Origin of the sequence: Nonomuraea bangladeshensis (assembly GCF_039529455.1) — a bacterium.
In the GTDB taxonomy this organism is placed as follows: domain Bacteria; phylum Actinomycetota; class Actinomycetes; order Streptosporangiales; family Streptosporangiaceae; genus Nonomuraea; species Nonomuraea bangladeshensis.
This window is the reverse complement of record NZ_BAAAMV010000012.1, coordinates 1-55,753: the sequence shown is the minus strand read 5'-3', so window position 1 is coordinate 55,753 and position 55,753 is coordinate 1. Positions and strand designations below refer to the sequence as shown.

At 72.7% G+C, this 55,753-nt stretch carries 52 protein-coding genes and 1 pseudogene; 28 read left to right on the top strand and 25 right to left on the bottom strand.

Features of this window, described 5'->3' with window-relative positions; all coding sequences use genetic code 11:
- Nucleotides 1-218: 218 nt before the first annotated feature.
- Nucleotides 219-2,546, bottom strand: coding sequence for a molybdopterin-dependent oxidoreductase (locus ABD292_RS37505; protein ID WP_344216012.1), 2,328 nt, complete (start codon nucleotides 2,544-2,546; stop codon nucleotides 219-221).
- Nucleotides 2,547-2,676: 130 nt separating this feature from the next.
- Between ABD292_RS37505 and ABD292_RS37500 the strand changes: the two genes are divergently transcribed.
- The 7 genes from ABD292_RS37500 to ABD292_RS37470 all read left to right on the top strand — a co-directional run bounded on the left by ABD292_RS37500 (nucleotide 2,677) and on the right by ABD292_RS37470 (nucleotide 9,761).
- Nucleotides 2,677-3,063, top strand: a complete 387-nt coding sequence (locus tag ABD292_RS37500; protein WP_344216010.1) for a hypothetical protein — start codon at nucleotides 2,677-2,679, stop codon at nucleotides 3,061-3,063.
- Nucleotides 3,060-3,956 (top strand): hypothetical protein, encoded by an 897-nt coding sequence (locus ABD292_RS37495; protein ID WP_344216008.1) that lies wholly within the window; start codon nucleotides 3,060-3,062, stop codon nucleotides 3,954-3,956. The genes ABD292_RS37500 and ABD292_RS37495 overlap by 4 nt, the downstream gene beginning before the upstream one ends.
- Nucleotides 3,957-4,010: 54 nt before the next feature.
- A complete protein-coding gene (locus ABD292_RS37490) occupies nucleotides 4,011-7,349 on the top strand; it encodes a CHAT domain-containing protein (RefSeq protein WP_344216006.1) in 3,339 nt (1,112 codons plus the stop codon).
- Between the two features lie 77 nt (nucleotides 7,350-7,426).
- Complete coding sequence (locus tag ABD292_RS37485; protein ID WP_344216004.1) at nucleotides 7,427-7,840, top strand: VOC family protein; 414 nt, start codon at nucleotides 7,427-7,429, stop codon at nucleotides 7,838-7,840.
- Nucleotides 7,841-7,887: 47 nt separating this feature from the next.
- Nucleotides 7,888-8,223: an ArsR/SmtB family transcription factor gene (locus ABD292_RS37480; protein ID WP_344216002.1), complete on the top strand. Its 336-nt coding sequence runs from the start codon at nucleotides 7,888-7,890 to the stop codon at nucleotides 8,221-8,223.
- The gene (locus ABD292_RS37475) at nucleotides 8,220-8,678 is read left to right on the top strand and encodes an SRPBCC family protein (protein ID WP_344216000.1); all 459 of its coding nucleotides are present in this window, start codon (nucleotides 8,220-8,222) and stop codon (nucleotides 8,676-8,678) included. The genes ABD292_RS37480 and ABD292_RS37475 overlap by 4 nt, the downstream gene beginning before the upstream one ends.
- Nucleotides 8,679-8,798: 120 nt before the next feature.
- On the top strand, nucleotides 8,799-9,761 hold the full coding sequence (locus ABD292_RS37470; protein WP_344215998.1) for a hypothetical protein: 963 nt from the start codon (nucleotides 8,799-8,801) through the stop codon (nucleotides 9,759-9,761).
- Between the two features lie 84 nt (nucleotides 9,762-9,845).
- On the opposite strand, the gene ABD292_RS37465 is transcribed toward ABD292_RS37470, so the two are convergent.
- Nucleotides 9,846-12,314: a ligand-binding sensor domain-containing protein gene (locus tag ABD292_RS37465; protein WP_344215996.1), complete on the bottom strand. Its 2,469-nt coding sequence runs from the start codon at nucleotides 12,312-12,314 to the stop codon at nucleotides 9,846-9,848.
- Nucleotides 12,315-12,550: 236 nt separating this feature from the next.
- Here ABD292_RS37465 and ABD292_RS37460 point away from each other — a divergent pair, with 236 nt between their 5' ends.
- The 3 genes from ABD292_RS37460 to ABD292_RS37450 all read left to right on the top strand — a co-directional run bounded on the left by ABD292_RS37460 (nucleotide 12,551) and on the right by ABD292_RS37450 (nucleotide 15,632).
- Nucleotides 12,551-13,435: a Gfo/Idh/MocA family protein gene (locus ABD292_RS37460; protein WP_344215994.1), complete on the top strand. Its 885-nt coding sequence runs from the start codon at nucleotides 12,551-12,553 to the stop codon at nucleotides 13,433-13,435.
- An 88-nt stretch (nucleotides 13,436-13,523) separates the two neighbouring features.
- Complete coding sequence (locus tag ABD292_RS37455) at nucleotides 13,524-14,531, top strand: NAD-dependent epimerase/dehydratase family protein (protein WP_344215991.1); 1,008 nt, start codon at nucleotides 13,524-13,526, stop codon at nucleotides 14,529-14,531.
- 45 nt (nucleotides 14,532-14,576) lie between these two features.
- Nucleotides 14,577-15,632, top strand: coding sequence for a dihydrodipicolinate synthase family protein (locus tag ABD292_RS37450; RefSeq protein WP_344215989.1), 1,056 nt, complete (start codon nucleotides 14,577-14,579; stop codon nucleotides 15,630-15,632).
- Between the two features lie 4 nt (nucleotides 15,633-15,636).
- Here ABD292_RS37450 and ABD292_RS37445 read toward each other — a convergent pair whose 3' ends face one another.
- Nucleotides 15,637-16,842 (bottom strand): hypothetical protein, encoded by a 1,206-nt coding sequence (locus ABD292_RS37445; RefSeq protein WP_344215987.1) that lies wholly within the window; start codon nucleotides 16,840-16,842, stop codon nucleotides 15,637-15,639.
- Nucleotides 16,843-16,907: 65 nt separating this feature from the next.
- Between ABD292_RS37445 and ABD292_RS37440 the strand changes: the two genes are divergently transcribed.
- The 5 genes from ABD292_RS37440 to ABD292_RS37420 all read left to right on the top strand — a co-directional run bounded on the left by ABD292_RS37440 (nucleotide 16,908) and on the right by ABD292_RS37420 (nucleotide 22,168).
- Nucleotides 16,908-18,047 carry a DegT/DnrJ/EryC1/StrS family aminotransferase gene (locus ABD292_RS37440; RefSeq protein ID WP_344215985.1) on the top strand — a complete coding sequence of 380 codons (1,140 nt, stop codon included), beginning with the start codon at nucleotides 16,908-16,910 and terminating at the stop codon, nucleotides 18,045-18,047.
- 86 nt (nucleotides 18,048-18,133) lie between these two features.
- On the top strand, nucleotides 18,134-19,381 hold the full coding sequence (locus ABD292_RS37435) for an ABC transporter substrate-binding protein (RefSeq protein WP_344215983.1): 1,248 nt from the start codon (nucleotides 18,134-18,136) through the stop codon (nucleotides 19,379-19,381).
- A gap of 70 nt (nucleotides 19,382-19,451) precedes the next feature.
- Nucleotides 19,452-20,294 (top strand): carbohydrate ABC transporter permease, encoded by an 843-nt coding sequence (locus tag ABD292_RS37430; RefSeq protein WP_344215981.1) that lies wholly within the window; start codon nucleotides 19,452-19,454, stop codon nucleotides 20,292-20,294.
- On the top strand, nucleotides 20,291-21,157 hold the full coding sequence (locus ABD292_RS37425; RefSeq protein ID WP_344215979.1) for a carbohydrate ABC transporter permease: 867 nt from the start codon (nucleotides 20,291-20,293) through the stop codon (nucleotides 21,155-21,157). Before ABD292_RS37430 ends, ABD292_RS37425 begins: the two co-directional genes overlap by 4 nt.
- Before the next feature lie 63 nt (nucleotides 21,158-21,220).
- Nucleotides 21,221-22,168: a dihydrodipicolinate synthase family protein gene (locus ABD292_RS37420; protein ID WP_344215977.1), complete on the top strand. Its 948-nt coding sequence runs from the start codon at nucleotides 21,221-21,223 to the stop codon at nucleotides 22,166-22,168.
- Here the strand turns inward: ABD292_RS37420 and ABD292_RS37415 are convergent.
- Genes ABD292_RS37415 through ABD292_RS37405 form a run of 3 tightly spaced genes read right to left on the bottom strand, consistent with a single transcriptional unit; the run spans nucleotide 22,112 to nucleotide 25,547 of the window.
- The gene (locus tag ABD292_RS37415) at nucleotides 22,112-24,052 is read right to left on the bottom strand and encodes a ligand-binding sensor domain-containing protein (RefSeq protein ID WP_344215975.1); all 1,941 of its coding nucleotides are present in this window, start codon (nucleotides 24,050-24,052) and stop codon (nucleotides 22,112-22,114) included. The two genes, ABD292_RS37420 and ABD292_RS37415, sit on opposite strands and share 57 nt — an antisense overlap.
- Nucleotides 24,049-24,825 (bottom strand): amidohydrolase family protein, encoded by a 777-nt coding sequence (locus ABD292_RS37410; RefSeq protein WP_344215973.1) that lies wholly within the window; start codon nucleotides 24,823-24,825, stop codon nucleotides 24,049-24,051. The genes ABD292_RS37415 and ABD292_RS37410 overlap by 4 nt, the downstream gene beginning before the upstream one ends.
- Nucleotides 24,822-25,547 (bottom strand): amidohydrolase family protein, encoded by a 726-nt coding sequence (locus ABD292_RS37405; RefSeq protein ID WP_344215970.1) that lies wholly within the window; start codon nucleotides 25,545-25,547, stop codon nucleotides 24,822-24,824. The genes ABD292_RS37410 and ABD292_RS37405 overlap by 4 nt, the downstream gene beginning before the upstream one ends.
- 82 nt (nucleotides 25,548-25,629) lie before the next feature.
- Here ABD292_RS37405 and ABD292_RS37400 point away from each other — a divergent pair, with 82 nt between their 5' ends.
- The 5 genes from ABD292_RS37400 to rph all read left to right on the top strand — a co-directional run bounded on the left by ABD292_RS37400 (nucleotide 25,630) and on the right by rph (nucleotide 32,749).
- Complete coding sequence (locus ABD292_RS37400) at nucleotides 25,630-27,636, top strand: outer membrane protein assembly factor BamB family protein (protein WP_344215968.1); 2,007 nt, start codon at nucleotides 25,630-25,632, stop codon at nucleotides 27,634-27,636.
- Nucleotides 27,637-27,832: 196 nt separating this feature from the next.
- Nucleotides 27,833-28,243 (top strand): hypothetical protein, encoded by a 411-nt coding sequence (locus tag ABD292_RS37395; protein ID WP_344215966.1) that lies wholly within the window; start codon nucleotides 27,833-27,835, stop codon nucleotides 28,241-28,243.
- Between the two features lie 38 nt (nucleotides 28,244-28,281).
- Entirely contained in the window at nucleotides 28,282-29,430 is a 1,149-nt protein-coding gene (locus ABD292_RS37390) for a sensor histidine kinase (protein ID WP_344215964.1), read from the top strand.
- Nucleotides 29,427-30,092 (top strand): response regulator transcription factor, encoded by a 666-nt coding sequence (locus ABD292_RS37385; RefSeq protein ID WP_344215962.1) that lies wholly within the window; start codon nucleotides 29,427-29,429, stop codon nucleotides 30,090-30,092. Before ABD292_RS37390 ends, ABD292_RS37385 begins: the two co-directional genes overlap by 4 nt.
- 119 nt (nucleotides 30,093-30,211) lie before the next feature.
- Nucleotides 30,212-32,749, top strand: coding sequence for a rifamycin-inactivating phosphotransferase (gene rph, locus ABD292_RS37380; RefSeq protein ID WP_344215960.1), 2,538 nt, complete (start codon nucleotides 30,212-30,214; stop codon nucleotides 32,747-32,749).
- Here the strand turns inward: rph and ABD292_RS37375 are convergent.
- Entirely contained in the window at nucleotides 32,728-33,675 is a 948-nt protein-coding gene (locus ABD292_RS37375) for a LysR family transcriptional regulator (RefSeq protein ID WP_344215958.1), read from the bottom strand. The two genes, rph and ABD292_RS37375, sit on opposite strands and share 22 nt — an antisense overlap.
- Before the next feature lie 127 nt (nucleotides 33,676-33,802).
- Here ABD292_RS37375 and ABD292_RS37370 point away from each other — a divergent pair, with 127 nt between their 5' ends.
- The gene (locus tag ABD292_RS37370; protein WP_344215956.1) at nucleotides 33,803-35,041 is read left to right on the top strand and encodes an MFS transporter; all 1,239 of its coding nucleotides are present in this window, start codon (nucleotides 33,803-33,805) and stop codon (nucleotides 35,039-35,041) included.
- Nucleotides 35,042-35,064: 23 nt separating this feature from the next.
- Nucleotides 35,065-35,679, top strand: coding sequence for a cysteine hydrolase family protein (locus ABD292_RS37365; protein ID WP_344215954.1), 615 nt, complete (start codon nucleotides 35,065-35,067; stop codon nucleotides 35,677-35,679).
- On the opposite strand, the gene ABD292_RS37360 is transcribed toward ABD292_RS37365, so the two are convergent.
- The 3 genes from ABD292_RS37360 to ABD292_RS37350 are packed head-to-tail and all read right to left on the bottom strand — an operon-like array spanning nucleotide 35,659 to nucleotide 39,352.
- Nucleotides 35,659-38,157, bottom strand: coding sequence for an FtsX-like permease family protein (locus ABD292_RS37360; RefSeq protein WP_344215952.1), 2,499 nt, complete (start codon nucleotides 38,155-38,157; stop codon nucleotides 35,659-35,661). The two genes, ABD292_RS37365 and ABD292_RS37360, sit on opposite strands and share 21 nt — an antisense overlap.
- Nucleotides 38,154-38,846: an ABC transporter ATP-binding protein gene (locus ABD292_RS37355; RefSeq protein ID WP_344215950.1), complete on the bottom strand. Its 693-nt coding sequence runs from the start codon at nucleotides 38,844-38,846 to the stop codon at nucleotides 38,154-38,156. Before ABD292_RS37355 ends, ABD292_RS37360 begins: the two co-directional genes overlap by 4 nt.
- Entirely contained in the window at nucleotides 38,843-39,352 is a 510-nt protein-coding gene (locus tag ABD292_RS37350; protein ID WP_344215948.1) for a PadR family transcriptional regulator, read from the bottom strand. The genes ABD292_RS37355 and ABD292_RS37350 overlap by 4 nt, the downstream gene beginning before the upstream one ends.
- A gap of 82 nt (nucleotides 39,353-39,434) precedes the next feature.
- Between ABD292_RS37350 and ABD292_RS37345 the strand changes: the two genes are divergently transcribed.
- The gene (locus ABD292_RS37345; protein WP_344215946.1) at nucleotides 39,435-39,947 is read left to right on the top strand and encodes a hypothetical protein; all 513 of its coding nucleotides are present in this window, start codon (nucleotides 39,435-39,437) and stop codon (nucleotides 39,945-39,947) included.
- Between the two features lie 10 nt (nucleotides 39,948-39,957).
- On the opposite strand, the gene ABD292_RS37340 is transcribed toward ABD292_RS37345, so the two are convergent.
- The 10 genes from ABD292_RS37340 to ABD292_RS37295 all read right to left on the bottom strand — a co-directional run bounded on the left by ABD292_RS37340 (nucleotide 39,958) and on the right by ABD292_RS37295 (nucleotide 47,881).
- Nucleotides 39,958-40,713: a GntR family transcriptional regulator gene (locus ABD292_RS37340; protein ID WP_344215944.1), complete on the bottom strand. Its 756-nt coding sequence runs from the start codon at nucleotides 40,711-40,713 to the stop codon at nucleotides 39,958-39,960.
- The gene (gene trpA / locus ABD292_RS37335) at nucleotides 40,710-41,525 is read right to left on the bottom strand and encodes a tryptophan synthase subunit alpha (protein ID WP_344215942.1); all 816 of its coding nucleotides are present in this window, start codon (nucleotides 41,523-41,525) and stop codon (nucleotides 40,710-40,712) included. The genes ABD292_RS37340 and trpA overlap by 4 nt, the downstream gene beginning before the upstream one ends.
- Entirely contained in the window at nucleotides 41,522-42,727 is a 1,206-nt protein-coding gene (gene trpB, locus ABD292_RS37330; RefSeq protein ID WP_423446723.1) for a tryptophan synthase subunit beta, read from the bottom strand. Before trpB ends, trpA begins: the two co-directional genes overlap by 4 nt.
- An 85-nt stretch (nucleotides 42,728-42,812) precedes the next feature.
- Nucleotides 42,813-43,403, bottom strand: coding sequence for a DUF1707 SHOCT-like domain-containing protein (locus ABD292_RS37325; RefSeq protein ID WP_344215940.1), 591 nt, complete (start codon nucleotides 43,401-43,403; stop codon nucleotides 42,813-42,815).
- Nucleotides 43,404-43,466: 63 nt separating this feature from the next.
- Nucleotides 43,467-44,099: a TetR/AcrR family transcriptional regulator gene (locus ABD292_RS37320; RefSeq protein WP_344215938.1), complete on the bottom strand. Its 633-nt coding sequence runs from the start codon at nucleotides 44,097-44,099 to the stop codon at nucleotides 43,467-43,469.
- 42 nt (nucleotides 44,100-44,141) lie between these two features.
- Complete coding sequence (locus ABD292_RS37315; protein ID WP_344215936.1) at nucleotides 44,142-44,876, bottom strand: hemerythrin domain-containing protein; 735 nt, start codon at nucleotides 44,874-44,876, stop codon at nucleotides 44,142-44,144.
- 108 nt (nucleotides 44,877-44,984) lie between these two features.
- Entirely contained in the window at nucleotides 44,985-46,250 is a 1,266-nt protein-coding gene (locus tag ABD292_RS37310; RefSeq protein WP_344215934.1) for an APC family permease, read from the bottom strand.
- A 51-nt stretch (nucleotides 46,251-46,301) separates the two neighbouring features.
- Entirely contained in the window at nucleotides 46,302-46,682 is a 381-nt protein-coding gene (locus ABD292_RS37305; RefSeq protein WP_344215932.1) for a VOC family protein, read from the bottom strand.
- Nucleotides 46,679-47,482 carry a metalloregulator ArsR/SmtB family transcription factor gene (locus ABD292_RS37300; RefSeq protein WP_344215930.1) on the bottom strand — a complete coding sequence of 268 codons (804 nt, stop codon included), beginning with the start codon at nucleotides 47,480-47,482 and terminating at the stop codon, nucleotides 46,679-46,681. The genes ABD292_RS37305 and ABD292_RS37300 overlap by 4 nt, the downstream gene beginning before the upstream one ends.
- A gap of 15 nt (nucleotides 47,483-47,497) precedes the next feature.
- The gene (locus ABD292_RS37295; RefSeq protein ID WP_344215928.1) at nucleotides 47,498-47,881 is read right to left on the bottom strand and encodes a DUF6223 family protein; all 384 of its coding nucleotides are present in this window, start codon (nucleotides 47,879-47,881) and stop codon (nucleotides 47,498-47,500) included.
- 189 nt (nucleotides 47,882-48,070) lie between these two features.
- Here ABD292_RS37295 and ABD292_RS37290 point away from each other — a divergent pair, with 189 nt between their 5' ends.
- Together ABD292_RS37290 and ABD292_RS37285 are read left to right on the top strand one after the other, a co-directional pair.
- On the top strand, nucleotides 48,071-49,279 hold the full coding sequence (locus ABD292_RS37290) for a sensor histidine kinase (RefSeq protein ID WP_344215926.1): 1,209 nt from the start codon (nucleotides 48,071-48,073) through the stop codon (nucleotides 49,277-49,279).
- Nucleotides 49,276-49,965 carry a response regulator transcription factor gene (locus ABD292_RS37285; protein ID WP_344215924.1) on the top strand — a complete coding sequence of 230 codons (690 nt, stop codon included), beginning with the start codon at nucleotides 49,276-49,278 and terminating at the stop codon, nucleotides 49,963-49,965. Before ABD292_RS37290 ends, ABD292_RS37285 begins: the two co-directional genes overlap by 4 nt.
- Before the next feature lie 9 nt (nucleotides 49,966-49,974).
- Here ABD292_RS37285 and ABD292_RS37280 read toward each other — a convergent pair whose 3' ends face one another.
- Complete coding sequence (locus ABD292_RS37280) at nucleotides 49,975-51,381, bottom strand: MFS transporter (RefSeq protein WP_344215922.1); 1,407 nt, start codon at nucleotides 51,379-51,381, stop codon at nucleotides 49,975-49,977.
- Nucleotides 51,382-51,572: 191 nt separating this feature from the next.
- Between ABD292_RS37280 and ABD292_RS37275 the strand changes: the two genes are divergently transcribed.
- Nucleotides 51,573-52,064, top strand: coding sequence for a hypothetical protein (locus tag ABD292_RS37275; RefSeq protein ID WP_344215920.1), 492 nt, complete (start codon nucleotides 51,573-51,575; stop codon nucleotides 52,062-52,064).
- Here ABD292_RS37275 and ABD292_RS37270 read toward each other — a convergent pair.
- The 4 genes and pseudogenes from ABD292_RS37270 to ABD292_RS37255 form a co-directional block, all read right to left on the bottom strand.
- Nucleotides 51,988-52,161 (bottom strand): annotated as a pseudogene (locus ABD292_RS37270) (tylosin resistance protein TlrC); the annotation flags it as partial. The gene ABD292_RS37275 and the pseudogene ABD292_RS37270 overlap by 77 nt on opposite strands.
- A gap of 128 nt (nucleotides 52,162-52,289) precedes the next feature.
- A complete protein-coding gene (locus ABD292_RS37265) occupies nucleotides 52,290-53,054 on the bottom strand; it encodes an FG-GAP repeat domain-containing protein (protein ID WP_344215918.1) in 765 nt (254 codons plus the stop codon).
- 547 nt (nucleotides 53,055-53,601) lie between these two features.
- Complete coding sequence (locus ABD292_RS37260; RefSeq protein ID WP_344215916.1) at nucleotides 53,602-54,003, bottom strand: cupin; 402 nt, start codon at nucleotides 54,001-54,003, stop codon at nucleotides 53,602-53,604.
- Nucleotides 54,000-54,524: a YbhB/YbcL family Raf kinase inhibitor-like protein gene (locus ABD292_RS37255; protein ID WP_344215914.1), complete on the bottom strand. Its 525-nt coding sequence runs from the start codon at nucleotides 54,522-54,524 to the stop codon at nucleotides 54,000-54,002. The genes ABD292_RS37260 and ABD292_RS37255 overlap by 4 nt, the downstream gene beginning before the upstream one ends.
- Nucleotides 54,525-54,646: 122 nt before the next feature.
- Between ABD292_RS37255 and ABD292_RS37250 the strand changes: the two genes are divergently transcribed.
- Together ABD292_RS37250 and ABD292_RS37245 are read left to right on the top strand one after the other, a co-directional pair.
- Nucleotides 54,647-55,351, top strand: a complete 705-nt coding sequence (locus ABD292_RS37250; protein ID WP_344215912.1) for a GntR family transcriptional regulator — start codon at nucleotides 54,647-54,649, stop codon at nucleotides 55,349-55,351.
- Nucleotides 55,352-55,458: 107 nt separating this feature from the next.
- Entirely contained in the window at nucleotides 55,459-55,599 is a 141-nt protein-coding gene (locus ABD292_RS37245) for a hypothetical protein (protein ID WP_344215910.1), read from the top strand.
- Nucleotides 55,600-55,753: the final 154 nt, after the last annotated feature.

The window sequence follows — 55,753 nt, the reverse complement described above, 5'->3', positions numbered from 1 at the left end:
CCGCGTGAGCTGCGCATGATTCAGACATGGTGTGGCTCCTTCCGCCAGGCCGAATAGCCGAAAGTAATGTATGAGACACACACGGTGATATGGCGTGGTGGTGAGGCATGAGTACCGGCGGCAGAAGGACGACTCGGCAAAGAGCGTCAGTCCGCTACGTTCGCCTGGGCGAGGAGACCTCCGCCCGTGTCACCGCCGGACACGATCCGGCGGCACGCCTACGCCCCCGCTGACGACCTCCTCCGGTCTCCATGCTCGAAGCTCGGGGGTGAGAAGGCGAGCACCTCGGGAAGGGGGCTGTCGTAGCGCTCGACGTCGACCAGTGCACTGAGAGCACTCGGTCCTTGGGACAGGCGCGAGCACGGCCGATCCGCGGTGAGAACGTTCGGATTACCGTGGCGGTCCAACGTTCCGTTAAGGCCTGGCTGGACCGGATCCCACCACGCCCCCGTGGACAGTTGCACGACGCCCGGCATGACGTCGTCCGACAGGACCGCGCCCGCCAGACAGCTGCCTCGATCGTTGTAGACGCGCACGATCATGCCGCTCTCGATGCCGCGCGAGGCGGCGTCCAGCGGGTTCATGGTCACGGGCTCACGACCATCGATCTTCGAGCTGAGACTGCGGCCACCGTTGTCGTACTGACTGTGCAAGCGTGAGGCCGGCTGATTCGAGATCAGGTGCAGCGGGAATCGGTCCGACAGTTCTGCGCGAAGCCACTCCGCCGGTTCGAACCACTTCGGATGCCCGGCGCAGTCGTCGTAGCCGAACGAGTCGATCTCCTCGGAGAAGATCTCGATCCGGCCCGACGGCGTCAGCAGGGGGAAACGCTGCGGATCTGAGCGGAGATCCTCGAAACTGCCGGGGAACGGTCCGGTCACCGCCGGCAGCTCAGCGGTGGAGCTGCGCCAGAAGTCGTCGAAGCTCGGCAGGGCGGCATCGCCGCCGAGCTTGGCCCTGGTCTGCTCGTAAAGGTGTCGGACCCACTCGATCTCGGAGCGCGACTCCGTGAACTCCCGCTCGTACCCGAGCCTGGCGGCCAGGGCGGCGAAGATGTGGTGATCGGTGCGCGACTCGCCCGCCGGCTCGCGGACCTTCGGCATCGCGACGAGGTGGGGGTCGGAGAATCCGGCGGCGAAGTCGTCGCGCTCCAGGCCGGTGGCGACGGGCAGCACGATGTCCGCGAACTTGGCCGTGGTGTTCCACCAGGCCTCGTGCACCACCACCGTGTCAGGGGTCTGCCAGGCGCGCGCCAACCGATGAAGATCTTGGTGGTGGTGGAACGGGTTCCCTCCGCACCAGTAGATCAGGCGGAGCTCGGGCAACGTGAGGCGCCGGCCGTCGTAGTCGATGGTCTTGCCCGGATGCAGCAGGGCGTCGGCGATCCTGGCCACGGGGATGAAATCCGGAACAGGGTTGGAAACGTCGGGTATCGTCCCCACGAAGGCGCGATCCGGGGCAACGCCTGTTGCGTCCATCGTCGCGTACCCTGCGCCCCAGCCGCAGCCGGGCCGGCCCATCGAGCCGGCCATGGCGGCCAGTACGACAGACATCCAGATCGGCTGTTCACCATGGTCTGCCCGTTGCACCGCGTAGTTGACCATGATGAGAGAACGCCGGGTGGTGAGGCGGCCGGCGAGGTCGATGATCGCGTCGCGGCCGATGCCCGTGATCTCCGCTGCCCAGGCAGCGTCCTTGGGAATGCCATCGAGCTCGCCGACCAGATAGGAGGCGAAGCGATCGAACCCGACGCAGCATCGGCGAAGGAAGTCCTCGTCGTGCCACCCGTTGACCAGCATCGTGTGTGCGATGCCGAGCATCGCGGCGGTGTCGGTGTTGGGGATGACGGGCAACCATTCAGCGTCGAGGAAGCGGGCGGTATCGCTGCGGATGGGGCTGATGTTCACGAACCGCACCCCAGCCTCACGACACCGGCGTTGCAGGTCCTGCGTCTGGTGCCTGGCCAGGCCACCGGGATTGATCTGGCTGTTCTTGAGCGCGAGCCCTCCGAACGCCACCACGAGCTCACAGTTCTCGGCTATCTCACCCCACATCGGCATCCGGGACTGGTAGCTCCACGGATGGCCGCCGATCACATGAGGGAGGATGACCTCCAAGGCCGCGGTGCTGTAGGTGTTGCGAGAGTCGGTGTATCCCCCTCCCAGCGCCAGGAACCGGTGGAGCTGACCCTGCGCGTGGTGAAACCTGCCCGCGCTCGCCCAGCCGTAGGACCCGCCGAACACCGCGCTGTCTCCGTACTGTGATCGAACTCGACGGAGTTCGTCGCTCACCAGCGTGATCGCGTCGTCCCAGCTCACCTCCACGAAGGCGTCGGTGCCTCTGGCCGTGTCGTGGGCGCGCGGCTCGCCGTTCAGCCAGCCCTTGCGCACCGCGGGGCGTAACACGCGAGCGCTGTCGTCGGCCGCTGTCACCATCCCGGGGCCGATCGGTGATGGCACGGGGTCGTCGTGCCTCGGTTCGATGCGCACCAGCCGGCCGGAATCGACCACGGCGATGTAACTCCCCCAGTGCGTCGCGACCGACATGCGTCGTTCCACCATGGCTCAACTCCGGCTCTGAAGTTTCCGCCTGACAGGGACAGCGGTTGCTGACGTCATACCCTGGACACTGCAAATCGACCGCTGCCATAGACTCCCTGGAGCTGAGGAGGGCCGCGTGGCCGTCGGCGTCGAGGTCAAGATCGCGAGCTTCTGCCGGGAGCTCGGCGACGACACCCTGGAAGGGCTCGCCCGGGAGGAGAACGCGCTCGCGGCCTACCTCCGGGCCCGCTCCGCGATCCGGGCGGGCCGGGTCGACCAGGAGCTGGAGGCGGATCTCGACGCGCTGGACCGGGCCGTCCTGTCCGCCACCGGCCAGGGGCTCTTCCCCTCCGGCAACCGCGCCTTCCAGCCGCTGCCGGGAGCCCAGGGGACGGGCGGCGCCCGCTTCTGGGAGTGCCCCCGCGGGCTGTGCGCCGGACGCGGCCGGGTCAGGCCGGGACAACCGGCCCCGTCGTGCGGCGCGTCGGGGGAGCCGCTGAAGCCCGGGCCCCTGCCGCGGTGAACGGTTTCCTCGGCGAGCTCGGCAAGAAGCTGGCCGAGCGGTGGGCGGCGCTCCTGGCCCTGCCGGGCCTGCTGTTCCTGGCGACCGCGGCCGCGGCCCACACCCTGGGCTGGGCGGACGCCCTGGACCTCGCCCGGCTCCGCGCGCGCGTCGAAGAGTGGGCCGCGGAGCCCGTCCTGCGCTCGGTCGGCGGCGGGGTGCTCACCGTCGCCGCCGTCCTCGCCGGGTCGGTGGCGGCCGGGCTGGTCGCGGCGGGCCTCGGCCGGCTTCTGTCCCGCCTGTGGAACCTGCCCGGCCACCGGCCGCCGGCGAGCTGGCTGGCGGACGCTCGCCGCCGCAGGTCGCGACGGGCCAAGAGCGAGGCCGACGACCCCGCGGCGACGGCGCGGCAGGTCGGCGCCGCGATCGCCAGGGCCGACCGCGTCAGCCTGGTGCAGGCCGAGCGGCCGACCTGGATCGGTGACCGGCTGCACGCGTGCCGGGTGCGCGTCGAGACGAGCTACGGGCTGGACCTCGACGCGGCCTGGCCCCGGCTGTGGCTGCTGCTGCCCGACACGGCCCGTACGGAGATCCTCGCCGCGCGCCAGGCGTACGACGCCTCGGCCCGGCTGATGGGGTGGGCGCTGCTCTATCTTCTGCTGACCGCCTGGTGGTGGCCCGCCGCCCTGATCGCCGCGGCGACGGGGGTCACCGCCTGGAGCAAGGCGCGGGCGAGCGTCGCCGGCTTCGCCGACCTCGTCGAGTCGGCCGTCGACCTGTACGGCAGGGAGCTCGCGACCCGTCTCGGCCACGCCGTTCGCGACGACGGCCCGCTGACCGTCACGGAGGGCGAGGCGGTCACCACGACGACGCGCAAGTCACGGTGGGATCCCGACTCGCCGCTCGCGGACTGATCCGGGCCGGCGGAAGGCAGGGCGGATCGCCCGGGCACGGCGTACGTTCGGGTGGTGCGCCAGGACCTCCTGTCCCTTGTCGCCGCCCGGGTGCTGGAGATGAGCGCCACCGGCGACCTGTCCGCGGTCGCCGACCCCGAAGCGCTGCGGCAGGCCCAGGCCCTGGCCGACTCCCTGGCGGCCGACGACCTGCCCGAGGTCCGGGTCGTCCTGGGCTGGTGGCACTGGCTCCGCCACCGGGGCACCGGGGATCCCGGCGAGTTCCGCCGCGCGGTCGAGCTGCTCGTGCCCTGCTTCCTCCTCGAGATCGACGCGCTGCCCGAGCCGATGCTGCCGGCCATCGCCGTAGCGGCGGCCGTCCCCGCCGTGGACCTCCTGCGCGATGCCTTTGACGGGGCCGACCCCCAGCGACTGTCCGCGGTCATCCGGCTGTGGCGGCGCATCACGGCCGCGGTGCCCGCCGACGGCCAGGAGCAGATCCTCTACCAGCCGCTGCTCTCCTCGGCGCTGCTCGAACGGTTCCTGCGAGCAGGCGACGACGCCGACCTCGAAGCCGCGCTCCAGGCCTCGGAACGAGCCCTGCGGGCGGGCGCCGCACACGACCGGAGCGACCCGCGGCACCTCTTCGACCACGCCCAGCTCCTCCTGATCCGGAACCGCCGATCGGGCCGCCGCGAGGACCTGAATGCGGCGGTCGCCGCGCTCGGGCTCGCCTTCTCCGCCGGGTCGCCCGGCGACGACTGGTGGGATCCCTGCGTGACGCAGCTCGGCGGCCTGCTGGCCTCCCGGTACGAGCACTTCGGCGACGCCCGCGCCCTCGACCAGCTGATCGAGGTGTACGCCAGGGCGTCGGCGGCCGACCCGGACGACCGCCGGCGGGGCTTGCTCGCGATGGCCCTCCACCACAGGTTCAAACGCTCGGGGCAGCCGGAGGACCTGGCGGCCGCCGTACGGCTCGGCGATCCGGGGCCGGAGTTCGCGCCGTCCGACCACGCCGACGCCGAACGGCTGGCCCAGTGGGCCGACATCCTCCAGACCCGCTTCGAGGAACACGGCGACCCCGCCGACCTCAACGCCTGCCTCGACGCCCACCGGCGGGCCCTGCGGGTTCCCGGCTCGCACCCCGCGCACCGGCACTCGGGCTACGCCAACGCGCTGCGCGCCCGCTACCAGCAGACGGGGGACCTCGCCGATCTCGACGAGTCCGTCTCCGTGCACCGGCACGCTCTGGACCTCGCCCAGAACTCGTCGTCCGGGAACGACCTGCCCATGTTCAAGTCCAACCTCGGGCTCGTGCTGGTCACCAGGTTCGAGCGGACCGCGCGGGAGGACGACCTGGACGAGGCCGTCGAGCTGCACCGGCAGGCCGCGTCCACGAGCGGCCGGGAGGACGTGCGCCGGGGCCTGCTCCACGCCAACCTCGGTGGCGCGCTGATGAGACGCGTCGAACTGCGCACCACGGCCGACGACGACCCCGGCGCCGCCGATGACGACCTCGGCCAGGCGATCGAGGCGTTGCGCACCGCCGTGGCCGCCGCGCCTCCCGGCCACCGGGACCGGGGACGCCACCTGGTCAACCTGGGCAGCGCGCTGTTGCTGCGGCAGCGACGCGCTCCGGAGCACGCCCTGCTCGTCGAGGCGGAGGACCTGCTGCGCGAGGCCGTCACCTGCCAGCCGGACGGCCATCCCGACCAGGCGTCCGTCCACCTCGCGCTCGGGCAGGTCCTGCGGGCGCGCTTCGACCGGGAGGGCGGTGAGCCCCTGCGTGCCGAGGCGGTGTCGGCCTTCGTACGCGCGGCCGAGAACACCTCGGCCCCCCTCGTCCTGCGGATCCGGGCCTACGAGGCGGCCTCGTCCCTGGTCGCGGAGTCGGCGCCGGGCCGGGCCGCGGATCTGCTGGAGGCCGCCGTACGGCTGCTCCCGCACCTGGCTGCCCGCCAGCTCGGCCGGGACGGGCAGCAGGACCTGCTCAAGGAGTTCAGGACGCTGACGGCGCAGGCCGTCGCCCTGGCGCTGACCCGGCCCGAGTCCGGCCCGGCGCAGGCCCTGCGGCTGCTGGAGACCGGCCGGGCCGTGCTGCTGAGCCAGGCGCTGGACGTCCGCGCCGACCTGGGCGCGCTGCACGAGCGCGATCCCGGGCTCGCCGGCCGCTACCTCGAACTCAACGACCGCCTCTCCCGGCCCCGGTCGCCGTCGGCCGCCGATCCGCACCGCGTCGCGCAGGAGCTGGCGGAGACGGTGGCGGCCATCCGGGCACTCGACGGCTTCGCGACCTTCCTGGAGCCGCCGACGGTGGGGGAGCTGCTGGCGGAGACGGCCCAGGGCCCGATCGTGGCGTTCACCGTCAGCCGCACCCGGGGCGACGCGCTGCTGCTGACCTCCGACGGCGTCCGGGCGCTGCCGCTGCCGGGCCTGGACGTCACGGCGACGCTCGACAAGGTCACGGAGTTCTACGGCGCGCTCCACCTCACGCAGACGGGGACGACCCTGGCGGAGCGGGCCGCGGCTCAGGCCGCCATGAACGAGGTCCTCGCATGGTTGTGGCGGGTCGCGGCCCGTCCGGTCCTCGACGCCCTGGGGCTCGGCCCCGTCGCCGCCGGCGGCGCATGGCCCAGGATCTGGTGGGCGTCCGGCGGCGTCCTGTCGCTGCTTCCCCTGCACGCCGCCGGCGTACCCGGCTCCGAGACCGACGCGGTGCTCCACCGGGTCGTCTCCTCCTCCATCCCAACCGTCCGCGCCCTGCGCCACGCCCGCCGCCCGCTCCCGCCCGGCGAGGGGCGCGACGGCGCCCTGGTCGTGGCGATGCCCACCACCCCCGGCGGGCCGGACCTGGAGCACGCCGCCGCCGAGGTGGCCGCCGTGGCCGGGCACCTGCCCCATGCCGTCGTCCTGACGCCGGGCGGGCCTCGCGAGCCCACCCGTGAGACCGTGCTCTCCCACCTGGCCACCAGCTCGATCGCCCACTTCGCCTGTCACGGGGCGATCCACCCGACGGACCTCTCCCGCAGCATGCTCGTCCTGCAGGACCACGCCACCGCCCCGCTCACCGTGGCCGCGCTGAACGCGGTACGCCTCGATCACGCCGAACTGGCCTATTTGTCCGCGTGTGTGACCGCGACCGGTCCCTCCGCCCATCTGGCCGACGAGGCGATCCACCTGGCGAGCGGGTTCCAGCTGGCCGGGTTCCGGCACGTCGTCGGCACCCTGTGGGAGATCCAGGACGAGTTCGCCGTCGACCTCGCCGACGCCTTCTACCGGGGGCTGGCCACGGGGGCGGGGTCGATCGACCCGGCGCGGTCCGCGTTCGCGCTGCACCACGCCGTACGGGAGCGTCGAGCGCGGCATCCCCGGGCCCCGTCGCTGTGGGCGGCCCACATCCACGTGGGAGCGTGAATCGAAAGCGCTCATTGGGTGAGCACTTTGCCTGGAAGCATCGTTCTCACAAGCCACCGGACGGAAGGCAGAGGGACATGCTCCGCGGACTCACCACCATCAGCTTCTACGCCCACGACCTCGTGGCCGCCCGTGACTGGTACGCCGAACTCCTTGGTGTGCAGGCCTACTTCCAGCGGCCCGAGCAGGGCGACCCGGCCTACGTGGAGTTCCGCGTCGGCGACTACCAGCACGAGCTCGGCATCGTCGACGCGCGCTTCGCCCCGGACGGCTGGAGCGCCGAGAGCGCCGGAGCGATCGCCTACTGGGCCGTCGACGACCTGGAGGCGGCCTGGAAGCGGCTGCTGGAGCTGGGGGCCACCCCGTTCGACAAGCCGACCGAGCGCGGCCCCGGGTTCGTCACCGCGTCGGTGCGCGACCCGTTCGGCAACATCCTCGGCGTCATGGCCAACCAGCACTACATGGACGTCCTGGCGGGCCGGAAGGGCTGACCACGAACTTATTGAACCTTTTGGTTCAGCGTCGTATACTGAACCATATGGTTCAGCAAGAGGTCCTTGACCGGACGTTCGCTGCCCTGGCGGATGCGACGCGACGACAGATCCTCGTCCGGCTCGGCCAGGGGCCGGCCACGATCGGTGAGCTGGCCGAGCCGTTCGACATGTCGCTCACCGGCATGAAGAAGCACGTGCAGGTCCTGGAGAACGCCGGGCTGGTCACCACGGAGAAGGTCGGGCGATCACGGCGCTGTCGCCTGGGCGCCGAACGACTGGAGGACGCCATGTCCTGGATCAGGTTCTACCAGCGGCTCTGGGAACGCCGGCTCGACGGCCTCGACGCCTACTTCACCCTCCGGAAGGAAGACGACCGATGACGCAGAACATCGAGACCGCTCAGCTGCGCGTGAGCCGTGTCCTGCCCGCGACCCCGGAAGAGGTCTTCGACGCCTACACCGACGCCGAGAAGCAGAAGATCTGGTTCAGCATCCTCGACGAGACGCCCGGCTTCGTGGAAATCGACGTGGACCTGCGGGTCGGAGGCCGGCAGACCGCGGTGTGGGGGCCGGACCCCGAGACCCTGTTCCGCGAGACGCAGACCTTCCTGGTCATCGACCGTCCGCACCGCCTGGTCACCGAATCCGTCGGCGCCAGTCCGGACGGCATGACCATGACGACCACGGTCGAGGTCACCTTCGAGGAGCACGACGGCGGGACGCTCCTCACCGTGGTGCAGTCCGGGTTCCCGGCGGCCGAGATGCGCGACTTCTTCGTGCGGGAGGTCTGGGCGGGTGCGCTCGACCGCATCGAGACGTACCTGCGCCGTCAGTAATTCGCGGCAAGCCGAATGAGCAGGCAACTGGTACGCTCCGGGCTGCTGTAGATCATCCGGTTGCTGTGCCAGGTCTCGGAGGCCCTTTCGATGCGCCGCTTGCCAGCCCTCTTATCCGCCATGATCGTCGGCCCGGCGGCCCTGCTCGTGGTTCCGTCCGCGGCGGAGGCCGCCGTTCCCGATGTCGTACGCGCGGTACGCGAACAGCTCGCCAGGGGCGCGAGCGTGAAGTTCACGCAGTACGGCTCCGTCGAAATCAACAACCGCAACAAATACACCAACCACACGGCCCGGGTGTTCCGCTACAACCCGATGCAGGAAGGGACGCTGGTTCTCGGCAGAGGCGGGGTCGTCGCGGCGAGCATCACGCGCCGGGTGGATTTCAACCGTCACCTGCTTTCGCTCCCCAAGGAGCGCGCGGCCGAAGGCGACCCGGTCTCCCGGAGCCTGCTCGCGCAGACCCGGCCGCACCGCTGGATCAACGCCAAGGGCCGCTTCTACAGCACCGGACGGCTGTGGACCGCGGACCTGCCGCAGGGAAAGACCTGGGCCCGGCGCGGCGACCGGGGAGCGGGCGCGACGGCCTTCGGCGACCACCTCATCAACATCTTCGAGCTCGGGACGCTGAAAGCGCTGATCGCCGGCGCCGATGAGAAGAAATTCAATCTGCCGAACCCGGCCGGCAAGACCGCGGACCTCAAGCGGACCGGGTTCTACCGCGGCAGCCTCACGTTCGCCGAACTGTACGACCTCTCGCCCACTTTCCGGCAGGTCGCGGGGAGACCGCCGGACGCGAGTTACGCGAACAAGGAAGTGGGCTGGACGCTCTATTTCGACGCGAAAGGGCTGCCCTTCAAATTCGGATCGGGCTTCTCCACGCAGGAGAAGGAGAAGTACTACACCCAGGGAGGCGCGACGACGGACATCGTGAGCTGGGGCCCGTCCAGGAACATCGCGCCGCCCAGGCCGGATCAGGTCGGTGTCGTCCGCGCTCCCGCCGACGGTCTGCCCGAATTCGACGACCTCGCGGAGGTCGCCCAGGTGAAGGCGCCGAGCACGGAACCGGCGTGGGAGTCGAGGTGAGCTGAAGGCCGGACCCGCGAGGCGGCGGCGCGGGGATCGGCGTGCCGGTCCGACAGCCCGCCCCGCGCCGAACGCCGGCGCGGGTCAGCGGGCGAGCCGGTACAGCCGCTCGTTGATCCTGTAGTAGAGGTTGCCGTAGTCGTCGGCGGTCAGTCCTTCCATGCCGTCGGCCGTCAGCAGGACGGTCACCGCCTTCGTCGACCTGTCGATCCTGAAGATCTGGTCGCCGAGGGTGCCGTACACGTGGCCCGGATCCTGGGGCACGGTCAGCAGCACGCCGTCGCGCCAGGCCAGGCTGGGATGGGCGGCGTAGTCGGGGTCGGGGAAGAGCCGTTTCGTGGTGATCGTCCCGGGCCGGGCGGGATCGAGCGTGAACAGCGTGCCGCCCGCCAGGCCCCACAGCTCGCCGTCCACCTCCCTGAGGGCCGTGACGGCCTTCGGCGTCGTCAGCGGGAGGGGGTGCAGGCGTACGGCGCCGGTGGCGGGGTCGTAGGAGAAGAGCGTGGCCGAGGCCCCCGGCGCGTAGACCGGGTCCACGCCCAGCGCGCCGCGCGTGGACGTGCCGCCGAACACCTTGCCGCCCGCGTAGGCCAGCGCGACGACGGCCTGGTCCTGCGCCACGCAGAGGGTCCGCGCGGCCGTGCCCTCCTTCCAGACGGTGAGGGCTCCGCTGCGCTTGCCGTACTTCGGCACCGTGCCCATGTAGACGGCGCCGTCCGGGCCGCCGGCCAGCGCGTACGGCCGGTCCTGCGGCGGCGGCCCCTTGCCCGGCTCGCAGTCGTCGGCCTTGTCGCCCGCCTCGCCGCCGGTGTGCAGCAGCGCGGGCGGCCAGGTGCCGCCGGGTTCGTAGGCGTACAGCTTGGCCGACGGGTAGGCGCCGATGTAGAGCCGGCCGTCGTGCGTCAGCATGCTGTCGGTCTGGCTGAGCCCGTTGCGCGTCGGCGTGTCGGGCCGGTCGTCGTCGCCGTCGCCGCGCAGCGGGTCGTGAACGCCGAAGCCGCCGGTCAGGTAGCCGCCGGTGTAGACGCGGCCGTCGGGTCCCGTGGCGAGGGTGTTGATCGCGGCCGGCAGCACGGGGGTGCCGGAGACGGGTCTGGTGCTCCCTTCGCCGGTCGCCGGGTCGTACCTGAAGATCCTGGTGCCGTCCGTGGCCCCGCCGAGCCCGATCAGGGTGCCGCCGGACCAGGTGTAGCCGGTGACGTCGAGGCCGGGACGGACCGAGGTGGCCTGCACGGACCTGGTGGCCACGTCGTAGGAGTGCAGCAGCCCCTCCTTGACGAACCAGACCTTCCCGTCGCGGGCCGGCGAGTGCTGCAGGTCCACGTCCCTGATGGTGGCGTCGGTCTCGGCTGCGTACGAGCCGTCGGCCGCGCGGACCACGCGCAGGACGAGCAGCGTGCGGTCGATCCAGGCGAACAGCCTGCCCCCGGTCCAGGTCAGCCCGCCCACCATGGAGTCGTGCGCGTAGGCCGCGGGCAGCAGGCTGTCCTTGCGGCCCGTGACGTTGTCGAACCTGATCAGCGCGGCGTTCGTGCCGGTGCCCAGGTAGGTGGCGTTGGCGGCCGGGTCGTGGGCGATGCTGCGCACGTTCTGCGCGCCGGCCACGACGGGCACGCTGCCGATCGTGGTGAAGGCGCCGTTGTCGTACTTGAAGTAGCGGCCGTCGTTGTGCGTGCCGCCGTACACCTTGCCGTCCGCGCCCGCCTCCAGGTCCCAGATGAAGGAGTAGCCGCCCTCCGCCCGTCCGAGGTCGCTGATCGTGGACTGGCCGGGGACGTACCGGTAGAGCTTGGAGTTCGGGTAGGTGCCGAGGTAGACGCTGCCGTCGGTGGCGGTGGTCGCCGCCCAGCCGCCGACGGTGGGCGTGGCCGCGCTGTCGGGGATGGTGAGCTTCCTGGTCGTGGTCCCGGTGGCCAGGTCGATCACGGCGAGCTGCGGGTTGACGTCGGCGGTGCCGGTGAAGAGGGCGTAGGCGCTGCCGCCGGCGAAGGTGGTGGCGTTGGGCACGCTGCTCTCGATCTGCACGCCGAGGTCGCTCACGTTCTTGGTGATCAGCACCTCGTCCCAGTAGGCGGTGCCCACGTCGGCCACGCCCGAGTAGATGAGGGCCGAGACGGTGGCCGTGCCGGCGGGCGCGACGCCCGAGGTCGTCACGCGGTTCCACCGCCGCCCCGTCGCCGAGGCGTTCGCGCCGCCGGACAGGAGCCGGCCGGAGGCGTCCCTGAAGCGCAGATACAGCTGTGCCGTGCCGGTCTCGGCCCAGACCTGGGCGTTCAGGGTGTAGCGCGTGCCTGCGGCGGCGGGCAGGCCGGGCATGCTCTCCCTACCGTAGGCGGCCGCGGGGTCGGCGTCGGTGACCCGGGCGGTGGTCCGCCCGTCCCAGAGCACGGGATCGACGCCGCCCGGGCTGTGCGAGCCGCTCCACCCGGTCAGCCCGTTGTCGAAGCCGTCGTTGACGAGCCGCAGGTCGGCCGCGGAGGCCGGCGTGGGCGGCGCCGCGAGCAGCGCCGCCAGCAGCGCGGCCGGGGCCGTCGCGCGCAGGACGCGCCTCACGCGCCCGTGCCTTGCCTGGGGGCGGCGCGCCGCCGATGGGACCGGGTCGAGGGAACATGCGGGGGGACGTGCACAGCGCCACCTCCAGGGGCTCGTGCAGGCGTGATAACGGTCCTGACCGTAACTTGGCAAGCCGGGTCCGTCAATGACGGAGCTGTCATGAGGGCTAGGCTTGCCGCCGCCGTAACCCCGAGGCCGGTAATCCGCCGCCTTTATCCGATATGGAGGGACAGACCGTGCGCATCGCACTCGCCGGGCTCGCCACCAGTCACCCCTACACCGATGCCCGCACCCTGTCCCGTCACGCCGAGCTCGTGGTGTGGGAGCCCGACCCGGAGCGGCTCGCCCGTTTCAGCGCCGAGCACCCGCGGGCGAAGGTGGCGGGCAGCCTGGAGGAGGCGCTGGCGGGCCGGCTCGACGGGGTGGTGCTGACCGTGCCCAACCCGCAGGTTCCCCGGGCGCTGGCCCAGGTGCTGGAGACCGGGCTGCCCTGCTTCGTGAACAAGCCCGCCGCCGCCGACCGGGCCCAGCTCGACGCGCTCGACCGGCTGCCGATCCATGACCGGGTCCTGTCGAGCTCGGTGCTGCGCTTCGCCCCGGCCTTCGCGGGCACGCGGGTGGATCGCGACGAGGTGCTGGCGGTGCGGGCCACCGTACGGCACGACGTCGGCCTGTGGGCCACCGGCTACAACGCCTGGCAGGACACGCCGGGCGAGGGCGGCGGCACCATGGTCACCATGGGCATCCACGGCGTGGAGCTGCTGGTGGCGCTGCTCGGCCCCGACGTACGGCTCGCCGGAGCGGCGGGGGCGAAGCGGCACTACACGACGCTCCGCTCCGAGGACACCGGCGTGATGGCGCTGCGCTGGGACGACGGCGTCACCGCCACCGTCGAGATCCTCGGCGTGTCGGAGTCGGAGTCCTACAGCGTCACCCTGCACAAGCGCGACGGCACCGAGACGATCGTGATCGAGAGCGGGGACGACCCGGTCCGCAACCTCGGGTACGAGGCGACGATCGAGGCGTTCCTCGCGATGGTGGGCGGGGCGCCCAGCCCGGTGCCGTGGAGCGAGACCAGGGCCATCCTCGATGTGCTGATCCGCGCGCGCGAAGCCTGCTGACCACCCGAGGAGCGCCGCCTCCCCGTTGACAGCCGACACTTCGCCCAGTTACGGTCTGGGCCGTAAATCGAACTTCGGAGGAGACCGCGTGCGGACGACAGCGGAGCTGGAGGAGCGGCTGGCACGGCCGAGCCAGGGGCTCGTCGACGATCTGGGCAAGCTGGACGGCGACATCATGATCCTGGGGGCCGGCGGCAAGCTCGGCCCGAGCCTCGTACGCCTGGCGCTGAACGCCACCGGCGGCGACAGGCGGATCATCGCGGTGTCCCGGTTCTCCGAGCCCGGCCTGGCGGCCGCGCTGCGGGACGAGGGCGCCACGGTGATCGCCGCCGACGTCGCCGACGAGGCCGCGCTGGGCGAGCTGCCGGACGCGCCCAACGTGGTGTTCCTGGTGGGCGCCAAGTTCGGCACGAGCGGCCGCGAGCACGCCGCCTGGTTCACCAACACCTACCTGCCGGGACGCGTCGCCGACCGGTTCGCGGGGAGCAGGATCGCCGCCTTGTCCACGGGGAACGTCTATCCGCTCGTCCCCGTCGCCGAGGGCGGCAGCACCGAGGACTCGCCCGTCGGCCCCGTCGGCGACTACGCGATGAGCTGCCTCGGCAGGGAGCGCGTGCTGACCCACTTCGCCGAGCGCAACAGCACCCCGATGTCGCTGCTGCGCCTCAACTACGCGGTCGAGCTGCGCTACGGCGTGCTGGTCGACCTCGCGCAGAAGGTGCTCGCCGGACAGCCCGTGGACCTGACGACGGGCCAGGTGAACGTGGTCTGGCAGGGCTACGCCAACGAGGTGACGCTGCGCTCGCTGCTGCTCGCCGACGTACCGCCGTACGTGCTCAACGTCACGGGCCCCGAGCTGATCTCGGTGCGGCAGGCGGCGCTGGCCCTCGGCGAGGCCCTGGGCCAGGAGCCGGTGTTCACCGGCGAGCCCGCGCCGACGGCGCTGCTGTCCAACGCCTCGCGCTGCCACCGCCTGTTCGGCTACCCCGAGCTGACCCCCGCCGAGCTGATCGAGCACACCGCGCGCTGGGTCACCGACGGCGGGCCGCTGCTGGGCAAGCCCACCAAGTTCGACCGCCGCGACGGGCGTTTCTGAAAGCGCGTGCTCACTTCACACGGCAACCACAAAGGGGGACCTCACGTGCTCGGCACGGTTTCAGAGGCGCAGACGTCCGTACGCGACCTGTTCAGGCGCGGTCTGGTGATCCCGGCGCACCCGCTGGCCCTGACGGCGGACAGGAGGCTCGACGAGCGCCGCCAGCGCGCGCTGACGCGCTACTACGTCGAGGCCGGCGCCGGCGGGCTGGCGGTGGGCGTGCACACCACGCAGTTCGCCCTGCACGGCGGCGGCCTGTTCGCGCCCGTGCTCGAACTGGCCGCGACCACCGCCAGGGAGGCCGGCCGCGAGGTCGTGCTGGTGGCCGGCGCGACCGGCCCGACCCGCCAGGCGGTGGCGGAGGCGGAGCTGGCCCGCTCACTCGGCTATCACATGGTGCTGCTCAGCCCGCACCGGGAGCTCGACGAGGACGGGCTGATCGCGCGGGCCAGGGCCGTGGGGGAGGTGCTGCCCGTGATCGGCTTCTACCTGCAGCCCGCGGTGGGCGGGCGGCCCCTGTCGCGCGACTTCTGGACGCGGCTGGCGAGCATCGAGTCCGTGGTGGGCGTCAAGGTCGCGCCCTTCGACCGCTACCGCACGCTGGACGTGCTGCACGGCGTCGTACGGGCCGGCCGGGCCGGCGAGGTGGCGCTCTACACGGGCAACGACGACCACATCCTGGCCGACCTCATCACCTCGCACCGGGTGGTCGTGGACGGGCGGCAGGTGGAGGTGGAGTTCGTCGGCGGACTGCTCGGCCAGTGGGCCGTGTGGGTGCGGCGGGCGGTGGAGCTGCTGGAGGAGGCCAAGCTGGCGCGCTCGGGCGACGACGCCGCGGTGCGCCGGCTGCTCGGCCTCGACGGCCACCTCACCGACGCCAACGCGGCCATCTTCGACTCGGCGAACGGCTTCCACGGCTGCATCCCCGGCATCCACGAGGTGCTGCGCCGCCAAGGGCTGCTGGCGGGCCGCTGGTGCCTGGACCCGGAGGAGGACCTGTCGCCCGGGCAGCTCGCCGAGATCGACCGGATCTGGGCCGCCTACCCCTGGCTGCGCGACGACGACTTCGTGGCCCAAGGGCTGGACCGATGGCTGGCCTGAGCGGCTACAGGGTGAGGCGGTAGAGCGTGAGGGGACGGCCGCTGGACCCGCTGGTCAGGTTGCCGGTGCGCTCGGCCAGTCCGGCCAGCTCCAGCCGGTGCAGCATGCGCCGGGCGGTGCGCTGCTGGACGCCGAGCCGCTCGGCGATCTCGCGGGTGGTCAGCGCCTCCCCGCCGGCCGCGTCGCGGGCCTGCAGCAGCTTCTCCAGTGTCGGCACCGACAGCCCCACGCGGCGGGCGATCAGCGCCAGGTTCTGCTCGCCTGAGGGCGCGCTGATCACCGATTCCAGCACGATGTCGGTGTCGGCGCGCAGGGACAGCACGGCGGCCACGTTCCCGATGCGCCTGGCCCTGGCCAGGGCGCGGCGGGCCAGGCTCTCGGCTTCGGCGGCGCTGCGCCCGAGGCCGAAGCCGACCCGCGCCACGCTGCTGTGAGCGGCCAGCCGCGCCAGCATGGGCAGGCCCGTGAAGCCGCCCGTGGCGTCGTGGAGCGGGCCGCGGGTGGTCACCAGCAGGTGCGTGCCCCCGCGGAACCCGGCCAGCGTGCCGGCCAGCGCCCCGGCCTCGCGCAGCAGGCCCTCCTCGCCGTCCACCTCGACCAGGCCGAGCGCGATCTGCGCGTCCTCCTGGGCCTGGCCCTCGGCGGTGAGCAGGAGCTGGCGCAGCGCCGTGCGCACCGAGTGCTCCGACGGCGCCAGCCGCAGCACCTGCATGTCGCCGCGCAACGCCTCGTGCACCGAGCTGAGGCAGGTGATCACGGGATGGTCGGGGGAGCGGCGGTGGAAGGCGATGATCTTCTTGGAGGTGGTCTCCGGCCGGTAGCCGAGCGTGCGCAGGCCACCGGTGGGCAGGCCGGCCTCGACGAACGTGGCGGTGACGTCGGCGGGCGCGATGGTGTCGATGGACAGGCGGGTGATGTCGCGGCCCTCGTGCTGGAGCCGTACGAGGGCGCTCAGCAGCGTCGCGCCGGAGTAGTCGACGAACACGGCGGGGCGGGTGAGCACGTCGGCGCTGCGGGCCAGCATGTACGGGACGATGCCGGTGAACAGCCAGCCCTCGACCGAGCTCGCCTGGGCCTCGACGATGGCCGGCGCCTGCGACTCGTGGTCGTAGTCGAGCCGGAGCGTGCTCACGCCGGGCTGCTCCTCGCAGGTGGCCGCGACGTCGTCGACCAGGTCGTGCGGGCCGACGACTCCGATGACGAAACCCACCCGCGTCTCCTTCCGTTTTACGGTCTAGACCGAAAGGCTATCCGGTGACCCTGCACTTTCCCAACATGGCCGAACCCGCGGGCCGCACCCTCGGCGACGAGGAGCTCGCGGCGCTGGAGCGGGTGATCCGCTCCGGCATGCTCAACTCCGTCTGGGGGAGGGAGGCGCGAGCGCTCGAACGCGAGGTCGCGGAGCTGTACGGCTCCCGCCACGCGATCGCGTGCTCCTCCGGCACCGCGGCCCTCCACCTGTCGGTCGTGGCGGCGGCGCCGGATCCCGGTGACGAGATCATCACGACGCCGATCACGGACTTCGGGACAGTGGCCCCTATCTTGGCGCAGAACGCGGTTCCTGTCTTCGCCGACGTGGATCCGTCCGACGGCAACCTCGATCCCGACGCGGTGGCCGCGCTCATCGGGCCGCGTACCCGCGCCATCATGGTGGTTCACCTGTTCGGCGCGCCCGCCCGGGTCGGCGAGCTGCGCCGGCTGGCCGACCGGCACGGGCTGACGCTCATCGAGGACTGCGCGCAGGCATGGCTGACCGAGCTGCCCGGCGGCCGGTACGCCGGGACCGCGGGCCACGTCGGCACGCTGAGCCTGCAGCAGTGGAAGCACATCACCTGCGGCGACGGCGGCCTGACGCTCACCGACGACGACGAGCTGGCCAGACGGATGCGGCTGTTCGCGGACAAGGGATGGGACCGCGCCGCGGGCCGTTCGCACGAGAGCCTCGGCCTCAATTACCGGATGACCGAGCTGCAGGCGGCGGTCGCCCGCGCCCAGCTCGCGAAGCTGCCCGGGGTCGTCGAGTCCAGACGCCGCACGGCCGCCGAGCTGATCGCGGCCCTGCGCGCGCTCGACCTGGGCCTCGGGCTGCCGCGGCCGGACGGGCACGCGTGGTGGCTGTTCCCGATCGTCCTGCCCGGCGGCGGCGCGGCCGGGCTGGCCGCGCACCTGAGCGCGGCCGGGGTCCCCGCGCGGGCCGGCTATCTGCGCGAACCGCTCAACCACGCCCCGCTGTGGGACGGGCCGATCTACGGCTCCTCGCGCTACCCCTTGCGGGACTACCGTCCCGCCCCATGCCCGGAGGCCGAACGGCTGGTCGCGGCCACGCTGCTCACCGTCGAATGGAACGAGCACTACACGTCCGAGCACGTCAAGGTCATCGCGGAGGCCGTGGCGGACTACTCCGCCCGGGCCTAGTTACGTTCATGTATCAGGCATTGACCGGGCCATCCCCCCATCACTAGGTTTCGGTCAGGACCGGTATTCAGGAAAGGAAGCCGCCGATGAGAAAGCTAGCGGCAGCAGGCATAGCGGTCGCCCTCACCGTCGTGACCGGCGCGTGCGGATCCGGTGGCTCGGGCTCGGACAAGAGCACGGTGACGCTCTGGATGTACCCCGTGATCTCGGACCAGGCCAAGAACAAGGCGTTCTGGGACAAGGTCGAGAAGGACTTCGAGGCCAAGAACCCCTCGATCGACGTGACGATCGACCAGCAGCCCTGGGACAGCCGCCAGGAGAAGGTCACCACGGCCCTGGCCTCCAGGAAGGGCTTCGACCTCACCCTGCTCGGCCCGGACCAGATCCCGCAGTTCGCCGGGCAGGGCACGCTGGAGCCCGTGGACGACGTGGTCGCGGCGAACAAGAGCGGCTATCTGCCCAACGCCCTCACCGCCCTCAGCGTGAACGGCAAGCTCTACGGCGTGCCCATCTACCAGACGATCACCGCCCCCATCTACAACAAGAAGCTCTTCGCCGACGCGGGCGTCACGAAGGTGCCGGAGACGCTGGAGGAGCTGAAGGAGGCCGCCCCCAAGCTGGCCGCCAACAAGGTCGCCGTCCTCGACTACCCGGGCAAGCCGGAGATCTCGCTCAACCAGAGCTTCTACCCGATCCTGTGGGCCAACGGCGGCTCGGTGTTCTCCCCCGACGGCAAGAGCGTGACCGTCAACAACGAGCAGGGCGTCGCGAGCCTGCAGTTCCTGCTCGACCTCAAGGCGCTCGGCGGCCTGCCGCAGAACACCGCCAGCAAGGGCAACGACATCGAGGGCGGCGCGCTCGCCGGTGGCAAGACCGCCATGTACCACGCGGCCACGGCGCTCAACGCCGTACAGCTCGGCGCCGCCATCGGCGCGGAGAACGTCGGCGTCGGCCTGCCGCTGGAGGGGACCAAGCGGGTGGCGTTCGGCATCCCCGGCGGCCTGGTCCTCGCCAAGCACTCCGAGAACAAGGACGCGGCCAGGAAGCTCGCCGCCTACATCTCCTCCCCGGAGGTCGCCGGCGAGCTGGCCAAGGAGTCCGGCTTCTTCTCCGCGCGCACCGACGTGACGATCCCCGGCCAGTCGGAGATCTCCAAGGAGTTCGCCAAGTCGCTGCAGTACGCCTTCCCCGGCGACACCCACCCCAAGGCCCGCCAGGTCATGGCGATGGTCGCGGCCCACATCCAGGCGGCGCTGATCGGCAAGGAGGACGCCAAGACGGCCCTCGACGCCGCCGCCAAGGAGGCCGACGAACTGCTGGCCAGCGGTGGCTGAGGCGACCCGGGCCCGCTCCGGCGGGCCCCTCCAGGCAAGACGGGACCGACGAGGGCGCCTGCGTGACCCGATGACGGGGCTGCTGTTCGTGCTCCCGATGCTCGTGCTGTTCCTGATCTTCAAGATCTTCCCGACGCTCGGGGCGGCGGGCATGAGCCTGACGAACTGGAGCATCGGCGGCGACTGGAGCTTCGTCGGCGCCGACAACTACGCGCGGCTCGTGAACGACCCGAACTTCTGGTCGAGCCTGCGGGCCACGCTGGTCTACACCGTGATCTACGTGCCGCTCGTCATGGCCGTCTCGCTCGGCAGCGCCCTGCTGCTCAACAGCATCATCTTCATGCGCGGGCTGTTCCGCGGCATCCTCTTCCTGCCGTACGTGACCAGCTTCGTCTTCGCCGGCATCATCTGGCGGTGGATCTACGAGTTCGACGGCCTGCTCAACGGCGTGCTGGCCAAGCTCGACCTCGGGCCCGTCGCCTTCATGGAACGCATGGAGCTGGTGCTGCCCGCCCTGGCTCTCGTCTCCTGCTGGAAGGGCTTCGGCTACTCCATGCTGATCCTGCTGGCGGGGCTGAAGGCCATCCCCGGCTCCTATCTGGAGGCGGCCAAGGTCGACGGCGCCGGCCCCTGGCAGCGTTTCCGCGGCATCACCCTGCCCCTGCTCAAGCCGGCGATCTTCTTCGTCCTGATGATCGAGACCATCGCCTCGTTCCAGGTCTTCGACACGATCTACGTGATGACCGGCGGCGGGCCCGCCAAGGCCAGCTACACCCTCATCTACGGCATCTTCGAACGCGGCTTCAGGTTCTGGGAGTTCGGCTACGCGGCGACCTGGGGGATGGTGCTCTTCGCCATCGTGCTGGTCGTCTCGCTGATCCAGCGCCGGTTCGTCGGCAAGGAGAACGCATGACGTTGACGGCCACGCGCCCCGCCGTCCAGAACCGGCCGGCCGTCGAGCGCCCTCGCCGCCGCCACGGACGGCGGTGGCCGCTCTACACGCTGCTCGCGCTCATGTCGCTGCTGACGCTCGGCCCGTTCGCCGCGATGATCATCGTGGCGCTGTCGCCCCGGGGGAAGCCGACCGTGCCGGCGCAGTGGCCGGACTCGCTCACCTTCGACAACATCACGCAGGTGCTGAGCGCGTCCGGGTTCGCCGAGTGGACGCTCAACTCGCTGGTCTACTCGGGCGTGTCGGTGGCGGTCATCCTGCTCACCGCGTCGATGGCCGGCTACGCGTTCGCCAAGAAGCGCTTCCCCGGCCGCGACACCATCCTGTGGACGTTCCTCGCCACCATGATGGTGCCGTTCCAGGCCACGCTCATCCCGCTGTACGTGCTCGTCTCCGACCTCGACGGCGTCGACACCTTCTGGGGGCTGATCGTGCCGACGCTGGCCAACTCCCAGGCGGTCTTCCTGATGCGGCAGTTCATCCTGGGCCTGCCCGACGAGCTGTTCGACGCCGCCAAGGTCGACGGGGCCTCGGAGCTGCGCGTCTACTGGACGATCGTGGTGCCGCTGACCAAGCCGATCCTGGCCACCCTCGGCGTGTTCGTCTTCCTGTGGCACTGGAACGACTTCCTGTGGCCGCTGGTGATCTCGCAGAGCGACGCCACGCGGACGCTGACCGTCGGGCTGACGGTGCTGAAGACGGAGGAGCTGCAGTGGTCGATGCTGATGTCCTCCGCCGCCGTCTCGGCGGTGCCGTGCCTGGTGGTCTTCTTCCTGCTGCAGCGCTACCTGGTCAACAGCATCGCGATGACCGGCCTGAAGTGACCGGCTCCCCCTCGCGCGGATGAACGGCCTACTCTGGTCGCCCTGATACGTGAGGGAGCGAGCATGAGCATGCCGATCGACGCGCGGGCCGCCGGGTTGCGCGACCGCCTGCGCGGGAGCCTGGCCGCCGCGGCGCTGACGCCGATGACCCCGGCGGGGGAGGTGGACCTCGACATCGCGGAGGAGTACTTCCTGCGGCTGGTCGCCTCGGGCGCCGGCGCCCTGGCCGTGCTCGCCCACACCGGCCGCGGGCCCTTCCTGTCCGCGGAGGTGCGGGCCGGCCTGATCGTACGCGCCCGCCGGGCGGGCGTCCCCGTGATCGTCGGCGTCGGCTCTTCTGAGGGCGGGGCGGTCGCGGACGCGCGGATGGCGGCCGAGCTGGGCGCCGACGGGGTGCTGGTGTTCCCGGAGCCGGGGGACCGGGTGGCGCTGCACGAGGCGGTGTGGTCGGCGGCCGGGCTGCCGATGATCGCCTTCGACCTCTACACGAACCCGTGCCCGCCCGCCACGCTGCGCCGCATCCTGGACCTGCCCGGCGTGGCCGGACTGAAGACGGCGCTGCTGTCGGACGCGATGGGCTGCCAGGAGACGATCGCGCTCACCCGCGAGGCCGGCCGGCTGGCGATCACCGGCGAGGACCGCATGTTCGGTCCGTCGCTGCTGTGGGGCGCGGAGGCGGCGCTGGTGGGCGTCGCGGCCGCGTCGGTGGGGACGACGGCGGCCGTGCTGCGCGCGTTCGAGGGCGCGGACCTGCGCGGTTTCGAGCAGGCGTCCGCGCGGCTGGACCGGCTGGCGGCGGCCACGTTCACGGCTCCGATGGAGGGCTACGTCCAGCGCATGGCGTGGCTGGCCGCGGCCGAGGGGCTCATCCCCGGGAGCCACGCCCACGACCCGTACGGGCCGGGGCTCCCGGACGGCGAGCGCGCCCGGGTGCTCGCGGCCGCCGCGTGGCCGTCAGATCGCGACGCGGATGAGGTTGCGTCCCTTGAGCGCGTAGAGCGCCTTGCGTGACGGGTCGATGTTGATCCTGGAGCCGCCGCCGAACCAGTCGCTTGCCAGGCCCGTCACGAGCTTCTCCGAGGTGAGGCGCGCCAGGTCGATCCGGTAGACGGCGTCCTCGTCGCTGGTGTAGGCGTACCGGCCGGCGAGCACCAGGTCGCCGCCCCGGTCGCACACCTTCAGCGTGCGGGTGACCTTGCGGCGGAGCAGGTCGTACTCGAACAGCACGCCCGTGTCGGTGATCCCGTACAGGGCGAGCGGGGTGTTCTTGAGGCTCGTGACGGCCTTCGCGCCGGCCACCGGCTCGATCTCCCACTTCACCCGCCGGGTACGCAGGTCGAACGCCGCCAGCCTGGCCGTGGACGTCACCGGCGGCGCGCCCAGCCCCTCCTGGATGCTGGTGCCCAGGTAGACGGTGCCGAGCAGGGCGGTCAGCGAGAACACGGTCTGGCGCTCGACCACCGGCCGGTAGGTGTCGAGCCGGCCGGTGCGCGGGTCGTACACGTCGAGCGCGCCGTTCTGGTGCCCCGGCTCCGGCTGGGTGGACATCACGATCAGCCCGGTGAGCTGGTCGTGGACCAGGTCCTTGGGCCGGTCCTGGCTCTGGCCGGTGCGGAAGAGCAGCTTGGCCTCGGCGTCGCCGGCGCGGTGGGAGTAGAGGGCGGCCTGGGTGTAGACGCCGAGGTAGGTGGTGTCCTTGACGGTCATGATGGTCTTGGGCTCGCCGGCGATGGTAAGCCGGGTGACCTGGCGGGTGGCCAGGTCGTGGATGTCGCAGCCGCCCTTGCCGCCGACGTAGACGCGCCTGCCGTCGCTGTGCACCGACATCGGCTCCTCGGGCGCGGCCTTGAAGCCCTTCTGCACGTGGCTGACGTAGTCGATCGCGCCCGTGGCCGGGTCGTAGACGAAGACGCCGGGGTCCTGGACGCCGTAGATGCGCCCGCCGTGCTCCAGGATGCGGACGGTCGCCGCCTCGGGGAAGGGCACGCCCAGCACCTCGTACGCGCCGCTCTCCAGGTGGTAGCGGTAGAAGGTCCCGGACGGGCGGCCGGCGAAGTAGACGTAGCCGTCGTGGATCAGCACCGAGACGATGTACTTCTCGCCCGGTGCGGTGGCCTTGACGACCTTGTACGCGGCCGGGTCCGCCTTCTCCAGCACGAGCAGCTCGGCCAGCGAGTTCATGCCGCCCGCGATGTGCGTGTCGCTGATCGACATGCTCGACACCCAGTCGCGGTCGGCGACCTCGGCGGGCAGCAGGTCGCGGGTCTCGCCGGTCGCCCGGTCGATCGCGACGAGGTGGGCGTTGGTGCCGACGCCGGCGTACACGTGGGTGGCGTCGGCCTGGATGCTGCGGACGTAAGGCTCGCCGGGGGCGGGCTGGCCGAGGTCGCGGCTGGCGCCGGTGGCGGGGTCGTACTCGAGGACGCGGCCGGGCTGCGAGGTGCCCATGTAGACCTTGCCGTCGGGGGAGGCGGCCATGGTCCAGATGTAGTCGTCGGAGTAGCGCTCCAGCAGCGTCGTGGTGCCGGTCAGCGTGTCGATCCTGTAGAGGTCGGAACGGGTGTGGGTGGCGACGTAGACGTCGGTGCCGACCTTGCACATCGCCCAGATGCCCACGCCGGTGGGGATGTCGAAGTGCGCCGTGACCTTGTCCTGCCCCAGGTCCCAGGCGCCCACGACGTTCGGCGCGAGGCCGCGTGAGCCCAGGTAGAGCACGTCGCCGACGAACTCGGCGTTGCCCAGGGGACTGGCCACGCTGGCCGGGCCCAGGTCGGTGATCGTGCCCGGCTTCTCGCGGGCGGCGGCCGTCGCGGGGGAGGCGGGCAGGACGGCCGCGCCCGCCGAGACGGCGGCGGAGGCGGCTGCGGCTTGGAGGAAACGGCGGCGAGGGATCATGCGCTGGTCACTCCTTGTGAGGGGTCGCCGCACGCTATAACGGGCCGGGCCGTAATGTCCAGCCTGAAGAGCCGTACGGCGTTCCGCCACGCGACCAGCTCGGCCGTCTCCTCGTCCAGGCCCGCCGCCGCCACCGCGCCGAACGCCGAGGCCGGATCGATGAGGGTCGAGTCGGTGCCGAAGAGCAGCCGCTCGGGGTCCACCGCCGCCGCGACCTGCGCGACCCGGCCGGCGGGGGCGTGGGAGTAGCACGGTTCGAGGTAGAGGCGGTCGCAGCCGGCGGCCGCCTCGACGGCGAACGCGTGGCCGTCGGCGCCCATGTGCCCGGCGATGACCCGCAGGCCCGGCGTGTCCCGGCAGACCTCGGCCAGGTCCAGCACCGTGGCGCCCCACGTGTGGACGAGCGCGGGCACCCCGGCCTCGGCGACCATGGCCAGCGCCTCGCGCGTCTGGGGCGAGGAGGCGGGGGACCGGGTGTAGTCGGTGTGGATCTTGACGCCCACGAACCTGCCGGTGGGCAGGTACGCGCGCAGGTCCCGCTCGGCGTCGGCGAGTCTGCGGGGGTTGACGGTGACGTACCCGAGGTGGCGGTCCTGGGTCTCCAGCCAGGCGGCCAGCGCCCGGTTGCCCGCGGGCGCGTCGTAGATCACCGCTTCGGTGGCCGAGACGATCGACAGGTCGATGCCGTACCGGTCCATGGCGCTGACGTTGGCGGCGGCCACGTCCATGGTGAAGAACCAGGGGCCCCAGTGGGCGTGCACATCGATGATCATCCGAGCAGCCTCCTCGCGTTGCCGCCCGCGACGGCGGCGATCTCCTCCGGCTTCAGCCCGCTGGTCGCCAGGCGCAGCAGGGGGACGACCGGCTCGTAGTGCGGGGTGCGCGAGCCGAAAAGGAGCCGGTCGGGCGGCACGCTCTCCAGCGCGTCGGGCGAGTTCAGCAGGCGCGTCGAGGTGTGGAAACCGGGCTCGTCGGCGGCGAGGACGAGGAAGTCGCCCAGGTGGTAGAAGTGCGTGTCCAGGAAGACCACGGTGGCGTCCAGGCCGGCGAACGGCTGCCAGAAGCGCCGCACGTCGCCCCCGGTCAGCACGACGAGGCCGAGCTGCGCCGCCTTTCTGGCCACGTGGCGCACCGAGGGGAAGCCCGCCTCCACGCCCTGCTCGTCGGGGAAGAGCCTGACGCCCCTGACCCCGGCCTCGGCCAGCCGGTCCATCTCGCGTACGGCGCCGACGGGGTCGCGCAGATCCACGGCCCCGATGGGGGCCACCGGGCCGTCCAGTGCCAGGACCTCGTCGTTGCCCGAGCGCACGTCGAACAGCGCGGCCCGCAGGGACGCGACCGCGCCCGCCCGGATGCGGTGCGCGGCCAGCCTGTCGAGCACGGCGGCGGGCGTGCCCGGCGGGCCGTCGCGGTCGGGATAGGCGCCGACCAGGACGTCCACGTCGAGGCTCACCTCAAGGTCCCCGATCAGCTTGCTCGCGTCGAAAGCCGTCACAACCGCCTCCATTGACTTCTCAGGCTCAGCACATTACGGTCTGGGCCAAAATTGGGCAACACGCTCTTGTGGAGGTGCGGCCGTGCCGCGCAGACCCCTCGCCATCCCCGCCGCCCTGGCCGTCCTGGCCGCCGGCCTGCTCCTACCCGTGTCCCCGGCCCAGGCGGCCGCCCCGGCGCAACCGTCCACGTGCGACGCGCCACGGGTGGAGACCTTCGGCCCCGCGTCCATGACCGGCGCCATCGTGGGCGCCACCGTCCACCAGGACAAGGCCTACGTCGTCACCCGCGGCCAGAAGCCGCCCGTCCTGGCCGAGCTCGACCTGAACACCCGCACGGTCGTCAGGAGCGTGCGCCTGCCCGACGCCCCGGCCGCCGGGGAGCCGGAGGGCGGCTGGGCCACCGCCGTGGCCGGCGGCAAGGTCTACGTCGGCACCTACCCCGTGCCCGACCTGTACCGGTTCGACCCGTCCACCGGCGAGGTGGCGCACCTGGCCTCGTTCGGCAAGAACGGCGGCTACATCTGGTCGCTGGCCGCCGCCCCCGACGGCACGATCTACGTCGGCACCTACCCCGACGGCCGGGTCAGGGAGTACAACCCCGCCACCGGCGCCGTACGCGACTTCGGCGTGCTGGCCACCGGCGAGCGCTACGTCAGGGCGCTCGCCGCCGACGCCGACAACGTCTACGCGGGCCTGCTCGACAAGGGCAAGCTCATGGCGATCAACCGGGCGACCGGCGCCGTCAAGGAGCTGGCCCAGGGGACGACCGGCATCTCGGTGGTCGTCGAGCACGGCGACCGGATCCTCGCGGTGAGCGGCCAGACCCTCATCGACGTGCGCAAGGACGGCACCGACGCCAGGAACGTCCCCCTCGGCTCGATCAGCAGCCTCGACGCGCTCACCGTGGCCCCGGACGGGACCGTCTACGGCACCTCCCGCCCCGACGGCGCCGTCTACCGCTACCGCACCGGCGACAGCGCCCCCACCAGGATCGCCGACCCGCCCTCCCAGGACGACGAGACCCGGCGGCTCGCGCTGACCGGCGACGGCGCCCTCGTCGGGTTCTCGGGCAGCGGCGGCATGTGGTCGCTCGACCTGGACACCGGGCGCTCGGCCTTCACCGACCTGATCGAGGCCGGCCTGCCGGCGGGCGCGGAACGCCCGCAGAGCATGCTGCTGGTGCCCAACCGCGCCCTGTACGTGGGCGGCCACTTCTTCATGGACGTCCGCGACCTGCGCACCGGCAAGCAGCGCCGCTTCCGCGTCCCCGGAGAGCCCAAGGACCTCGTGCGCCGCGGCGACAAGATCTACGCCGCCGTCTACCCCAGCGGGAACATCATCTCCATCGACCTGCGCACCGACGAGGTCCGCAGCCTCGGCTACCTGGGACACGGCCAGCAGCGCCCCTGGGACATCGAGTACGACGCCGTACGCGACAAGCTGCTGGTCGCCTCCGCCCCGCTGGGCGCCGAGCTGGACGGCGCCCTGTCGATCGTCGATCCCCGCACCGGCCACATCGACGTCTACAAGGGCGTCATCCCCGGCCAGAGCCTGATGAGCCTGTCGCTGGACGAGCGCAAGGGCGTCGTGTACCTCGGCGGCGACGTGCTCGGCGGCGGCGGCACCCCGCCGGTGCACACCACGGCGTCGGTCGCGGCCTTCGACCTGCGGACCCGTACCGTGCTGTGGCAGACGGACCCGGTCGCCGGCTACCGCACCTTCCAGGACATCAAGGTGCACGACGGGCTCCTCTACGGCGTCTACAAGCGCAACTCCGGCGCCTGGATCGCCCTCGACCTCGCCACGAAGACGGTCAAGCACCAGGGAACCCTGTCCGGCTACGGCGAGCTGACCGTCCACCGCGGCCGGGTGTTCGTCAGCACGTTCTTCGGCGGAGGCAACGCCTACGAGCTGAGCGACACGGCCACCCACCTGGCCACCGGGCTGGGAGACGACTGGTACACCAACCCGCAGCTCCACTTCGAGCCCGGCTCCTGGAAGGCCTGGGCGCTGAGCGGCCGGCACCTGGCCAGGATCGACCTGAACCCGCGCTGCCCCCTGCTCACCGTCACCCCGCCCCAGAGCTGACGACGCCCCTTCCGAGGCGGAACGTCCGGAGCCTCCCAGCCCCGGACGTTCCGCCTTGCTGATGCCTACACCCTTCGGTGCAAGGCGTACAGCGAACGGTGCAGGGTCAAGTGACGGTCATCGGACGACGCGCTCCCGATGCGTCCGGCCTAACGTTTCTCGTCGTCACAACCGGATGAGGACTGAAGGAGCCGCCATGAGCAAGAGAGTGCTGACCGTGGTCGCCGGGCTGAGCCTGACAGCCGGCCTGCTGGGATCGGCCGGCGCCCAGGCCGGCACCGCCGGCCAGGTCGCCGCTGCGACGGCCGCGCCGAAGCCGCCGAAGGGCGCCAGGGCGGTGGTGCGGGTCAGCCCGAACCCCACCACCCGGCGCGGCCAGGAGGTGACGATCACCGGTCACTGCGGCGGCGGCGAAGGGCTCAAGGCCGTGCTCGCCGGGCTCGACAGGAAGCACCCGGTGCTGCGGAACGTCCGCATCGTCGAGGACGATCCGAAGGGGTTCGTGGCCAAGGCGACCCTCGCGTCCACGATCGGCAACGGCGTCGGTCCCGTTTTCGTCGACTGCGGCGGCGAGGCGGGCGTGACCCTCCTGGTCACCCACGTCTGATCCGGACCCGTCACCCTTCGCCGAGAAAGAGCCTCCGCATGGCCGAGTCGTCCCCCCGACGTGAACCCGCGCCCGTCCGGCACCTCGCCTGGATCGTCGACATCACGCTCGCCGTCCTCACCCTGGTCTTCTTCGTCGCCGTGGCGCTCGCCACCGGGGTGCGCAGCCCCTGGCACGGCCCGATTCCCCTCGGGCTGTTCCTCGGCGGGCTCCTGCTGGTCAGACGCCGCTGGCCGATGACCGTGCTGCTGCTGTCGATCGGCGGGATCTTCGTCTATCACCTCGCCGTGCACTGGTCGCCCGCCGGCTGGATCTGGCCGGCCGCGGTCGCCTACTTCACCGCGGCCACCACGTCACGGGTGCGCTGGGTGCCCGTCATCGGGCTGGCCCAGCTGGTCTACTCGGCGGTCGACGCCCGCCGGATCTTGGACATCAACGTGACCCATTACGTGGTCCACGTGGCGGGGGAAGGACTGCTCCTGGCGATCCTCATCGGCGCGGGCGTCACCTACGCCGCCGCGACCCGCTGGCGCGGGCGGCTGCGCGAGACCGACAGCCGCGCGCACGCGGCCGAGGAACGGCTGCGCGTCTCGCACGAGGTGCACGACGTCATCGCCCACACGCTGGCCGTCGTCGGCGTGCAGCTCAACGTCGCCGCCGACGCCCTGGAGGACGACCCGGCAGCGGCCGCCGCCGCGCTGCGCGTGGCCAAGGACGTCAGGAACCGGGCGATGGCCGACCTGCGCTCCCTCGTCACGATCCTGCGTGACGATGCCGGCGGCACCGCGCCCCAGGCGGATCTGGCCTCCTTGGACACCCTCGTCGCCGACGCCCGCGCCGCCGGTCTCGAGGTGACCCTGGACGAGCACGGCGAGCGCGCGGCCGTCCCCGCCATCACCGCCATCGCCGTCCACCGCGTCGTACAGGAGTCCCTCGCCAACACGCTCAAGCACGCGGGGGCGCGCAGGGCCGGGGTGACGATCGGCTACCAGCCCCGCTCGATCACCGTCGAGATCACCGACGACGGCCGCAGCGTTCCGGGCGGCGCCGACGTGGCCGAAGGTCACGGTCTGGCCGGCATGCGCGAGCGGGTGAGCGCGCTCGGGGGCACGCTCACCGCGGGGCCCCTCCCCGGCGGCGGCTTCGCCGTGCGGGCCGACATCCCTGTGGCAGGCTCGACGGCATGACGATCAAGGTGCTCCTCGCCGACGACCAGGCACTCGTACGGGCCGGCTTCCGCAGCCTGCTGGCCCGCTCCCGGGACATCACGGTCGTCGGCGAAGCCCAGGACGGCGACGAAGCCGTACGGCTGGCCGCGAGCACCCGCCCCGACGTCGTGCTCATGGACATCCGCATGCCGGGCACCGACGGGATCGCCGCCACCCGCCGCATCGTCACCGGCCCGGCCGCTCCGGGGTGTCGCGTCATCATCCTGACCACGTTCGACACCGACGAACACGTCTTCGCCGCCCTGCGGGCCGGAGCCAGCGGCTTCCTCACCAAAGAGGTCGAACCCGCCGAGCTCCGCCGGGCGGTCGCCGCCGTCGCCGGCGGGGACGCGCTCCTGTCGCCGGGCGTGACCCGGCGCGTCATCGAGCAGTTCGCCCACCGGCAGGACCTCACGCCCGGCGCCGGGCAACGGCTGGCCGCCCTCACCTCACGGGAACTGGAGACGGTCAGGCTCGTGGCGCTCGGACTCTCCAACCACGAGATCGCCGAGCGCCTCTCCATCAGCCCGCTGACCGCCAAGACCCACATCACCAGGGCCATCGCCAAGCTGGACGTGCGCGACAGGGTCCAACTGGTCATCCTGGCCTACGAGAGCGGCCTGATCAGGCCCGGCGCGTGACATCCGCGCGGCTCGTTCCACTTTCACTCTATAGCAGATCACCACCCCTCATGAGAAGCCAAAAAGTGCTCCATACTTGCCCGTTGCGTACCGACCCGACGAACGATGGAGCGAACGAAGTGGGCTACGTGCTGGGTTTCGCGCAGATCGACTCGACCAACCTCGCGGACGTCGGCGGCAAGGGGGTGGGCCTCGGCGAGCTCTCGCGGATCGACGGCGTCCGCGTGCCGGACGGCTTCTGCGTCACGACGGACGCCTTCCGCCGGGTGGTGGCCGCCGCGCCGTCGTTCGGCGACCGGCTCGACCGGCTGTCCCGCGTGGATCCGGACGACCGCGAGGCGATCCGCGTCCTGAGCGCCGAGATCCGCGGCGTCATCGAGGACGTCGCCGTGCCGGAGGACCTCGTGGCGGCGATCGGCGACGCGCTCGACGGGCTCGGGGCGCAGGCCGCGTACGCGGTGCGCTCCAGCGCCACGGCCGAGGACCTGCCGGGCGCGTCCTTCGCCGGGCAGCAGGACTCCTTCCTCGACGTCGTGGGCCTGGCGGAGATCGTCCGGCAGGTCCGGCGGTGCTGGGCGTCGCTGTTCACCGAGCGGGCGGTCACCTACCGGCGGCGCAACGGCTTCGACGACCGCAAGGTGCTGATGGCCGTGGTCGTCCAGCGGATGGTGCACCCGGACGCGGCCGGGGTGCTGTTCACGGCGGATCCCGTGACCTCCAACCGGAAGGTCGCCACGGTGCAGGCCGTCCAGGGGCTCGGCGAGGCGCTCGTCTCCGGCCGGGTCACCGGCGACGTCTACGCGGTGCGCGACGACCAGGTCCGCGCCACGGCGCTCGCCGCCGAGACGCGGCCGATCCTGACGGACGCCCAGGTCGTGGCCCTGGCCCGGCTGGGCCGGCGGATCGAGGCGCACTTCGGCCGCCCCCAGGACATCGAGTGGTGCCTGACCGGCGACGACGTCCACGTCGTCCAGAGCCGGCCGATCACCACGCTGTTCCCCGTCCCGGAGGCCGGCGACGAGGAGAACCACGTCTACGTCTCCGTCGGTCATCAGCAGATGATGACCGACGCGATGAAGCCGCTGGGGCTGTCGGTGTGGCAGCTCACGACGCCACGGCCGATGTACGAGGCCGGCGGGCGGCTGTTCGTCGACGTGGCCGCCCAGCTGGCGACGCCCCGGGGCCGGGAGGGGCTGTTCGCGACCTTGGGCAAGGACGACCCGTGGATGCGGGACGCCCTGCGGACCGTCATCGACCGCGGCGACTTCATCCCCTCGCGGCCTGACGACCCGGCCGCCGCCGCGCCGCCGGTCCCGCCCGCACCGGCCGAGCCCGATCCGGCCGTCGTCGCCGAGCTGATCGAGGCCGACCAGGAGCACCTCGCCACCCTGCGGCGCGCGATCGCGACGCTGTCCGGGCCCGAGCTGCTGGACTTCGTCCTGGCCGACCTCGCCGAGCTGCGGCGCGGCCTGTTCAGCCCGCGCAGCTACCAGGCGATCATGGCGGGCATGGAGGCGTCCTGGTGGCTCAACGACCACCTGGAGACGTGGCTGGGGGAGAAGAACGCCGCCGACGTGCTCACCCAGTCGGTCCCGCACAACGTCACCTCCGAGATGGGGCTGGCGCTCCTCGACGTCGCCGACGCCGTCCGGCCGCACGCCGAGGTCGTGGCGCACCTGCGCCGCGTCGCCGACGAAGGCCGCGAGGGCCCGGACTTCCTGGACGAGCTGGCCGGGCTGCCCGGCGGGCGCGAGGCGCGCGACGCCATCCTGGGCTTCCTCGACGAGTACGGCATGCGCTGCGCGGGCGAGATCGACATCACCCGGACGCGCTGGAGCGAGAACCCCGCCATGCTCGTGCCCACCATCCTCGGCAACGTCAGGAACTTCGAACCGGGCGCCGGCCGGCGGCACTTCGAGCAGGGACTGCAGGAGTCGCGGCGCAAGGAGCAGGACGTGCTGACGCGGCTGCGCGACCTGCCCGACGGGGAGCGCAAGGCGGAGGAGACCAAGCGGATGATCGACCGCGTCCGCGCCTTCACCGGCTACCGCGAATACCCCAAGTACGGCATGATCAGCCGCTACTTCGCGTACAAGCAGGCGTTGCTGCGCGAGGCCGACCGGCTCGTCTCGTCCGGTGTGCTGCGCGAGCGGGACGACGTGTTCTTCCTGCGCTTCGAGGAGTTGCGGGAGGTCGTGCGCACCGGCGAGGCGGACGCCGGGCTCGTCGCGGAGCGGCGGGCGGCGTTCCGGTCGTACGAGACGCTCACCCCGCCCCGGGTCTTCACCTCGGAAGGCGAGGTCGTCACCGGCCGCTACCGGCGGGACGACGTCCCGCCCGGCGCGCTGCCCGGCCTGCCCGCCTCGGCCGGGACCGTCGAGGGCCGGGCCAGGGTCGTCACGGACATGGCGCGGGCCGACCTGGAGGCGGGCGACATCCTGGTCACCGCCTACACCGACCCGAGCTGGACCCCGTTGTTCGTGGCCGCCGCCGGGCTGGTGACGGAGGTGGGCGGCCCCATGACGCACGGGGCGGTGATCGCCCGAGAGTACGGTCTGCCGGCCGTCGTCGGCGTCGAACGGGCCACCGGGCTCATCAGGGACGGGCAGCGGATCCGGCTCAACGGCACCGACGGCTACGTGGAGGTCCTCGACTGATCGGCCGCCCACTCAGGCACCCAGGTCCCGGCCGCGCCGTGGTTCACCGCGGCGGCGAGATGGTCGCGGAGGGTGGCCAGCGCGGGGTGGGGGTTGTCGCGGTGCCACAGGAGCGAGTGCGGGTAGACCGGCACGGGATCGGTCACCGGGATGCGGCGCAGCCCGTGACCGGCGGGCCAGACGAGCCGGGTGTGCCCGCCCATGAACGTGGCCAGCGCCGGGGTGTCGGCGATCGTGTCGAGCAGCACGTCGGAGCCGAAGTTGGGGCCGGTCGCCTCGATGGTGAGGCCGAACGCGGCGACCAGGTCGTCGTAGTAGGCGGCCCACTCGGTGCCGGGAGCGAGGCCGGGCATCCAGATCCGGTGCCCGGCGAGCCGGGCCGGAGGCACCGAGCGGGCGGAGGCCAGCGCGTGCTCGGGCCCGGTGAGGAGTTCGAGCGGCTCGTCGAGCACCCGTACGGACACGAGGTCCTCCGGGAGCGGCCGGCCGGGCGCGTTCACGGCGCGGAAGGACGCGTCGATCGTGCCGGACCGGAGGGCGGCGACGGCCGCGTCGATGTCGTGCAGCATCACCACGCCGAGCTCGATCTCGGGGTGGGCCTGGTGGAAGGCGCGCATCAGGCCCGACTGCGCGCTGCGCGAGGTGATCACGTCGACGCGCAGCGGCCGGCTGCCGGTCCGCACCGACCCTGCCGCGCGCTCGGCGACCCGCAGCAGCTCGCGGGCGTGGGGCAGGAACGCCTGCCCGTCGATGGTGAGCACGGCGCCGCGCGGCGTCCGGGTGAACAGCCGGACGCCGAGGTCGCGTTCCAGCGCGGCGACGCGCTTGGAGACGGCCTGCTGGGTGATCGCCAGCTCGGCGGCGGCCTCCTGGAACTGGCCCGCGTCGGCGGCGGCGACGAAGGTCCGTACGGTGTCGAGATCCACGCCGACACCCTAGCGGTACAACCGCCGGTTGTGGCTGAGCCGATCCGGGTTGTTTGATCCCCTGCTCCGTCGCACGCTTTGATGCTCCTCGATCACGGATCGGTTGTGGAGACGAGGAGCGTGGAGCATGCGGAGCGGGCATCGGCTGGGGCGGGACTTCGGGTGGCTCTGGGCAGCGTACGGGACCAGCGCCCTCGGCACCTGGCTGGCCTTCGGCGCGTTCCCGCTGATCGCCGTCCAGGTGCTGCACGCGGGGCCGGCGGAGGTCGCCGCGCTGTCCGCCGCCGGGGCGGCCGTGGGCGCGGCCGTGGCGGTGCCGCTCGGCCCGTGGGTGGAGTTCCGGCACAAACGGCCGGTGCTGATCGGGATGGACCTGGCGCGGTTCGCGGCGTTGCTCACGATCCCGGCCGCGTACGCGCTCGGCGTCCTCACCTTCGCCCAGCTCCTGCTGGTCTCGGTCGTGTCCGCGGCGGCCGACATCACCTTCCGCGCCGCGTCCGGCGCGTACCTGAAGACGCTGCTGCCGGCCGGGGACCTGCTCGTCGCCAACGCCCGCTTCGAGTCCACGTCCTGGACGACCACGATCGTCGGGCCGCCGCTCGGCGGCGCGGCGATCGGGCTGCTCGGCCCGGTGGCGACGGTGCTGGCCGACGCGGTCAGCTACCTGCTGTCGGCGCTCGGCATCCGCGCGATCGGCGGCCGTGAGCCGAGCCCCGAGCCGCGGCCGGCCGCGCGCCTGCGGGCCGGGGACCTGCTCGACGGCTGGCGGCACATCCTCGCCGACGCCACGCTGCGGCCGCTGTTCTTCAACACCGCCCTGTTCAACGGCCTGGTGATGGCCATCGACGCGCTGCTCGCCGTCCTGATGCTCGGCGAGCTCGGGTTCGCGCCGTGGCAGTACGGCCTCGCCTTCGCCGTGCCCGCGATCGGCGGGCTGTTCGGCGCGCGGCTGGCCCGGCCGCTCGTCGCCCGGTTCGGGCAGCACCGGGTGCTGGTCGCGTCCGGTGTGCTGCGCGCGCTCTGGCCCGCCGGCCTCGCCTTCGTGGGGCCGGGCACCGGGGGACTGGTCCTGGTCATGGCCGTCGAGCTGGGGCTCATCTTCTGCTGCGGGGTCTTCAACCCCGTCCAGGCCACCTGCCGTCTCGAACGCACCCCGTCCGGCCGGGTCACCCGCACGCTGTCGGCCTGGACGGTGACGACCCGGGCCTCGACCGCGCTCCTGACCGCCGTCTGGGGGGTGCTGGGCGGCCTGCTCGGCCCGCGTCCGGCCATCGCCCTGGCCGGCGTGCTGCTGCTGGCGACCCCGCTGCTGCTTCCCCGGCGCGCCGCCGCGCCCTCGCCCGACCCGGCCTCCCACCTGGCCTGACCCCATCCGAGAAGGAGAAGACGATGACCGTCCCGCCGCTGGACCCCCGCACGACCGCCCTGCTCGTCCTGGACTACCAGGAGGCGACCCTGGCCGCGCTCCCCGACCCGGCCGAGCCGCTGGCGCGGGTGGCCGGCGCCGTCGCCGAGCTGCGCGCGCACGGCGCGGCCATCGCGTACGTACGCGTCGGCTTCACCGAGGCCGACTGGGCGGCGATCCCGCCGGCCAACGAGACCTTCGCCTTCCTCGGCCGGCAGCGCCTCCTGCACCATGCCGATCCCGCCACGGCCGTACACCACCGGCTCGCTCCCGAGCCCGGCGACATCGTCGTGCGCAAGACCCGCGTCGGCGCCCTGTCCACGACCGACCTGGACCGGCGGCTGCGGGAGCGCGGGATCACCACCCTCGTCGTCGCGGGCGTCACCACCAGCGGCGTCGTGCTGTCCACCGTCACCGACGCCGCCGACCGCGACTACCGCCTCTACGTCCTCTCCGACGCCGTCGCCGACCCGGACCCGGACGTCCACCGGGCCCTGATGACCGGGGTCTTCCCGCGGCTGGCCCACGTCATCGACACGGCCGGCCTGCGCGCGCTCCTGCCCGGGGGCGGCGCCGGGTCACTGGAGCCGGCGGGTTAGGGGCAGCCTGGTCCTGGTGATCAGCGCCGCGGCCGTCGCCAGGACGGGCGGCCCGGCCACCACGGCGATCACGAACGGCCACGGCACGGCGATCGTGGCGGGATCGCCGGCTCCGTGCGTCGTCATCGGCCGGCTCAGCGCCACGCCCGTCACCGTCCCCGCGGCCAGCCCCATCAGGGCGCCGAGCCCGGAGACGTAGAGCGCCTGACCGGCCACCACCAGCCGCAACGTCGCCGGTGGCGCGCCGATGGCCAGCATCGTCGCCCGCTCGGGCCGCATGTCGGCCGCCGCCAGACCGGTGGCGGCCAGCGTGCCGCCGGCGGCGAGCACGACGGCGCCCACGAGCCAGCCCAGCAGGCCGGGATCGGGCAGGTTGCGGTAGCCCTCCTCGGAGGCGACCGTGACCCGGCCGGTCACCTTGGCGAGATCGCCTCCCAGCGTGGAGTCGGCCGGCGGCCGGTACATCGCGTAGAGCTGGCGTTCGGCCGTGGTGAACCCCGCCTGCTCGACGAGGGCGCGCGGCAGCAGGGCGCCGCCCTGGTGCTCGTCGGCCGGCACGGCGACCACCGCCGGCACGTCGAGCCTGCGCGGGGGGCCGGACGTGGAGGCGGCCCGCAGCGCCAGCTTGCCGTCGCGCACCGCGGCCGGGTCGAACACCACGGCCTTGCCGCTCGCCAGCGCCTCGGCCGCCCGCGGGTCGTCCCGCCCCTGAAGGAGCCGGAGCAGAGTCCGGTCACCGATGGCCACCGTGCGACGGGTACGGATGCCGTTCCACTTCACGGTGTAGCGCAGCGCGTAGCGGCGGCCCTGGGGGTCCAGCGCCTGGTAGCCGGAGGCCAGCGGCACTCCGGGCAGCAGCCGGGCCGCCTCGGCGCGCAGCCTGCCCCAGGTGGCGTCGCTCATGGTGCCGCCCCAGATCGCGAGCGTGCCGGTCGGGCGCGCCGAGGTGTAGGCGTTGCGCCGGTCCATGTACTCGCTCTGCACGCCGATGCCCATGGCGACGGCCGTGGCCGTGACCGCCATGACGGCCGCCACGGCGCTCGTCGTACGGGAGCGGTGGCGGACCGCGTCGCGGACGGCCACCCGCAGCGGGAGCCGCAGCCGCGTGGCCGCCCGTCCGGTGAAGCGGACCAGCCAGGGGGTCAGCACCAGCAGCCCGATCATGATCAGCACCGCGGCGGCCCACACCCACACCGGGTCCGGCTGGCGGCGCGCCACGAAGGTCGCCCCCAGCCCGGCCAGCACCAGCACGACCCCGGCCAGCGGCCGTCCCGGCCCGTCGGCGGCGGCGGGCGGGCGGGAGGCCAGCACGCTCGCGGTGTCCTGCCGGGCCGCCTGGACGGCGGGCACCAGCGCCGCCGTGATCCCGGAGATCAGGCCCAGCGCGGCCACGGCCAGCACCGCCGGCCACGGCACGTCCACCGGACCGACCGTCCCTTCCGTCCAGCGCGCCACGAGCGGGGCGCCGAGCGCGCCGGCCCCGACGCCGAGCGCCGTCGCCGCGACTGTGGCCGCACCGCCGAGGACCAGCCCGTCGGCCAGCACGATCGTCCGCAGGTGGGCGGCGGAGCCGCCCTGCGCCGCGATCTCGGCGAGCTCCCGCCGCCGTCGCCTCAGCCCGACCGCGAAGGCCGGACCGGCCAGCAGCACGGTCTCCAGCACCAACATGATCACCATGACGCCGAGCCCGGCCGTTCCCGCGGCGTTCATGGGGCTGGGACGGACCGGAGCGCGCGCGTCCAAGGTCATGGCGGGGGAGGTGACGTACAGGTCGGCCGCGTTCAGCGCGGGGACGTCGTCCCAGGTCACCGGTTTCGGAGTGTCGGCCAGCCAGCCGGAGCCGTGCTCGCGCGGCGACCAGAACCGCTGCACCTCCACGGGCGCGATGTCAGGGCCCACGACCTGCCGGAGCGAGGGCTCGTGCGGGTGCTCCACCACGCCCACCACGGTCAGCGGGGCCGCGCCGGGCGGCCGCAGGACGTCGCCGGGCCGCAGGCCGGACGCGGGGGTCGCGACGACCTCCCCGGCCCCGGGCAGTCTGCCCTCGGTCAGCGTCAGCATCCCCTTGGTGAGGGGGTCGCGCAGGTCGATCCGCAGCGCGTCGATCCGCTCGGCCCCCCGCCGGAACACGCCGGTGGTGAAGGGGATCAGCCGGGTGCCGGGCCCGAGCAGGGCCGCCACCTCGGACGGGCTGCGCCGGGCGGCGGACGCTCTGCCGTCGCCCGAGCTCCAGCTCGTCCCTCTCGGGCTCTGGCGGAGGTTCCCGCCAGGGGGCGCCTGCAGGACGCGGGCGTCGGCCGCGCCGAACTCGGCCGTCAGCCCCTCACGAGCGGAGACGTTCATGGTCTCGACGAGGGTGAACAGCGCCGTGATCACCAGCACCGGCAGGCCGATCATCACCATGATGAGCGCGCTGCGCCCCCGCGAGCGCCACGCGCTCCTGCGGGAGATGCGCAACGCGGCCGGCAGGGCGCTCATCGGGCGCTCGCCACGGGCGTGTCCGTGGTGTCGGCGATCATCCCGTCGCGCAGGAACACCACCCGGTCGGCCCAGGCGGCGTAGCGCGGCTCGTGGGTGACCAGCAGGACCGCCGCGCCCGCGTCGGAGCGGGCGCGTAATATCCGCAGGATCTCGTCGCCGGTGCGCGTGTCGAGCGCGCCGGTCGGCTCGTCGGCCAGCAGCAGGCGCCGCTCGCCGACGAGGGCGCGGGCGATCGCGACCCGCTGGCGCTGCCCGCCGGACAGCTCCTCGGGGAAGCGGTCGGCCAGGTCCGCGCTGTCGATCTCCGCCAGCACGGCCAGGGCCTCCTGCCTGGCCCGGCCCGAGCGCACGCCGTCGAGCTCGCGCGGCAGCATCACGTTCTCGGCCGCGGTCAGCGACGTGATCAGGTTGAGGTCCTGGAAGACGTAGCCGACGCTGCGCCGCCGCAGCGCCGCCAGATCGCGTACGGCCGCCAGATCCCGCTCGCCGACGTGCACCGTCCCGGAGGTGGGCCGGTCGAGCCCGCCCGCGAGGTTGAGCAGGGTCGACTTGCCGGACCCGGACGGGCCCATGACCGCGACCAGCTCGCCCACGTCCACCTCCAGGCTCACGCCTTTGAGCGCGTGCACGGCCGTGGCTCCCTGGCCGTGGACCCTGGTCACCCCGGCCAGCCGTACGTACGTCATCTCTCCTCCTTCAGAACGGCCTCGCAGTGGTCCAGCCACCGTTGCTCGGCCTCGGCCTGGAAGATCATGGAGTCGATCACGAGCCGCTGGGCGGCGCCGTCCGTGGCCGCGCGCTTGGCCGCGGTCAGCTGCTGGAGGGCGCGCATGGTCGCCGTCCGCTGCTTGTGGATGACCTCGGCGACGTCCGCCCGGCCGGCGGCGACGGCCATGGCCAGTTTGATGACCAGCTCGTCGCGCGGCCGGTCGGACTGGACGACCGGGGTGCCGAACCACCGCGCCAGCTCCTCCCGGCCGGCCGCGGTGATCGTGTAGGCGACCCGGCCCTGCTCGTCCGACTCGCCCGGCTCGACCAGGCCGTCACGCTCCAGCCGGGACAGCGTCGTGTAGACCTGGCCGATGTTGAGCGGCCAGGTCGCCCCTGTGGACGCCTCGAACTCGACCCGCAACTGGTAGCCGTGGCGGGGTCCCGTGCTGAGCAGAGCGAGCAGCCCGTGTCTGATCGACATGAATACTCAGTATGCATACGTGGTATGCCCTGAGCAAGATTACTCTCTGTCATTCATGATTGCTTTGAGTAATCTCGGCCTCATGGCGAACCCGATTCACGGCCTGACCGTGCTGCTCACCGCCGCCGCAGCCCTCACTGTTGCCCCGCCGGCCGCCTTCGCCGCCTCGCAGAGCCCTCCCCGCGGCTGCGCCAGTAAGGAGGTCGCCTCCGGCGACTACTCCGCCAGGGTCACCATCTGCCTCACCGAGGCGTGGAAGACCCACGTCTTCGGCGAGCGCACCCTGGAGCCGACCGACACCGTCACCCTGGAGTGCCGGCACGGCGTGGTCCTGTGGTCCAACTCCGACTGCTCGATGAGCTCGAAGCTGTCGCTGCTGAAGGACGGCGTCAACGCCTGGACCGAGCCGCGCAGCAACAGGGTCCACATCGCCCGCTCCGGCAACACCAGCGCCTACACCGACTACTACGCCTGCCGTGGGCCCGGCGCGTACGAACTCCGCTCCGAAGGCGCGACGGTCCACGTCACGCCGCATTCCAGCAGCGCGAGCCTGACCGTCCCGGCCTTCTCCGTGAAGGCGCGCGGCTGCGTCTGACGCCGGGCGCTCAGCTCGTGGCGCCCCAGGTGAGGGACAGGCCGGTCGCGGCGCGCTCGGTGCGGATCTCCATCATGCTGCCGAGGATGGTGGCGTGGTCGGACACCACGGGCGTGGCGTCGAGCGCGTACGTGATCCGCGTGCTGACGAGCACCGGGCCGCCCGGTGCCTCGTGCAGGTGCCGGGCGGCGGCCGCGTCGAGCAGCCCCGGCCGGACCACCTCCGACGCCCGGGCGACCGCCACCCCCGCGTCGGCGAGCGCCGTGTAGAGGGAGACGGCCGTGAAGTCGCGGTCGCGGATCGCGTCGGCCACCGGCCGGCGGACCCAGGACACCTGGTGCACGGCGGGCCGCCCGGCGAACTCGCGGACCCGCTCCAGCCGCAGGGCGCTGTCGCCCGGACGCAGCCGCAGCTCGGCGGCGATCCCGGCGGGGGCCCTGCGCACGGCCCGCCCGATCACCTCGGTGCGCACGTCATGGCCCTGCCCGCGCAGGTCGTCGGCCAGGCTGCGGAGCGAGTCGAGCTGGTAGGCCAGGTGGGGCGGGGCGACGAAGGTGCCCTTGCCGGGCCGCTGGACGATCAGCCGTTCGTCGCTGAGCTCGCGCAGCGCGTGGCGCAGGGTCATGAGGGTCACCCCGTAGGAGGCGCTCAGCTCCCGTTGCGGCGGCAGCGCCTCCCCTGGGGCGTAATGTCCCGACCGGATCTTCGTGGCGAGGTCGGCGGCGATGGCGCGGTATCTCGCCTCGTGCCCGGCGTCGGGGGTCATCGTGGTCGGTCACACTCCTGGTCGAGGGCTTGCCGCAGGGTCATGAGGAAGGACTGCAGGTCGTCCGGTCCGGCCCCGTCGAGCACCCGTCGCATGACCGCGGCGCCGACCACGACGCCGTCGGCGTGCCGGCGGGCCTCGCGTGCCTGGTCCGGGGTGGAGATGCCGAATCCTAGCAAGACCGGCAGGTCGGTGACGTGCCTGATCCGTCCGGTGAGCTCCGCCGCCGAGGCGGCGAGCGCGGTCCGCTCGCCGGTGGTGCCCATCACCGACACCGCGTACACGAATCCGCGGCTGTGGCGGGCGATCTCCGCCAGCCGCTCCCGCGGCGTGGACGGCGAGGCCAGCAGGGCCGGCTCGATCCCGGTGGCGGCGGCGACGTCCGTCAGCTCGTCGGCCTCGTGCACCGGCAGGTCGGGCACGATCAGGCCGCTCACCCCGGCCCGTCGCAGCGCCTCGCAGAAGGCACGGGGCCCGTCGTGCAGCACCAGGTTGTAGTAGGTGCTGACGACGAGCGGCACACCCAGATCCGGCAGCCCGGACAGGTCGGCGAGGATCCGGCGGGTGCTCGCCCCCCGGTCGAGCGCCGCCTGGCTGGCCTGCTGGATGGTGACGCCGTCCAGCGTGGGGTCGGAGAAGGGCAGGCCGACCTCGATCGCGTCCGCCCCTGCGGCGGCGAACGCCCGCAGGTAGCCGGTCCAGCCGGGCGTGATCCCGGCGGTGACGTACGGCATGAGCAGGCCGCGGCCGGCGTCCCGGCGGGCGCGCAGGTGGCGTTCGACCGCGCCGGCGGTCAGGGCGGAGTTCGTCACAGCAGCTCCTTCAGCGTCGAGACGTCCTTGTCGCCCCGGCCGGACAACGTCATGAGCACCGTTGACCCCGCGGCCAGCTCTCCGTCGCCGGCCGCGCGGATCACCCAGGCGAGGGCGTGGGCCGATTCGAGCGCGGGGACGATGCCCTCGGTGCGCGCCAGCCGTACGGCCGCGGCGATAGCCTCGTCGTCGGTCACCGTCACGTAGCGGGCCCGGCCGAGGTCGCGCAGGTGGGCGTGCTCCGGGCCGACGCCCGGGTAGTCGAGCCCGGCGGCCACGGAGTGCGCCTCGACGATCTGCCCGTCGTCGTCCTGCAGGAACAGCGAGCGGGAGCCGTGCAGGACGCCGAGCCGGCCGCGGGCCGCCCCCGCTCCGCCCTCGGCCTCGACGCCGACCAGCCGTGCCGGGGTGTCGGCGAACCCGGCGAACGTGCCGGCCGCGTTGGAGCCGCCGCCGACGCACGCGACCACGTGGTCCGGCACGCCGGTCCGCAGCTCGGCGGCGCACTGCGCGCGGGCCTCGTCGCCGATGACCCGCTGGAACTCCCTGACCAGCCACGGGTACGGATCCGGCCCGACGACCGAGCCGATGCAGTAGTGGGAGTCGGCGGTCGCGCCCACCCAGTGCCGCATGGCCTCGCTGGTGGCGTCCTTGAGCGTGCGGCTGCCCGTGGTCACCGGGACGACCTCGGCGCCGAGCATGCGCATGCGGAAGACGTTCAGCGCCTGCCGCTCGATGTCGCGCTCGCCCATGAAGACCGTGGCCTCCAGCCCGAGCAGCGCGGCGGCGGTCGCGGTGGCCACGCCGTGCTGGCCCGCGCCGGTCTCGGCGATCAGCCTGCGCCGTCCCATCCGGGTGGCCAGCAGGGCCTGGCCCAGCACGTTGTTGATCTTGTGGGATCCGGTGTGGGTGAGGTCTTCGCGCTTGAGGTAGAGCTCCACGCCCAGCGCCTCCGACAGCCGGCGGGCCGGCGTGAGCGGGGTCGGCCGCCCGGCGTGCACGGCGAGCAGCCGCGCCAGGGCGCCGCGGAACCCCGGATCGGCCCACGCCTCCCGGAACGCCTCGTCCACCTCGCGGCAGGCCTCCACGAGGGATTCCGGGGCGTACCGTCCGCCGTACTCGCCGAACCGGCCCCGCGTCAGGGGCTCGCCCATCGTCCCGGCCGGCGTGGCCGGCTCGCGCCAGGGCAGCACGTTTCGCATGCCATACTCCCGTCGTTATAGAACTCTCGACAGAGTTCTATAACAGTGAGTGTGACATGGACGGCGCGGGCCCGCCACTGCCGCCTCAGTCGTGGGACGGTCCCGGCGCCGGCTTGGTCTTCGTGCCGACGCCGCCGAACAGCGCGAGGCCGCTGATGACGACCCTCGGCGCCCCCCGCCTGGCGCGGACCGCGCTCCTGTCGAACGCGCCGAACAGCCCGAACCCCTTGACCTCGACCTCCACGTCGTCGGGCACGATCACCTCCGTGTACCCCCACAGGGCGAAGGCGCGCACCCGGATCTCCTGGCTCGCGAAGCGGGCGTCGCGCAGGTCGATCTCGCCGCCGCCGAACATCGAGAACGACGTGAACGCGCGCGGCGCGACCCAGCGGCCCTTGCGGCTGAACCAGCCGAACACGCTGAAGGCGAAACGGGAGCCGGGCTCCTCCGCCACCACCAGCGAGTCGGCGCGCGTCGGCTCGGGCAGGCCGCGGCCCGCGTGCGCGAGCTCGCCACGGGTCCGGGCCCCGTAGATCTCGCTCAGCCGCTGGTCCAGCTCGGCCAGCTCGATCCGGCCCGCGGCGGCGGCGTCCTGGAGCCGCCGGGCCGCCCGCTCACGCTCCTCGTCGGAGGGGCGGGTCTGGCGGTCGGGGAAGGGGGTGACGTGCTCGGCCATGCTCTCGGTCCTGTCTGCGGAATCAGCGGGCAGGACCATCTTATTCTCCAACTGGAGAACAAGTCAGCCGGACTCCTCCGCCCCGGACTCCTCCACCATGTGGGCGCCCATCATCCGCGCGAGCTGGACGCGGAACTCCGCCGCGTGCGCCGGGTCGTCGGGGTCGTGACCCAGGCCCGCCAGCCACGACCGGCCGCCGATGGCGAAGCCGTACGCGGCCGAGAGCCCGATCAGCACCACCGCCTCGATCCGCGCCCTGCCCGGCACGGGCCGGCCCCCGAGCGCGTCCCTGATCCCGGCCTCCATCGTGTCGACCAGCTCCACCAGCGCCGGCCGTGTGGCGCCCCGGTAGTCGGCGTGCATCTCCGCCCAGACGAACAGGCGCAGGTAGCGCTCGTCCGCCAGGGTGTCGAAGACCACGTCCATGATGTCCGCCGCCAGCGGCACGCCGCCCTCGGCGCGGATGCGCTCGCGCACCCGCGCCTCGATGCGGTCGTTCTCGACGCGCAGCACCTCCCTGACCAGGGCGGCATAGCTGCCGAAATAGTGGGACACAAGCCCGTGGGCGACCCCGGCGGCCTCGGCGATCTGCCGCAGGCTCACGTTGTCCGGGCCCCGCTGCCTGATCAGCTCGGCCGCCGCCGCCAGCAGCTCGGCGCGTGACTCCGCAGGGTCGCGCCTGCGTCTCGGTGCCATGACCGGCAGTTTAGGCCGCGCGGCAGGGCCGTCCCGTCTGGGTCACCGGCGGGGGGTGAACTGGTTCAGGTCGTAGATGCCGAGCGTCTTCTCGATGTCGGCGACCTGTCCGACGACGCCGGTGAAGCCGGCCGGGCCGAAGCGGCGGTGCTCCTCGTCCTCGAAGGTCTCGGCCAGCTCGCTGAACTCCTTGGGCGGGATGACCTCGCGCATGGCGGGGAAGACCACGGTGTCCTCGCGGGCCTCGTGGGGCTCGTACATGCGGACGAAGGCCGCCAGGTCGGCGGCGAGGTCGCGACGGGCCCGCTGGGGGACGGCTCTGGCGGTGACGTCCAGGATGCGGCCGGTCAGCACGCGGCCGCGCTGGTGCTGCCGGACCAGGACGGGGACGGTGTCGGTCAGCTTGCCCGCCTTGACCAGGCGCGGGAAGACGTAGCGCTCTTCGAGCTCCTCGTGGTACTCCTCGATGAACGTACGGATGATGCCGGCCCCGGCGTGCAGGGGCCGGATCGGCACCGGCTCGCCCGCGCCGATCCGCCGGATGCCCTCGCGGTAGATCAGCAGGACGCGTTTGAGCACGCCGTGCTCGCGCATGAGGTCTTCCGGCGGCGTGACCGGCACCTCTTGTCCGGCCTGTTTCCCGAGGGTGGCGGGGGTGGAGGTGGCGCACGCGGCCGGCACCACCGCGCCGCAGGTCAGGGCGACGGGCAGGCCGAGCACGTTGCGGCGGCGCATGTCCGGTGCCGCGCGGTCGTCCCGTGCTTCGTCGCTCATCATGTGTCCCCGATCCCCAGCCTGTCCGCTTCGCCTCAGATGCCTGCCCGGTCGCCGGTGATCCGACCCGGCGACGGAGGTAATGCTTCCCCCTGGCCGGGCGAGGTCGCTTCACGCCGAGCGCGCGGTGATCGCCCGGCGCAGGCCGTACGCGGCCGCGCCGGCGGCCAGCACCGCGGCCCCGGCGATCACCGAGGAGAGCGGCAGCGCGAAGGCCAGGACCAGGCAGCCGGCCAGGCCGGCCGCGGGGATCGGCCGCGCCGGGCGGCCCTCGGCGCGGGTGAGGGTCCACGCGCTCGCGTTGGCGACGGCGTAGTAGACCAGCACGCCGAAGGAGGAGAAGCCGATCGCGCCGCGCAGGTCCGCCGTGGCGGCCAGGACCGCGACGACCGCGCCGACGACCAGCTCGGCGCGGTGCGGGACCTTGAAGCGGGGGTGGACGGCGGCCAGCACGTGCGGCAGGTGCCGGTCGCGGGCCATGGCCAGCGTGGTACGCGACACGCCCAGGATCAGCGCCAGCAGCGAACCGGTCGCGGCCACCGCGGCGCCCGCGCCGACCACCGGCGCGAGGGCGGGCAGCCCGGCCGCGCGGACGGCCTCGGCCAGCGGGGCGGTCGCCACGCCCAGGCCGGTGCCGCCCAGCACGGACAGGACCGCCACCGCGACTCCCACGTAGACGACGAGGGTCAGGCCGAGCGCGAGCGGAACGGCCCGGGGGATGGTCCGGGCCGGGTCACGCACCTCCTCGCCCAGCGTGGCGATGCGGGCGTAGCCGGCGAAGGCGAAGAACAGCAGGCCCGCCGCCTCCAGGACCCCGCCGACGCCGGCGTCCGAGGTCACGTCGAGGCGGGCGGCGTCCGCGGCGCCGGAGGTCAGGCAGGCCAGCACGACGGCGGCCAGCACGGCCACCACCACGACGACGATCCCCCTGGTCAGCCAGACGGTCTTGCGCATCCCCGCGTAGTTGACCGCGGTGAGCGTCACCACGGCGGCCACCGCGACCGCGTGCGCCTGCTCGGGCCACAGGTAGGCGCCCACGGTCAGCGCCATCGCCGCGCACGAGGCGGTCTTGCCGACCACGAAACCCCATCCGGCCAGGTAGCCCCAGAAGTCCCCGAGGCGCTCGCGCCCGTAGACGTAGGTGCCGCCGGAGGTGGGATAGCGGGCGGCCAGCCGGGCCGAGGAGGTGGCGTTGCAGTAGGCGACCAGCGCGGCCAGCGCCAGCCCGACCAGCAGCCCCGAGCCGGCCGCCCGCGCCGCCGGAGCGAACGCGGCGAAGACCCCGGCGCCGATCATGGAGCCCAGCCCGATGACGACGGCGTCGGTCAGGCCGAGGCGCCGCTCCAACCGGTCCTTACCGGCGGACGTGCCCGCCACGGTGACCTCCCGTTTTCCCGGACCCACGATACTGTCGCCGTTCTGACAGGCTCAGGAGGCGGGCTGGAACAGCTCGACCAGGTTGCCGGCGGGGTCGGCGAGCAGGATCTGGCGGCCGCCGGGGCCGGTGACCACGTCGCTGCGGAACGGCAGGCCCGCCTCGCGCAGCCGGGCGACCTCGGCGTCCAGGTCGTCCACGACGAGGTGGATGCGGTTGCGGCCGGCGCCGGCGTCCTGGGCGGGGGTGGCGCGGGCGCCGGAGCTGGCAGGGCCGGACAGCAGCAGCCGCAGCGGTCCGCGTACCACGTCGGCGAAGGCGGGCGCGGCGTCGAAGTTGACGGTGAAGCCGAGGTGGGCGGTGTAGAAGTCGACGGCCGCGCGGACGTCGTCGACGATGTAGCGGACGCTGGCGACCTGGTCGGCTGCGGTCATGGCCGGACCTCCTGGCGTGGGGCGGGGAAGAGGACGGGTTGCAGGTGCCGGACGCGGGTGTCGATCTCGGCGGCGGTGCGGTCGAAGGCGGGGTAGCCGTCCTGGTCGGCGGCCGGGTCGGGGATGCTCCAGTGCAGGCGTCGCGGGTGGCCGTCGAAGTCGGGGCAGACCTCGCGGACCTTGTCGCACAGGCTGATCACGTAGTCGAAGCGGCGGCCGGTCAGCGTGTCCAGGCTCCGGGGGCGCCGGTCGGCGATGTCGATGTCGTACCGGCGGCGCAGCACGCGTACGGCGTGGGGGTGCAGGCGGTCCTTTGGGTGGCTGCCGGCGCTGGTCACCTCGGCGCGGCCGCCGGTGCGGTGGCGCAGCAGGGCCTCGGCGACGGGTGAGCGGGCGCTGTTGCCGGTGCACAGGAACAGCACGGAGGGCGCCCCCGCCGAAGCGCCGGCCGCGCCGGCCGCGCCGGCCGCGCCGGCGGTCTCGGCGATCCCGGCGGGGGACGGCCGCAGCGCGGGATGCAGGGCGGCGCCCGCTGCGGCCAGCGCGTCCGCGCAGCGCTCCAGGTCCAGGTGGTAGTAGCTGTCGCGGCCGTCGAAGCTGCTGCGGCGGGCGGTGACCAGCCCGGCCGAGCGCAGCAGCCGCAGGTGGTAGGAGACCAGGTTCTGCGGTTCGCCGACGAGGGCGACGAGCTCGCGCACGCGCAGGTCGCCGTGCGCCAGCTCGCTCAGCAGCCGCCAGCGCACCTCATGGGCGGCCAGCCGCACGAACGGCGGCGGTACGGCCCGGCCGGACAGCTCCATGCTCCGCACAATACATCAAACCTGCTTGATGTATTCGGCTGAGGTGCGGCGGGAGCGGGCCATCACCAGCCCGCCGAGGATCATGGCGACCGGCCCGACCACCAGGCACACCCAGCCGCCGACGATGCCGTAGCCGGTGCCGGGGCCGCCCTCGGCGGCGGCCACGACCAGCGCGCCGACGACCGTGGCGGCCAGCCCCGCCGCCAGGGCCACGATCGCCCCCCTTCTCCTGGTGACGGGGCGGCTTGAGCGGCGGGCCAGCGCCAGGGCGCCGACGACGACGCCGGCCAGCCCCAGCGCTATGCCCACCATGGACCAGAGGCGCCCGGTGGTCATGGCGTAGGCGTCGACGGGCTGGGCCAGAACGTTCGTGGTCGCCAGCAGATGAGGGACGGACATCGGGATTCCTTTCGACGGGGGTGACGGCCTCGATCGTCGCGTCGTCGCGGCGCCCCCGGCCTCCGCCTGCGGTCGGCGCCGGCTACGTAGTTCCGCGTAGCCGGCTCGTCCCTCGCTACGCCCGTCGTCGTAGGCGGCCGCGCGTCCGGGCGGAGGGCGCTCGACGTGGAGGAACCGTAGGATCGCGGCATGAAACACCGCGTGGCGTCGTTGCGCCTGCCGATGCCGGCGCAGGAGGCGTTGCTCGCGCTCTTCGTCACCGTGATGCAGGTTCAGGGCACGATGGTGCGCAATGCCGGCGAGGTGGTCCAGCGTCCCCTCACCGACCTGGGCAACCTCGGCTATGTCCTGCTGATCGTGAGCGGCCTGGCCGTCGCCGTGCGCCGCCGGTGGCCGGTGCCGGTGTTCCTCGTCACCGCGTTCGCCAGCCTGGCGTACTACACCCTCGACTTCCCCGACGGGCCCGGCTGGCTCGGGCTCTTCGTCGCCCTCTACACGGTCGCCGCCTACGGCGACGGACGCAGGTCGCTGGTGACCGCCGGCGTGGGCATCTCGGTGCTCGCCGTCTGCTGGCTGGTCGCCGCGGCCGACGTCGAGCCGGGCGCGGCCATCGGCTGGGTGTACTTCAGGATCGGCGCGTCGGTCATGAGCGCGGCGCTCGGCGAGTCCGTACGGACCAGGCACGTCATCGCGGCCGAGGCCCAGAAGCGCGCCGAGCTGGCCGAACGCACCCGCGAGGAGGAGGCGCGGGCGCGCGTGGACGCCGAGCGGCTGCGGATCGCCCGCGAGGTCCACGACACCGTCGCGCACGCCATAGCGATCATCAACGTCCAGTCCGGCGTCACCGCGCACGTGCTCGACAAGCGGCCCGAGGTGGCCCGCGAGGCGCTGCGCGCCATCGAGCAGACCAGCTCCCGCGCGCTGCGGGAGATGCGGGCGATCCTCGGGGTGCTCAGGGACGACGACGACGGCGAGCGGGTGCCGTACCCCGGGCTGGGGCAGATCGGCGAGCTGACCGCCAAGGCGCGGGAAGCCGGGCTCGACGTCGAGGTCGAGGAGAGCGCGCCCGGCGCGCCGTTGCCCAGCGCGGTGGGAGGCGCGGCCTACCGGATCGTCCAGGAGTCGATCACGAACGTGGTACGCCACGTCGGGCCGACCCGGGTGACGGTGGCGCTCAGGCCGGGGATCGAGGATTTGGAGATCCGCGTGACCGACGAGGGCCGCCGGGCCGCATCGGAGCAGCGTCCCAGGGGGCCGGTCGGGCCCGGCCGCGGGATCGTCGGCATGCGCGAGCGCTGTCAGCTGCTCGGCGGGGAGCTCGACGCGGGGCCGACCCCGGACGGCGGGTTCGAGGTCAGGGCACGGCTGCCTCTCGCTCCGACCGGGCCGAGCCTGTGACCGCGGCCGGCCCGCCGCCGGACGGCGCGTCGATCAGGGTGCTGCTCGCCGACGACGAGGGTCTCGTGCGATCGGGGTTCAAGGTCCTGCTCGACCTGGAGGACGGCATCACGGTGGTGGGGGAGGCGACCGACGGCGCCGAGGCCGTCGAACGGGCCCGCGCCACCCGCCCCGACGTCGTCCTCATGGACATCCGCATGCCCAGGGTGGACGGGATCCAGGCCACCGCCCAGATCGCGCGGACGCGCGGGCTGGAGCGGGTCCGCGTCCTCATCCTCACCACCTACGACACCGACGAGTACGTCTTCGACGCCCTCCAGGCCGGCGCCAGCGGCTTCCTGCTGAAGGACGCGGGACCGGCCGAGCTCCTGCACGCCATCCGGGTGATCGCCGCCGGGGACGCGCTGCTCGCGCCGCGGATCACCCGGCGGCTCATCGGCCAGTTCACCGCGCGCCGTACGGCCGCGCGGGCCGCGGAGGACCGGCTCGCGGTGCTGACCGAGCGCGAGCGCGAGGTGCTGGCCCTGGTGGGGCAGGGTCTGAGCAACCAGGAGATCGGGGCCGAGCTGTTCCTCAGCCCGGCCACCGCGCGCACCCATGTCAGCCGGGCGATGGCGAAGCTGGGCGCGCGCGACCGCGCCCAGCTGGTCGTCATCGCCTACCGGACAGGGCTGATCAGCCCTTGAGTCCCTGGTTCAGGAGTTCCTGGCGTCCTCCAGGACGCGGGCGGCCTCGCGTTCGTACGAGCGGCGGGAGGCCAGCACCACGAGCCCGCCGAGGATCATGGGCACGATCAGCGCGTACATGGCGGCGAGGAGTGAGCCGGTCGCGTCCGAGGCGATGCCCACGATGAGCGGGCCGAAGGCGGCGCCGATCGTCAGCAGGACCTGCAGGACGGCGAAGCCGACGCCCCGCGACGAGGCGGCCACGACGTCGGCGATGCACGCCGTGCAGGTGGGGATCGCGGTGGAGGAGATCGTGACGGCCAGCAGGAGGAGGATCACCAGGGCCGCGGACGAGTCCGTGATCAGGGCGACGCCGAGGACGATCGAGCCGGCGGTGATGCCGGTGCCGCCGACGAGCAGCCGGCCGCCGGGGACCCGGCCGTGCAGCCGCTTGCCGAGGCGGGTGCCGATCACGGTCCCGGCCAGGACGCCCACGATGGTGATGCCGCCGCTGAGGCTGCCGGCGGCGCCGACCTCCATGCCGAACCCGCGGACCATGAGGGAGGGCAGCCAGAAGTAGACGCCGCCGAGGCCGAGGGTCAGGATCATCACCCCGAGGGAGACGAGGACCAGGGTGCGGATGGCCAGGACCTGACGGACCTGGGGCCAGAAGGGCCGCTTCACGGTCGCGCCGGGGGTGGGGGCGGGGTCGGCCTCGGGCGGCCCGGCCTGCGGCGGCTCCAGGGCGCCGGGCGCGGGTGCGGGCGCGGAGGAGGCGCCGGCGGTGGCCATGATCCGGTCCATCTCGCCGCGCTGCGGCTCGCGCAGCCGCCACACGAGGAGGGCGGTCAGGGCTCCGGGTATCGCCATCAGCAGGAACGCGGCCCGCCAGCCGAACGCCTGGCCGATGACGCCGCCGAGCAGCGTGCCGACGCCGCCCAGGTACGTGGTCATCCGCGTCCAGCCGTACACCTGCATGCGGGTCGCGGCGGGGTAGTAGTCGGCGAGCAGGCTGCCGACGGCGGGGTTGTCGATGTTCTCGGCGGCGGCGAGCAGCACCCGCGTGAAGTAGAAGAAGGCGAAGCCGGCGGCCAGGCCGGAGCCCAGGGTGGCCAGGGCCCAGACGAGGACCACCACCGCGATGATCTTCGTACGGCTGTGCCGGTCGGCGAGGTAGCCGGCCGGCAGCGCGACGAGCGCGGCGGCCAGGGCGGCGGCGGTCGGGATCGATCCGGCGGCGGTGTCGCTGAAACCCCATTCCTCCTGGATGAGGGGCAGCACGCCGGACATCAGGTTGGCTTCGATACGGTCGACCATTCCCACGATGAACAGCACCACGAACGGTCCCCATCCGAAGGGATTGGGATCGGTCGCGCTGATGCCGCCCGGTGGCGGGGACCCGAGTCGGCGACGTTCGCGGGCGACGGCCTTCACCATGTCTTTCTCCTCCGCGCTAGGTGCTCCCGTGTGGGGTGGTACGGCGGCACGGGAACGCAGAACGCTGTTCTAAAACAGGGTTCTAGGAAGAGAGTGTCGTACATCACACCGTGTTTCGCCAGTGCCTCCTGGGACCCGTAGTCTGGCCCCCTGTTCCCGCGCCACTTTCCGCGCCGCCGAAGGGGCTGCCGATGATCACCGACCCGACGATCCTCCGGATCGGCCAAGGGGTGGAGTTACATCACCACCAAGGTCAGCGCGAAGCCGCTCGTGACCTGTTCGCCGAGATCTGGGAGGACATCGGCGGCGAGGAGGGCGACCCGCTGCACATCTGCGTCCTCGCCCACGCCATGGCCGACGTGCAGGACGACGTGCACGAGGAGCTCGTGTGGGACCTGCGGGCGCTCGCCGCCGTCGGTCAGGTCACGGACGAGCGCCTGGCGGGGGCCGGGGTCGCGCTCTCGGTGGCCGGCCTGTACCCGTCGCTGCACCTCAACCTCACCGAGTGCTACCGCAAGCTGGGCGATCTCGACCGCGCCCGCGAGCACCTGCGGCAGGCCCGGGCCGAGATCGGCAGGCTCGGCGACGACGACTACGGGCGGCTCATCAGGGGCGGCCTGGAGCGGCTGGAACAGCAGCTGGGCGAGGCCGACGACCGGGCCGCTCCGCCCGGCCCGCCCTGAGCTCCAGGTGGGAGCCGGTGAGCCTAACCCGCACGCGCCGGTCGTGGGTGACGATGACGAGCGCGCCCTCGTAAGGGACCAGAGCCTCCTCCAGGTCCGATGACGAGGGCTGCGCTCAGCCAGAGCTTGTCGCCCCCGGCAAGCGTGGCGCGCTGATCACACGGCAGAGGGCGGGCAGGTGGGGTCGTCGGTCCGACCGCGCGGTCGGGGTGGCGTGGCCCAGGGTCAGCCGATCCAGCCGTTGCCGATCTTCACCGGTTGCTGGCTGCTGTAGCCGCGTCTGCTCTCGCCGGGGTAGAGCCACAGGTCCCAGGTGTCGTAGTTGATGGCGAGGATGTCCTGGTGGCCGTCGGCGTCCCAGTCGGCGACGCTCGCGACGAGATACCGCTGCCAGCCGTTGCCGATCTGGATGCGGGGTTGGCTGCTGAAACCCCGGATGCTTTCACCGGGGTAGAGGATCAGCAGATCGTTTCCGGTGCCGTTGCCGATGACGTCCTGGTGACCGTCGCCGTCCCAGTCGGCCACCCATCGGATGTAGCGGAGGACGCCGGCCATGACGACTCCCACCATTGGCTGACTGCTGTAGCCGCGCTTGCTCTCGCCGGGGTAGAGCCGCAGCCCGCCGCCTTGGTACTGCGCCAGGATGTCCTGGTGGCCGTCGCCGTCCCAGTCCGCCAGGCCACGGATGTGGTACCCGTCCCATCCGTTGCCGATCACCACCGGTTGCTGACTGCTGTAGCCGCGCTTGCTCTCGCCCGGGTAGAGCCACAGCAGGCCGGTGCTGCGCTGGATGGCGAGGATGTCCTGGTGGCCGTCGCCGTCCCAGTCGGTCATGCCGCGGACGTAGAAATCGTTCCAGCCGTTGCCGATCCTCACCCGCGGCTGGAAGCTGTAGCCGCGCCTGCTCTCGCCCGGATAGAGCCATAAGTAGCCGGTGCTGCTGTCGATGGCGAGGATGTCCTGGTGGCCGTCGCCGTCCCAGTCGGTCACGCCTCTCAGGGAGATCGTGGGAGTCGCGGTCGCGTGCGCGGGCGTGGTGGACGCCAGCGCGACGACTGTCGCGAGGAGGATCGTTGCGGCACGACGGGCTTTCGATGGGCGTTGAGCTGATCGCGGCACGTGTTCCTCTTTCTGTGCTGGAGCGACGGGTCTGCGCCGAGGATCGCATTCGCCGTTCCAGGTGTCGAGCGGCAGGGGCTGCTCACGTGTCGGGCCGGGCTCGACCAGGCCCTCGCCGTCGCGCAGGGCGGCGATCAGGGCCCTGGCCCGGGCGTGGCTGGCCGCAATCACCGAGGCCGACATCGGAGACCTCGGCCACACCGAGGGCTACGACCTGCTGTGGGTGCGTCGCAAGGGTGGCAAGCACCAGCCGCCAGGGACGGCCACCGCACACCTCCGGGCACTGGTCGTACTCGGGGCATCGCGCGGTGGCCGTTTCCGTCGAGGCTGTCCGCTCGACCGCGTAAGCAGAGCCGGGAGCGGGTGCCGTTGGAGGGCGTCGGTCACCAGAAGGTGCGCCATCGGAGAGCAGGCGCTGTCAGAGGGGGTCGGCGCGGCTCTCCGAACGGCCGCCACATGACGCCGTGATGGTCATGACGGTGCTGGGGATGTCGAGCTGGATCCGGTGCCACCGCCCGCGCGGGACGATGGCGGCGGTGCCGGCCGTCAGTCTGATCTCCTCCTCTCCTTCCCCCTGCCGTCCCGGTCGTTCTGGACGCAGGTAGAGGCGGATCTTGCCGATGACGCAGGACACGATCTCGTCGGACTCGGTGTTCACGTGCCAGTGGTCGGCGTGGACGTCGGAGCCGGTCCTGGCGTGGAACGCCTTCAGGTGCCAGCCATCGCGCCCGGCGTCCGCCGGCCGGGCGCCGGCGTGGATCCTGCCGCCCCGGGACAGGTGGATGCCGGATGCGGAGAGCTCGATCGGGGTCACGGTCATGGGGTCTCGGCGGTGGCGGTCAGGACCGCGCGGCCGAGGAGGTGGCCGGTGATGGTGAAGCCGAGGTAGGCGGGCGTGGCACTGGCCGGGACGCCGATGGTCTCGGTGTCGAGGGCGTGCACCACGACGAAGTAGCGGTGCGGGCCGTGCCCCGCCGGCGGGGCCGCGCCGAGGTAACGCGCCACTCGGGCGTCGTTGGGCAGTTGGTAGGCGCCGTCGGGGAGGCCGGAGCCGGTGTCGTCGCCCGCGCCTTCGGGCAGCTCGGTGACGGTGGCGGGGATGTCGGCCACGGCCCAGTGCCAGAACCCGGAGCCGGTCGGCGCGTCCGGGTCGTACACCGTGACGGCGTAGCTCTTCGTCCCCTCGGGGGCGCCGCTCCACGACAGCTGTGGCGAGATGTCCTTGCCTCCCGGGAGGCTTGCGGACATCTGTTCGGCGGGCCAGGGGGCGCCGTCCGCCAGCGTGGTGCTGGTGAGGGTGAAGGAGGGCGCCTGGGGCAGGCGGGCGAAGGGGTCGTTCATGTCTGGTCCTTCGAACAGGTGGTGAGGGTGTCGGCCGGTGGGTCGGCAGACGTGGGCAGCGCCATCGGGGGGCGCCGTTCACACATCATCGACTGTAACACGAATAATCGATTATTTGGCAGATGGTCTATCCTGAGGGCATGACGGCCGACCCCTCGACGAAACAGATGCTCTCCGAGCGTGTTCACACCCGGCTTCAGGAAGCGATCATGAGGGGCGAGTACGCCCCGGGTGAGGCGCTCAAGCCGCAGCAGCTGGCCCAGCAGCACCAGGTCAGCCTGGCCGTCGTCCGCGAGGCCCTGGTGCGGCTGGTGGGCGAGGGCATCGCGGTACGGCTGCCCAACCGCGGCTTCGCCGTCCCCGACTTCTCCGACCGGCGGTGGCAACAGATCGCCGAGGCCCGCCGTACGATCGAGCCGGTCATGCTGCGCCTGGCGATCGAGCGCGGCGACCTCGACTGGGAGGCACGGGTGCGCGCGGCCCACCACCGCCTGACCCGCACACCGCCGTACGAGCCGGAGGAAGGCGAGTACTACACCAGCGCGTGGTCGGAGGCGCACCGCGTCTTCCACCGGACCCTGCTGGACGGGTGCGGCAACCCCGTGCTGCTGGACACCTTCGACAGGCTATGGACGGCCGGCGAGCTGGCCCGCCGCTGGTCGGCGCAGCGCACACCCGACCGCGACGGCGCCGCGGAGCACCGCCGCCTGGAGGAAGCGGCGCTGGCCCGTGACGCCGACACCGCCACCGAGGTGCTGACCCAGCACCTGACGCTTACCGTCGCCGCCCTCACATCCGCACCTGATCAGGTCAAGCCGCAGTCGTGACTTTCGACAGGCAGCGAGATCAACGCTGATCGATCGCTCTCCACACGTTCGAATGCCTTCACGCCGGAGCTCACCATGCTGGGCATGCCGAGCTCCACTTGCCTGACGTGCCTCGCCGCATCGCCACCGACGCCGGGCTGCCCGCACCGGTGTGCCGCACCCTCACCCCGAACGGCCTGCGGCACAGCTTCATCACCCTGGCCCTGGTCGCCGGCGCGACGTGCGCGACGCCATCGGACTGCATATGAGCGTCCTCCTGGTGTCGGTACGGCCGGGGGCGTGGCGGGTGCGTCAACGGCCGCTCCCCGGGGCGGGAACGGCGTGCTCGGCGTCGCGGCTGACCTGCTCCCAGGCGGCCCAGGTCGCCATCCGCTGCCGGGAGATGTCGAAGGCCAGGTCGTA

Bases quoted from the DNA above. Each gene is read 5' to 3' on its own strand.
- ABD292_RS37425 (WP_344215979.1), top strand. From the start codon at position 20,291: ATGACGTTGACGGCCACGCGCCCCGCCGTCCAGAACCGGCCGGCCGTC.
- ABD292_RS37275 (WP_344215920.1), top strand. From the start codon at position 51,573: ATGATCACCGACCCGACGATCCTCCGGATCGGCCAAGGGGTGGAGTTA.
- ABD292_RS37360 (WP_344215952.1), bottom strand. From the start codon at position 38,157: ATGAGCGCCCTGCCGGCCGCGTTGCGCATCTCCCGCAGGAGCGCGTGG.
- ABD292_RS37470 (WP_344215998.1), top strand. From the start codon at position 8,799: ATGATCGTCGGCCCGGCGGCCCTGCTCGTGGTTCCGTCCGCGGCGGAG.
- ABD292_RS37430 (WP_344215981.1), top strand. From the start codon at position 19,452: ATGACGGGGCTGCTGTTCGTGCTCCCGATGCTCGTGCTGTTCCTGATC.
- ABD292_RS37340 (WP_344215944.1), bottom strand. From the start codon at position 40,713: ATGACCCCCGACGCCGGGCACGAGGCGAGATACCGCGCCATCGCCGCC.
- ABD292_RS37305 (WP_344215932.1), bottom strand. From the start codon at position 46,682: ATGACCGCAGCCGACCAGGTCGCCAGCGTCCGCTACATCGTCGACGAC.
- ABD292_RS37410 (WP_344215973.1), bottom strand. From the start codon at position 24,825: ATGATCATCGATGTGCACGCCCACTGGGGCCCCTGGTTCTTCACCATG.
- ABD292_RS37475 (WP_344216000.1), top strand. From the start codon at position 8,220: ATGACGCAGAACATCGAGACCGCTCAGCTGCGCGTGAGCCGTGTCCTG.
- ABD292_RS37315 (WP_344215936.1), bottom strand. From the start codon at position 44,876: ATGATGAGCGACGAAGCACGGGACGACCGCGCGGCACCGGACATGCGC.
- ABD292_RS37435 (WP_344215983.1), top strand. From the start codon at position 18,134: ATGAGAAAGCTAGCGGCAGCAGGCATAGCGGTCGCCCTCACCGTCGTG.
- ABD292_RS37440 (WP_344215985.1), top strand. From the start codon at position 16,908: ATGGCCGAACCCGCGGGCCGCACCCTCGGCGACGAGGAGCTCGCGGCG.
- ABD292_RS37255 (WP_344215914.1), bottom strand. From the start codon at position 54,524: ATGAACGACCCCTTCGCCCGCCTGCCCCAGGCGCCCTCCTTCACCCTC.
- ABD292_RS37250 (WP_344215912.1), top strand. From the start codon at position 54,647: ATGGTCTATCCTGAGGGCATGACGGCCGACCCCTCGACGAAACAGATG.
- ABD292_RS37320 (WP_344215938.1), bottom strand. From the start codon at position 44,099: ATGGCACCGAGACGCAGGCGCGACCCTGCGGAGTCACGCGCCGAGCTG.
- ABD292_RS37280 (WP_344215922.1), bottom strand. From the start codon at position 51,381: ATGGTGAAGGCCGTCGCCCGCGAACGTCGCCGACTCGGGTCCCCGCCA.
- ABD292_RS37345 (WP_344215946.1), top strand. From the start codon at position 39,435: ATGGCGAACCCGATTCACGGCCTGACCGTGCTGCTCACCGCCGCCGCA.
- ABD292_RS37300 (WP_344215930.1), bottom strand. From the start codon at position 47,482: ATGGAGCTGTCCGGCCGGGCCGTACCGCCGCCGTTCGTGCGGCTGGCC.
- ABD292_RS37260 (WP_344215916.1), bottom strand. From the start codon at position 54,003: ATGACCGTGACCCCGATCGAGCTCTCCGCATCCGGCATCCACCTGTCC.
- ABD292_RS37395 (WP_344215966.1), top strand. From the start codon at position 27,833: ATGAGCAAGAGAGTGCTGACCGTGGTCGCCGGGCTGAGCCTGACAGCC.
- ABD292_RS37420 (WP_344215977.1), top strand. From the start codon at position 21,221: ATGAGCATGCCGATCGACGCGCGGGCCGCCGGGTTGCGCGACCGCCTG.
- ABD292_RS37370 (WP_344215956.1), top strand. From the start codon at position 33,803: ATGCGGAGCGGGCATCGGCTGGGGCGGGACTTCGGGTGGCTCTGGGCA.
- ABD292_RS37350 (WP_344215948.1), bottom strand. From the start codon at position 39,352: ATGTCGATCAGACACGGGCTGCTCGCTCTGCTCAGCACGGGACCCCGC.
- ABD292_RS37365 (WP_344215954.1), top strand. From the start codon at position 35,065: ATGACCGTCCCGCCGCTGGACCCCCGCACGACCGCCCTGCTCGTCCTG.
- ABD292_RS37505 (WP_344216012.1), bottom strand. From the start codon at position 2,546: ATGTCGGTCGCGACGCACTGGGGGAGTTACATCGCCGTGGTCGATTCC.
- ABD292_RS37290 (WP_344215926.1), top strand. From the start codon at position 48,071: ATGAAACACCGCGTGGCGTCGTTGCGCCTGCCGATGCCGGCGCAGGAG.
- ABD292_RS37295 (WP_344215928.1), bottom strand. From the start codon at position 47,881: ATGTCCGTCCCTCATCTGCTGGCGACCACGAACGTTCTGGCCCAGCCC.
- ABD292_RS37390 (WP_344215964.1), top strand. From the start codon at position 28,282: ATGGCCGAGTCGTCCCCCCGACGTGAACCCGCGCCCGTCCGGCACCTC.
- ABD292_RS37325 (WP_344215940.1), bottom strand. From the start codon at position 43,403: ATGGCCGAGCACGTCACCCCCTTCCCCGACCGCCAGACCCGCCCCTCC.
- ABD292_RS37385 (WP_344215962.1), top strand. From the start codon at position 29,427: ATGACGATCAAGGTGCTCCTCGCCGACGACCAGGCACTCGTACGGGCC.
- trpB (WP_423446723.1), bottom strand. From the start codon at position 42,727: ATGCGAAACGTGCTGCCCTGGCGCGAGCCGGCCACGCCGGCCGGGACG.
- ABD292_RS37415 (WP_344215975.1), bottom strand. From the start codon at position 24,052: ATGATCCCTCGCCGCCGTTTCCTCCAAGCCGCAGCCGCCTCCGCCGCC.
- ABD292_RS37485 (WP_344216004.1), top strand. From the start codon at position 7,427: ATGCTCCGCGGACTCACCACCATCAGCTTCTACGCCCACGACCTCGTG.
- ABD292_RS37355 (WP_344215950.1), bottom strand. From the start codon at position 38,846: ATGACGTACGTACGGCTGGCCGGGGTGACCAGGGTCCACGGCCAGGGA.
- ABD292_RS37480 (WP_344216002.1), top strand. From the start codon at position 7,888: ATGGTTCAGCAAGAGGTCCTTGACCGGACGTTCGCTGCCCTGGCGGAT.